Consider the following 57,671-nt stretch of genomic DNA (forward strand, 5'->3'; position numbering starts at 1 on the left):
TGGATATGCAAATAAAAACTGCACATTAAGTTAAGCTACATTTTTGTAATTAATTTGATTATTAAATTCTTCAATAGTTGCATAATTCAAAGCAGAATGTCTCCTTTTTCTATTGTACCAAATTTCAATGTATTCAAAGATTTCTAGTTTCATTTGTTCTTTAGAAATCAGTTTGTTCCCATAAATCAATTCCGTTTTCAAAGATTTGAAGAAGCTTTCCGCCACAGCATTATCCCAGCAATTTCCTTTACGGCTCATACTGCGGGTTATTTTTTTATAGGAATCAAGAACATTTACAAACTTTTTACTGGCATATTGAACACCTCTGTCAGAATGAAAAATCAAACCTTCATCAATATCTCGGTTTTTAACCGCCATTTTCCAAGCTCCAAGCGTAGTTTCTTCTGTACTCATTCCGTCACTCAAACTCCAACCGATAATTTTTCTGTCGTATAAATCCATAATAGTGGTCAGATATACAAACCCCTCTTTAGTTTGGATATATGTAATATCCGAAACCCAAACTTTTGAAGGCATTTTTACAATAAACTCTCTGTTTAATACATTTTCGACAACTAAATAATTATGATTTGAGTTGGTTGTAACTTTGAACTTCTTGCTTAATTTGCTCCGTAAGCCAAGTTCTTTCATATATTTTGCAACTGTAATTCGTGAAACTTTATAACCTAAATACTGTAATTCCAATGTTATTCTAGGACTTCCATATCTTTGCTTGGCTGCAAAATAAATCAATGTTATCTGTTCCTTTATGGTAATTTTTAGTTGTTGTCTTGCTGTGATTGCTTGTTTTTTCCATCGGTAATAACTTCCGCTGCTCACTTGTAGAACTTTGCACATTTTTTCAATCGGGAATAGTTGTTCATTGCTTTTTATGAAACTATAAATCATCGAACGCTCTTGGAAAAAATGCCGATTGCTTTTTTTAATATATCACGTTCTAACTCGGCATCTTTGAGTCTTTTCTCCAGTTCGTGGATTTTTTCTTGCTCGGGAGTGAGTTTTAAATTTCCTTTCCCAGGAAAACTTCCTTCTCCAAATTCCTCAAACTCTTTACGCCATTTATACAACTGTGGTGCTGTGACTCCCAACTCTCTGGCGAGTTCTGATACATTTGTTCTATCATAACTCAATTGAACGGCTTTTCCTTTAAAAGCTTTGTCATAAATTTTGCGGACTTGTTTCATAGGCTAAAATTAAGATTATTTCTTAACTTTCTGTGATGGCTAAGTTAGCATGTCCAAACATTAAAGAATTTTTTTTATTGAATGATAGTTGTTATTTGTTATCTATATTTTTTGTTAACTCCACAATTTTATTGAATAATAATTTTTCATCGATGGGTTTAGCAATATAATCATCCATTCCTACTACTTTACATTTTCCCAAATCCACTGTAGTTACATCAGCAGTCAACGCAATGATTGGGATTTTTAAATTCATAGTGTTGCGAATGTGTTCTGTAGCTTCAAATCCATTCATTACTGGCATTTGCAAGTCCATTAAAATAATATCATACGATTCTGTCTGCAGTTTTTCGATGGCAATTTTTCCATTGTCAGCAATATCACGTTCAAACCCGAAATCATCCAATATTGTTTTCATCAATAATTGATTGAGTGGCATGTCTTCTACAACCAGTACTTTTATGTTTTTTACGGGTGTGTCTAATCCTATTAAATTAGTTTCTAACTCAGCATCATTTTTTGTTTTTTGAAAAGGTAAAGTAAAACTAAAAGTAGAACCTTCATTAACTTTACTTTTGACACGAATACTGCCTCCTTGCGATGTCACTAATTGCTTAACGATGGCTAGCCCTAAACCCGTTCCTCCATATAGGCTGGAAGTACCGTTAGTAGCCTGTTGAAAGTTTTCAAATATAACATCTATGCTTTCTTCTGGAATACCAATTCCACTATCTGTAATTGCAAATTCAATAATTACTTTTTCTTCTTCCTCAAATAATAAATTGGCACTGACTACAATTTTACCTTTCGAAGTAAATTTTACAGCATTACTTACCAGATTTAAAATAATCTGGTGTAATCGAATAGAGTCTCCTAAAAGAACTTCAGGTATTTTATTGTCATAATTTGTAACTAATTTTAAATTCTTTTCCTGAATCTTTGTCTCAAATAGCTGAAGCATTGAAGCTATTGAAACGGCCATTTTAAAAGGTTTTTTTTCAAAAATCATTTTACCGCCGTCTACTTTTGCTAAATCAAGTATGTCATTAATCAATGCAATTAGTGTATCACCACTCAATTTAATTGCATTTAAATATTCTTTTTGTTTCTCAGATAATTCGGTTTTTAATATCACTCTGGTAAATCCAATAATTGCATTCATGGGAGTCCGGATTTCATGACTCATATTTGACAAAAATTGTTGTTTTGCTTTCATAGCATCTTCCGCAATTCGTGTGGCTTGTTCTGCTTTGTTTTTTGCTTCTTCCGCTATTAAAGTTGCCAATTCTGCAAAAACTTTAGATTCTATTAATTCGGATTCAATTCTTTTCTGATCGGTCACATCTCGGGCAACAATAACAACACCCAGAATATTGCCTCTATCATCTTTATAAACAGATCCGTTTAATAAAACATCAGTTAGTTTACCACTTTTGTGACGAAGTTTAAGTGGAGAATTGGTGATAAAACCTCTGGCAAATACTTCTTTATAAATGGTACGAGCCTTTTCTGGTTCTGTAAAATAACCAAAGAAATCTGATCCTTTTAATTTTTCACGGGATAGCCCAGTTATATTCACAGTTGCCCGGTTCATATCCGTAATCTTGCCTTCATTGTTTATTGTAGTTAACGGATCAAGGCTTGCTTCAATAAGGCTAAGGGAATATTTTTCTTTGAGATAATAACGAGAGCGATCCGTTATATCTTCAATAGCAAGAAGAATCAATTGTTCGCTATTTGTTTTTTGAATAATCAAATGAGCATTAAGCAACATTATTCTTTCTCCAATTCCAGAAAAAGTATGGGTAACTTCAAAATTTTCGAAACTGCTATTTTTTGAAAATATATCATTTAGAACTTCCCGGAGTTTTGTAATATTCCATTGCTTATTGCCTAAATCGAACAACAATTTTCCTTCGGTTTCTTCTTTATCAACCATAAACTTTTTATAAAAAGATTTATTAGCTGATATCACATGAAAGTTTTTATTAAGAATAAGCATTGGTTCATGAATGGTAGCAATAATAGCCTCTGAATATTCATGGGATTCTATTAATAAATCATGGCGCATTTGTAATTCCTGATTGGTAGAAATAAGCTCTTCATTAGTGGCTTCAATTTCTTCTTTTGAGGTTTCAAGCTCTTCATTTAGAGTCTGAAATTCCTCATTTGAGGAAACTATCTCCTCATTTGCTGCCTGTAATTCCTCATAAATGGTTTCTTGTGTTTCAACAATAGCAATCATTTCTGTACGCGTGCTATTGAGCTCCTCAGTGAGTTTTTTTATTTTTAAGTCTTTGAGAGTCGCATTACTTTTTTGATTGGTATCATTTCCAATAAAATTTTCAACGAGTTCCTGAGGTTTAAAAACAATGAGTAGCAAGGGTTCGTCCCACTCAATTTTAAGGGGACAAACTTCAAATGACATCAATCGTAAAACGGAGTCTATTTTTATTTCAATACCTGATTTGTATACCGTTTGTTTTGTTTCGAGTGCTTTACTAATAGCATTACGAAGTTCAAAAGCAAATTCTGGCCGTGCCATTTTCAAAATATTAAGACTGGCTTTTCCGGATGCATGTTCAAGGTAGGAGGAGACCGCACCTCTGAACTGGAGAATTTCCATATCTTTATTGACGACTGCACATGCAGGCATATAACTAGAAAGAAGTGTTGAATCAATTGCGTTTTCAATACTTTCCTGATTTACACTTATGCTTTTAGAGGGAGTATTTGTTTTTTTACTGGACATATTTGTACGAGTGAAACGAGGTGTTAAATCAAGTATTTTTCTCACTCCCAAATTATTTTTTCGGGAATAAATTTTAAATTTATTGTTTACTATAGTGAAAAGCAGTGAGGATGTCCCAATACTTTCGGCTTTGCCAAGCATTAAATACCCTCCGTCATTCAATGCAAAATGCAGCGATGCAAAGACTTTTTTCTGGGCAGCAGAATCAAAATAAATAAGGAGATTACAGCAACTAACAAAATCCATTCGAGAAAATGGAGGATCCCGTAAAATATTGTGAGGTGCAAATATGCACATTTCACGAAGTTCTTTAATAATGCGATAATTGTCACCCTCTTTAGTAAAAAAGCGCGATAAATATTTTTTGGGAAGAGAGTCCACATCACTTTGAGAATATTCTCCATTACGAGCATTTCTGATTGCTTCTTCGCTTAGATCAGTTGCAAAAATCTGGATTGGTACTTTATTCGTTTTAGTATCCTGCAATTCGGCAATAATCATTGCAATGGAATACGCTTCCTGTCCTGTAGAACACGCAGGAACCCATATTCTTAAGGTTTCTTCCGTAGATTTACTTTTTAAAAGTTTTGCTAAAAGATCCGTTTTTAGAAATTTGAAGGTTTCCGTTTCTCTAAAAAAACTGGTCACATTAATTAATAAGTCGGTATAAAGAATTTCAATTTCATTATTTTTTTTGAGTAAAAGCTTTACATATTCCTGTATCGTTTTTATTCCATATTGCTGCATTTTATGACTTATTCGTCTCTTAATGGTGGGCATTTTATAATGACTAAAATCGACCCCGGTTTCTTTGAGTAATAGTTCAAAAATGGTATTTATATCGTAGTTGTTATTTTCAACGGTTATTTCTGGGGTACTTTCTTTTTCTTTCTCATTATTTATGGAAATACCTTTTTTGCTGATGCGAATCAATGAGGCGGCGATTTCTTCAGGGGGCAAAATATAATCAACCACACCTAAAGTAATGGCTGAATTTGGCATACTAGTGGCTTGAGCTGTATCGTCTTGTGCAAAGGTGATGCCTCCAGCGTCTTTAATGGCTTTAAGTCCAATCATACCATCACTGGCGTAACCGGAAAGCACTACACCAATAACATTTTCTTTATGGGTTTCGGCAAGTGAGGAAAAAAGAAGATCAATGGTTAGATTAGGAATGTTATTTTTAATGCGGGGATACAATCGAATATGACCATTAACTACCTCAATAACTTTATTGGGTGGAATCACATACACATTATTGGGTTCCATTTTCTCCATATTATCAATTTCCTGCACTTTCATTTTAGTGATCTTAGAAAGAATTGAAGTCAGTAAACTTTTATGGTCTGGGCTCAGGTGTTGCACATAAATATATGCCATACCGGTATCAACGGGTAATTTTTTTAATAAAAGACTAAAAGCTTCCAGTCCTCCTGCTGAGGCACCAATCGCTACGACCGTAAAGGAGTTTGCTTTCACTTCTTCTTTTGGTATCAATTTTTTAGGTGAGGACTTTTTGGCTGATTCCATTTCTATTAATTAGATGTTTTTAATTCATAGTTTTAATAATTAACTATAAATTTTGTTAAAATTAGTCCTTTAATTCATAGAAATTTTATCATTTTAAAAAAATATACAATTTGCCAAGAGTTTTGTGTTATTGTATTTTCTGTTAATCACTCCCCCATATAAAAATATGCTTTATCTTTTTTATATAAATAGGTTTATTTAATCGTTGAAACTTAAAATTAATTGTTTTAAATGTTAAGTTGCTTTGTTTTTTTAGTTTAAAATGGGAAAAATATCTTTTTAAGATATCAGAGTTATAATTTATTTTTCAGCATTTTTAATTGTGTCAAATTCCTCCTGTAATTCGGTACAGGCTTGGAGGCAAACTTCTTCAAGTTGCTCCACTAATTCATGTATTTCTTCTGTTTTTTCTGGTGCTGTGGCTAATTCCTGAATTTTATTTGCCATGTTTTCAAAATTTGAACTGATTCCCATTATCGAAAAAGAGGGGATCATTTTATGTGCGGAAGCACCTAACAATTGCCAATTTTGCTCGGCTAAACTTTGTTTCATTGTGCTTATTAATGGAGGAGTTTGTGCTAAATATAAGGAGATCATTTCCATCATTAATATTGGATTTGATTTAGTTCTGTGATGTAAATATTCTAAATTAATGTATTTTATTTTTTCAACTTGAATATTACTAATTTTTTCTTTTTTATCAAGTTTAGATTTTTTTAATGTTCCAATAATTTTATTATATAACACTCTTTCATCAACTGGTTTAGCAATATAATCATTCATTCCAACAGCTTTACATTTATCTCCGTCAACGGTTGTAACATCAGCGGTTAATGCAATAATAGGAATTGTTGAATGCATTGTATTTCTAATATATTTTGTAGCTTCAAACCCATTCATTTCTGGCATTTGCAAGTCCATCAGTATGATGTCATAGTCATTTTCTTGGAGTTTTTCAATAGCTATTTTCCCATTTTCAGCAATGTCTCGCTCAAATCCAAAATCATCTAAAAGTGTCTTCATTAGCAATTGATTTAGAGCAATATCTTCCACCACTAATACTTTTATATTTTTCATTTCTGAATCTATCTCTGCCAACTCATTTTCCAATTCTATATCAACATTTGTTTTTTGAAATGGTAATGTAAAACTAAATGTAGAACCTTCATGAATAATGCTATTTACACGAATAGTACCGCCTTGGGGTTCTATTAATTGTTTTACAATAGCAAGACCTAGCCCGGTACCACCATACAATCTGGAAGTTCCGCTGGTTGCCTGTTGAAAATTTTCAAATATTGTCCCTATTTTTTCCTCGGAGATTCCAATCCCTGTATCAGTTACAGCAAATTTCAGTATTACTTTATCATCATCTTCATGCAATAAATCAACACTTACCGTGATTTTTCCTTTAAATGTAAATTTAATAGCATTACTGACTAAATTTAAAATGATTTGATGCAAACGAATTGGATCTCCCACCAAAACAAAAGGGATTTTACTGTCGTATTCCGTAACTAATTTTAAGTTTTTTTCCTGAATTTTGTTTTCAAATAAATGAAGCATGGCAGAAATGGAAGATTTCATTTTGAAAGGCGTTTTTTCGAATGTCATCTTACCCGCATCTACTTTTGCCAAATCAAGTATGTCATTAATGAGTACGATTAATGCATCACCACTTATCTTAATTGCGTTTAGATACTCTTTTTGTTTCTCTGTCAAATCTGTTCTAAGAATCACTTTTGTAAACCCGATGATTGCATTCATTGGCGTACGGATTTCGTGACTCATATTCGACAAGAATTGTTGTTTTGCTTTTACGGCATTTTCAGCTATAAGAGTGGAGTTCTCCGCAAAAATTTTTGCTTCAATCAATTCTGTTTCAATTCTTTTTTGATTAGTCACATCTCTGGCTACAATTGCTGCTCCCAGTACATGTCCTTTGTCATCTTTATATACTGATCCATTAAATAATACATGAATCAATTTACCATTTTTATGACGAAGGATTAGTGGAGAATCGGCAATAAAGCCATTTTTAAACACTTTTTGATATACTTCACGCGCCATTTGCGGTTCAGTGAAATAATCAAAAAAATCGGTTCCAATTAATTTTGTTCGTGCTATGCCGGTTACTTTTACCGATGCATTATTCATATCGGTTATTTTCCCTTCTGGGCTAATTGCAAATAAAGGGTCATGACTTGCTTCAATAAGACTAAGAGAATATTCAGAACGTAATTTTTGGGCTGTAAGATCAGTATTAAGTTTTTTCAGTTGTTCTGCCTGAACTAATAATTCCTGATTTTTTGTATGTAAATCCACAAAAACAGCCACTTTTGCTTTTAATATTTCAGGCGAAAGCGGTTTAATCATATAATCAACAGCCCCAGCCTGATACCCTTTGAAAATTTGTAGAGAATTATCCATGCTGGCCGTTAAAAAAATAATCGGAACATGTTTCAGTTTGTCGATTTGGCGAATTAATTCTACGGTTTCAAATCCATCCATCATCGGCATTTGCACATCGATTAATATGATGGCAAAATCTTGTTGGTGCAACAGAATTTTTAAGGCCTCATTTCCAGAATTTGCTTTAACACATAAATAATTTTCATTAGAAAGTATTACTTCTAAGGCAAACAAATTTTCGGGCAAATCATCGACCAATAAAATTTTAACAGGGCTATTTATTTTCATTTTTAATTGTAAAATAAAAGTTTGAATGTTGAGTATTAATTAACGAATATTAAACACCAACAAAAAAATGGAACTTAAATGAGATAGGGGATGTACCGCCTTTTTGATGTTATTTTATTATTTACTTAACCATACGCGCATCAATGATAACAGACGTTCTACATCAATAGGCTTAGTGATATAATCGTTGGCACCTGCATCAATACATTTTTGTTTATCGTCTTTCATAGCTTTTGCCGTAAGGGCAATTATGGGTAAGTTTCTGAATTTTATCTGAGATCGTATTCGTTTCATTGCTTCGTAACCGTCCATTTCCGGCATCATAATATCCATTAATACCAGATCAATGTCAGTATGTACTTCCAGCATATTCAATGCATTCTTACCGTCTTCTGATTTTATGACTTCCATTCCGCGTTCTTGCAATATTTTAGATAATGCAAAAACATTTCGCATGTCATCATCAACCAATAATATTTTTTTGGAATGAAATATAGCTTCTTTATCATGCAAATTATTAATCATCATTTGTTTTGATTTTGGTAAATTGCTAATCGTTCGGTGAAGGAAGAGAGCAGTTTCATCCAGCAATCGTTCTTCGGATTTTATCCCTTTTATAATAATGCTCTCCGCATATTTGTGAAGCAGATTATTTTCCTCTTTTGTAAGTTCTTTTCCGGTATAAACAATAATGGGGGGTAGGTTGTGGGCTTTTACATCTCCCAGTTTATGGATCAGTTCAAATCCAGTCATATCAGGCAATCCAATGTCCAGAATAATACAATCAATGTGATTGTGCTCAAACAATTCTAAAGCCTCTTTCCCTGTTCCTGCTTCATAACATTTTACATCACCATTGCCAATGAGTACTTTCATTGCTTTTCTGGAATTCTCACTATCTTCAATAATCAACAGGTTTTTTATTTTTCTATTCACAAAATTTTCAATCCTGATGAATGCTTCCTCTAGACCATCTTTAGATATCGGTTTCATAAGATATTCTACTGCACCTTCTCTGATAGGTTCCAGCGAACGGTCATTTGCCGATATAATATGCACCGGTATATGTCTTACAGAAGGATTTACTTTTAGTTCATGCAATACTTGTTTTCCCTTGATTCCTGGTAAACCCATATCGAGAATGATTGCTTGAGGTTTGTATTTTGCAGCAAGCAATAAACCATCTTCTCCAGAAGAAGCCGACAAACATTTGAATCCTTTTTTGTTGGCTTGTTTTAAAAGTATAGCAGCGAAATTGCGATCATCTTCAATAATGAGTACTATTTTGTCATCTGTGTTTATTGTATCTCTATCGTCTTCTATGGTTGGATGATTTAGATAGTTGATATCATTTTGTGAGCGTGGTGTATACGAAATAGGTTTCACCTGAATTTCAGTTTCAGGCTCTTGTACAGGGTGTATTTCTAGGGGGATAATGAGTGAAAAAGTAGATCCTTTGTCTAAATGACTCTTTACTTTTATTTCTCCTTCCAGTAATTTGGCAAGTTCCCGTGAAATAGAAAGTCCTAACCCCGTACCTCCATATTTTCTGGAAGTACCGCCTTCGGCCTGCTGAAAAGCTTCAAATATGGCTGTTTGTTTGTCTTCTGATATTCCAATTCCTGTATCCCTAACAGAAATGTTCAAAGTTGTCTCTGTATTTGGGTCAATACTAATAGTTACACTTCCTTTTTCGGTAAATTTTATAGCATTGGATAAAAGATTTTTCAGTATCTGGTTCAAACGTTGTGAATCAGTGTGGATAAATTCGGGTAAACCAGCTGCCAATTTGCAAAGTATCGTTAATCCTTTTTGTTCCGCCTGATGTTTAAAATCGCGAAGAAGATTATCTGTAAAATTTTTCAGTGCTATTTTTTCAATATTTATAGCCATTTTCCCTGCTTCAATCTTGGAGAGGTCTAATACTTCATTAATTAATACCAAAAGATCATGACCACTTTTATAAATTATTTCCGCACTTTCAACTTGAACATCATCTAGGTTTTTCTTTCTGTTTTCTGATAAATCTTTGGATAGAATAAGCAAACTATTAAGCGGTGTTCTTAATTCATGCGACATGTTTGCCAGGAATTCCGATTTATACTTGCTGCTAATCTCCAGTTGTTTAGTTTTTTGTTCAATATCATTTTTGGAAGCTTGAACTTCTTTGTTTTTTTCCTCTAATGATTGAGTCTGTTCTTCCAATTCTTCATTGGTCATTTGCAGTTCTTCCTGTTGTTGTTTAAGATTTTGGGCTTGCTGTTCTAATTCTTCATTGAGCTGTCTAAGTTCTTCTTGTTGTATTTGAAGTTCTTCTGCTTGATTTGAAAGCTCTTTGTTCGCAAAACTTAACTCTACAGCTCGTTTTTCTTTCTCCTCATTTTGAAAGGCGAGTTCTTTGTTGGCAATGGCTAATTCTGCTGCTCTTTTCTCTTTCTCGTCATTTTGATAAGCAAGTTCTTTATTTGCAATTCCTAACTCGGCTGCTCTTTTTTCTTTCTCTTCATTTTGAAAGGCAAGCTCTTTGTTAGCAATGGCAAGTTCTGCTGCTCTTTTTTCTTTTTCTTCAGCTTGTTGGACAGTATTAACACTGATAGCAATGCTACTCATAGAAACATTGATAAATTCTTTTTCTGTTTGGTTAAAATCAGTAAGCTTGCCTATTTCTATTACACCTATCGTTTTGCCGTCAAGTAAAAAAGGAGTAATGAGCAAATTTTTTGGTTTTGCATCCAGAACTGATGAAGTAATTCGAATTTGATCTTCAGATATGTCTGTTAAAGAAATCTGTTTTTGCTCCCATGCAGCCTGACCAATTAATCCCTCATTCAATTTAAAATTTTCTTTAGTTTCTTGAGCAGACGAAAAAGCAAATTTTCCACTAAGCATCAGTGTATTGTCTTTTTCATTAAATAGGTAAACAGCTCCTATATTGGCATTCAGATACGTACATAAAAAACTTATGGTATTGTTTGCCAACTGTGCTATGCTTTGGTCTCCTATTAATTTTTCATTGAGTTCTGAATTCCCTGTAAGCAACCAGTTTTTGCTGGCAGTTTCCGACTCAGAATTTTTAAGTGCTTTCAAATTTGTAGCAACAATAGTATATACAACAATAAGAATCATAACAATAACCAGCAATAAAACAGCAAAAACAATATTAAACTTGCTGGCATCGTCTTGACTATCTTGAATTCTTTGAGCAAGTAAAGTGCGTTCTAATTCCTGCGACTCATCAATTATTTTTCTTATTTCATCTTGTATCTCTTTTCCTTCGCCTGAAGTAATAAATGCTCTGGCTTTTTCAAAATCATCTTTGCGAAGGGTAATGCATGTGTTTAAATTGTCAAACCGCAGTTTAAGTTCTTTTGCAAGTTCCTCAATATTGTTTTGCTGATTGGGATTGTCTTTTGTTAATTCTTTTACTTTTTCAAGTTTCTCAATTATTTTAGTATTGGCAGTTGTAAAAGGTTTCAAAAAATCATCATCGCCCGTAATAACATAACCACGAACGCCTGTTTCTGCATCAACGGAAGACATCAGTATTTGTTCGAATTCATATAGTACCTGATTGGAATCGTTTACCAGGGTATTTGAAGCTACAAATTTCTCACTGTTTTTAAAAGAGAAAATTGCAACTCCTAAAAGTACTACGGCACAAGCAATAAATCCTATTACTATTTTTCTTCCTAGGGTCATTTTCATTTTGTTATTTGTAAAGTGATGCTGATTATCTTTTTTGTTGATCTATTTTTATTAATAACTCGACTATATCCTCCAATGATAAAATATAATCAGGTTCAATAGCAGCAATTGCTGACTTTGGCATGTATTCAGAGTCGGCTGTTTTTGGGTCTTGAATAATCGCCAGACCTCCACAATCCTTTATTCGTTTAATTCCTTTTGTGCCGTCACTATTAGATCCGGTAAGTACAATCCCAATTAATTTATTTTTATAGGTTTCGGCTGCTGATTCAAACAATACATCGATTGAAGGTCTTGCAAAATTTACACGCTCGTCTATAGTAAGGGAAAAAGTTTTATCCTTTTCAATTAGCAAATGATAATTAGGAGGAGCAATATAGATGCTGCCTTTTTCAATTGCATCTTTTTCATCCGCTTCTTTTAGATTAAGATGACTTTTTTCATTTAAAAGATTGATCCAATGGCTATCGGAATGAGCACTTAAATGCTGCACTATGATAATTGGTATATTGAAATGTGTCGGTAAGGATGAGGATATAATTTTCAACGCATTCATGCCTCCGGAAGAAACTCCTATTACAATTGCTTCATATTGCATTTTCAATATTTCTTTTTAAATATTCGTTGTTTTGCATCTAACTCAGTATATTGTTCATACAAATCTGAAAAACGTAAGCTTTCTTTAGACCCCAAACATAGAACACCACCATTAATGAGACTATTATAAAAAAGAGTCTGGACTTTATTTTGTAAATTTTTATCAAAATAAATCAGCACATTCCGACATAATATCAAGTTTACTTCAGCAAAAACACTATCAGTCACCAGATTATGATTAGCCCAAACAATATTTTTTTTCAAGGATTGATTCATAATAACGTTATCATAATTGGAAGTATAATAACTCGAAAAAGATTCTTTTCCACCCGCCATTTGATAATTGGAAGTGTATTCTTTAATCATTTTGTTCGAAAAAATTCCATCTTTTGCCCGGTTCAAAGCCATCTGGTTAAAATCTGTAGCATAAATGGTTGTTCTGTCATACAAGCCTTCTTCCTGCAAAAGAATAGCCATAGAATAGGCTTCTTCTCCTGTAGCACAGCCTGCATGCCATATTTTGATAAAGGGATAGGTCTTCAAAATAGGGATGACATTTTCTCGTAATGACCTATAAAAAAAAGGGTCCCGAAACATTTCAGTTACTGTTATTGATAAATCTTGTAAGAGTTCAGAAGCAAATGTTTCATCATTTAAAACCTTGGATTGCATTTGAGAAACATCTTCGAATCCCGATACTGCCATCCTGTTCATAATCCTGCGCCTGATATGGGCTTGGGAATACTCTCTGAAATCATACCCGTATTTCCTGAAGATAGCCTCCAATAACAATGAAATTTCCAAATCTGAGGTGTCTTTATACCGCATTTTTTTAAACAATTTTGATTTTAATTTTACCAAATCAGGGTTGATTAATTTAAATGTATAGATTAAATTTAAACAAAACTATACTGTTAAATGGATTACATACGATCCATGTACCAATTTAGCTCTTTTTCCATTTTTTGGTATTTAAAAATAGCCGTAATTATTTTTTGTAAGCGAACAAAAGCAGTTTCACTTTTCACCACGTAATCAAATGCCTTGTGATGCATGCAGTTTATAGCTACTTCAATTTTATCTTGAGACGATAGCATTACAACTGGAATTTCTGGATTGAAAGCTTTTACTTTATCTAATGTTTCAAGACCGTTCATCGCATTTGCTACAATACCATCAAGTTGATAATCTAATATTATTACATCGGGATTATTGGATAAATTGGCAATGCAGAGTTCTCCTGTTGAATAGGTTTCAACCGTAAAATCAGCATTTTCCATAAATTCAATTTCTAAAGATTTCAAAAACAATGCATCATCGTCTACCAGAAATATTTTTACTTTATTATTGTTGTCATTCATTATATGGTATTTTTTATTGTGTTAAATTCTTCTTGTAATTCAATGCATGCTTGTAAACAAATCTTTTCCAATTCTAGCACCAGATCAGCTATTTCATCTGTTTTTTCTTGTGCTATTGCGGAATCCTGAATTTTTTTCGCCATGTTTTCAAAATCAGGACTCATACCCATTATTGCAAAAGATGGAATTATTTTGTGTGCTGCCGCACCTAATAACGTCCAATTTTTTTCGGCTAAACTTTGTTTGATAGTAGTAATCAAAGGAGGTGTTTGTGCTAAATATAATGATATCATTTCCATCATTAATTTAGGATTCGATTTTGTTCTTTGGTTTAAATAAACTAAGTCCGTGTGCTTTATTTTTTTCTTTGCAATCTCTTTCTCTTCTCTATTTTCATTAAGCTTAGTATTAACTTTGGTAAGTTTTGGCTTTTTTAAGATACTTACAATTTTACTGTATAATACTCTTTCATCTATAGGTTTTGCCAGGTAATCGTTCATCCCTACAGCTTTGCATTTAGCCAAATCAACAGTCGTCACATCAGCAGTTAAAGCGATGATTGGTATATTTGAATTCATTGTATTACGAATGTATTCTGTAGCTTCAAATCCATTCATTTCTGGCATTTGTAAGTCCATTAGAATGATATCGTAATCCTTATTTTTTAATTTTTCAATAGCTATTTTACCATTTTCAGCAATATCACGATCAAATCCAAAATCATCTAATAGCGTTTTCATAAGCAATTGATTGAGAGCAATATCTTCAACTACCAATACTTTTATATTTTTTATTTCTGAATCTAATTCCATTATCTCATTTTCTAATTCTGCATCAGTATTGGTTTTTTGAAAACCTAACGTAAAACTAAAGGTAGAACCTTCATTAAGATTACTTTTCACACGAATGGTTCCACCTTGAGGCTCTATTAATTGTTTTACAATGGCGAGTCCTAATCCTGTTCCACCATACAATCTTGAAGTTCCGCTGGATGCTTGTTGAAAGTTTTCAAATATTTTCCCTATTTTTTCTTCTGGAATACCAATTCCTGTGTCCGTTATTGAAAATTGAATAATTACGTTGTCAGTATCTTCGTGCAATAAGTCTACACTTACTGTAATTTTTCCTTTTGTTGTAAATTTTACAGCATTACTGACTAAATTTAAAATAATTTGATGTAAACGAACGGGGTCACCTATGAGAATTTTTGGAATTTTATTGTCATATTCCTGAATCAATCGTAAGTTTTTTTCTTGGATTTTTGTTTCAAATAAATGGAGCATAGCAGCTATAGAAGATTTCATTTTGAAAGGTGTTTTTTCAAATGTCATTTTGCCTGCATCTACTTTTGCTAAATCAAGAATGTCATTAATAAGTACAATTAATGCATCACCACTCATTTTAATAGCATCTAAATATTCTTTTTGTTTTGTTGTCAAGTCTGTTTTCAAAACCACTTTGGTAAATCCAATGATTGCATTCATCGGTGTACGTATTTCATGGCTCATATTGGATAAAAATTGCTGTTTTGCTTTTACCGCATTTTCAGCTATAAAAGTCGCATTTTCAGCATTTATTTTTGCTCCTTCTGCAATTTCAGTGGCTAGTTCAGCAAAAACCCGTGCCTCAATTAACTCATTAGCGATTTTTTTCTGATCTGTAATATCTCTTGCAACAACAACAACACCAATCACATTTCCTTTTTCATTTTTATAAACAGAACCGTTGAACAATACATCAGTCAGTTTCCCGTTTTTATGGCGAAGTGTAAGCGGTGAATCGGCTACAGAACCTTTTTCAAATACTTCCTGATATACTTCACGAGCTTTTTGTTGTTCTGTAAAATAATCGAAGAAATAAGTATCTTTAAGTTCTTCACGAGACATACCTGTAATAGTTACTGTTGCCTCATTCATATCGGTAATTTTTCCTTGGGTATTTATAGTAACCAAAGGATCTCGACTTGCCTCGATTAAACTTAGAGTATATTGTGAATCTAATTTTGCGGTGTTATTAAGCTCCTTAAGTTCTTTATTTACAATTTCCCGTTTTTCTTTTTCTTCTTTTTGAAAAAGAAGTTCTTTATTTGCAATTACTAATTCAGCTGCCCGTTTTTCTTTTTCTTTATTTTGAAAAAGAAGCTCTTTGTTGGCAATGATTAATTCGTCTGCGCGTTTTTCTTTTTCTTTGTTTTGAAAAAGAAGTTCTTTATTGGCAATAACTAACTCTGCTGCACGATTTTCTTTTTCTTTATTTTGAAAAACAAGCTCTTTATTGGCGATGATTAATTCGTCTGCTCGCTTTCCTTTCTCATCGTTTTGATATGCCAATTCTTTGTTAGCAATGACTAATTCGGCTGCGCGTTTTTCTTTTTCATCGTTTTGATACGCCAGTTCTTTGTTAGCAATTTTTAAATCTAATGCCCATTTTTGCCCAGCAATTTCTCTTGACACTATGACTACACCCAAAACATTTCCGTGATCATCTTTATAAACGGAACCGTTAAACAAGACATCTGTTAGTTTTCCTTTTCTATGGAGAAGTGTAAGGGGAGAATCAGTTATTGAACCTTTTGTAAAGGCCTCCTGATATAGTTCTTTGGCTTTTTCGGGCTCAGTAAAATAATCAAAGAAATCAGTACCAATTAATCTTTCTCGATTGACACCCGTAATATTCACGGTTGCCTCATTCATGTCCGTAATCTTCCCAGCGGTATTTATTGTAATTAAAGGGTCAAGACTAGCTTCAATTAGACTTCTGGCGTATTTTGATACTTGATTATTTATAATTTCTATTTTTTTATTAAAAACGTATGGGTCAATTAAATGCTCTTATTTTTCCTCAATTAAATTTCCAACTTCTTCAATAGGATTGCGTCTTTTATCCTTTAATTGTTTAAAATGAGAAGGGGAGAGTCCGGTAACTTTTTTAAACTGACTTGATAAATGGGCTACACTACTGTAATTCATTTTCCAAGCGATTTCAGTTATATTCAATTCTCCATAAATAATCAATTCTTTTATGCGTTCTGTTTTATGGCTAATTATAAATTGTTCAATGGTTGTACCTTGAACTTCTGAAAACAAGTTTGATAAATAGGTGTAGTCGTGATTTAATTTTTGACTTAAATAATCAGAAAAATTAATTTTAATATTTTCAGTTGAATGGTGAACCATATCAATGATTACATTTTTTATTTTTTCGATTAACATGGATTTTTTATCATCCATTAATTCAAGTCCTGAATCTAAGAGAGCAGCTTTTAATTTTTGTCGTTGCTCCATAGAAATGTTTTCCATGATTTCAACTTCTCCCAAATCAACAACCATAAAGTGTAGTTTGAGCTTTTTTAATTCTTCTTTTACCGCCATTTTACAGCGATTACTTACCATGTATTTTATGTATAGTTTCAAATATATTTCTTTTACAGTTAGGACAAAAATACTTATTCGGTTTAAAGATACATTATATAATTTTACAAATTAATTATATAATTTAAAAAACAGTCCACAATACTTTGCTTTTTTAAATAAAAATGGTTATTTAAAAAAATTGAATTTGATTAAGTACGCCTGCTTTTTTGGTGAATAGTGATTTGTAAATATTTGTTTTTTAATATATTACGCTTATGTTTGTTGCTTTGATTCTATATTATTTTTTAATTTTTTAGGCGCTAATTTTTATGTGAAATACCAATATTGTGGTTTAGGAATCTCCTTTTCTTCAGGATATATTTTGTGTTAATATGTAAATACCTACTTATCTTTGACAGGAAATTCCCTCGAACATATCTGGTGCAGTTTATTATAATTCTAAATATGATTTTAAGATATGGGAAATTAAAGTTCTATTATCGATAATCCGGAAGGAAATTATATTAAAAAAATCGTATTGTAAATAAATTTATATTTATTTACAATACGATTAACAGTAACTTTAAACCTCAATTAAAATTAAAAATGTTTTTTTATTACAAACAATTTTTAAGATTTTAATTCAATGCAAAAACTTATTTTAGATATTTTAAAATAATAAAAATTAATTGAATGAGTCAACCCAATCCAATGATTTAATCGATGAAACTTTATTTTCTTCATTAAGTAAAACACGAAGTTCCTTATTGGCTACTTTCTTTGTATATAATGCTTTGTAACGAAAAACAGTTGTACCATCTGTATTGTTTTTATAAACTTCAATTAACTGAAGATCAATAAAGGTACCGTAATATTGGCGAAATCTAGTACAGGTCTTTGTCAATCTTTCCTCGGTTGTATTTTTAATTACAGATTGTGTGGCCTCACTTTCGTTAAAAGGTTTAAACTTGGAAGTGTTGCAAGTCATCAAAACTCTCTTTCCTAATTCGTAAGCTTTATTCTTTTGACTATTATCTATTTCAGATAATGCTAGTTTCACTATTTTTGCTTTTTCTGGTTCTGGAACAGTTGTGCCTTTTTTTGATTTACATCCAATGAGTAAAAGGATTGTCATGACAATAATTAATTTTTTCATAATCTATTTTATTTTTAATAATAAGTTAGGATCCGGACAGTTTTTTAAATAATAATCTAAATCACTTTTGCTACAAACCCCAGGATAATCCCCAAACGTATTTGAAATTTCTTCTATTATTTGAAAATGCAAGTGTGGGGCATAATCTCCGTTAACTAATGCATCTCCTAAGGTCCCAATTTGCGTTCCTTTTTCAACAATATCTCCAATTTTTATATTGCTGATACTTTCTAACGAAAGATGCCCGTATAAAGTATAAAAACGTTGTTTTTCTATTTTGTGTTCTATAATAATGGTAGGGCCATAATCACCCACGCCGGTGTTGTAATTAAAACTGTGAATAAATCCATCAAGTGCTGCCAAAACAGGAGTCCCTGCTTTAATCCATAAATCTAAACCAATATGAATATTGCGTTCTTCTGTTTTAGGATCATTAAAAACAGTACTTCTTTTGTATAAATTTCTAATTTCATTATAACCTCCAAAAGCTACTTTTGCATTATTTTCGGTTAAATAGTTTTCAATGTATTTTTCAAAATGAGATGAATCAGCAATTTCTTCTTTGGCAAGGACATCGTTTGTAATTGATAAATCCAAAGGAATGTATTGACTGTAGTCAATGGATTCGTCTATTACTTTGACATTTTGTATGTTCCTTAAAATTGTTTCTAAAACCTTCATATTCGATTATTTTTATAAAGTTTAAATTTAAAATAAAAAAAGCCAACATAAATAACTTATGCTGGCATTATAACTTTTAATTAAGAAAATAGTTTCTGTTATTTTTTAACTTCAATTTTTGCTTCACCACCGGAAACATTTACAGTTGTTTTACTGGCTCCATCTTTGGTTGTTACATTTACACCATCAGTACTAACTTTTATAGATGTACTATCTTTTGCTTCTCCAGAAACTGCTGCAGCTTCAGTAGTTGTTGTTTCGCTTGATGTTTCAGTTGGTGTTGGCATGGGAGTTTCTTCTTTTTTCTTGCAAGAAACGATTGCAATCATTGACAATATTCCTAAAAGTAATGCTGTTTTTCTCATATTTATTTTTGTTTAAGGTTATTAGCCCATTAATTGATTGACAATTTACTATTTTAAATCTTTAAAAGAGAAAAACGTTTTACTATTTTATAAAAAAATCCCAATCTTTACGATTGGGATTTCAATTTATAGTAATAGTTCTTAGTATAAATTTGGATATTTTGATGGGTTAACCTCATTCATCATTGCATAAACTTTTTCAAAAATGTCTTCAGTTGATGGTTTAGAAAAATAATCTCCATCTGTTCCATAAGCCGGTCTGTGTGCTTTTGCAGTTAAGGTTTGCGGCTTACTGTCTAAATAGTTGTAGGCATCTTGCTGCTCAATTATTTGTTGCAAAATATAAGCCGAAGCGCCACCAGGAACATCTTCATCAATTACCAATAGACGATTTGTTTTAGCTATACTTTTTACTACATCTTGATTGATGTCAAACGGGAGCAAAGATTGTAAGTCGATAATTTCGCAATCAATCCCAACTTCAAGAAGCTCTTTTGCGGCTTGCTGTACTAATCGTAAAGTCGAACCATAAGAAACTAATGTAATATCAGTTCCTTCTTTCAAAGTTTCTATAACCCCGATTGGAGTTTTGAATTCGCCATAATTCAACGGCATTTTTTCTTTCAATCGATAGCCATTTAAACATTCGATAACCAAAGCTGGTTCGTCACATTCTAACAAACTGTTATAAAAACCAGCTGCTTGTGTCATATTTCTAGGAACCAAAACGTGAATTCCTCGTATGGCATTTATGATCATTCCCATAGGAGAACCAGAGTGCCAGATACCTTCTAAACGGTGTCCACGAGTACGTATGATTAGTGGTGCTTTTTGTTTTCCAACAGTTCTGTATCGCAGCGTAGCTAAATCGTCACTCATGATTTGGATTGCATACAATAAATAATCTAAATATTGAATTTCGGCAATAGGGCGTAAGCCTCTTAAAGCCATTCCAATCCCTTGACCTAAAATAGTTGCTTCCCGAATTCCTACATCGGCAACGCGAAGCTCCCCGTATTTTTCCTGCATTCCTTCTAAACCTTGATTTACATCACCAATGGTTCCTGCATCTTCTCCAAAAATTAATGCTTCAGGATATTTAGTAAAAATGGCATCAAAATTATCACGCAAAATCATTCGCCCATCAGTATCTTCTTTTGCATCTTCAGGATATACCGGTAAAACTTTTTCAACTGAAAACACATTTAAATCTGTTTCTGAAAATAAGTTGCTGCTGAAATTCTTTTGGGTTTTAGTCGTATATGATGTTATCCATTGCGAAAGTTCTTGCTTTCCATTTTCATTAAGGATTAAACGCAATACTTTACGTGCAGTAACCAGAATTTCTTTCTTTAAAGGAGATTTGATTCCGCTTAAATCAGCAATGAATTTTAATATTGTCTCCTTATTATTACTGGATTCAGCTATTCTTTGCAATAAAGCAACCAGTTCTTTTTGCTCTTCAACGATAGGTTCTATAAAGGCATTCCAAGCTGCTTTTTTACCTTCTAAAACATCTTTTTTAGCTTGTACATCAATGGCGTCAATATCTTCTGGAGAAGCAATATTAATAGCAATCATCCATAATTTCATTTGACGAATACAATCAAAATCTCTTTCCCATGCCAATCGGTCTGCGTTTTTGTATCTTTCGTGAGAACCGGAACTAGAATGTCCTTGTGGTTGCGTCAACTCATTTACATGAATCAAAACAGGGATATGATTTTCTCGGGCAATATCGGCCGCTTTTTCATAAGTGGCAATCAAGTCCGCATAATCCCAACCTTTTACTCTTAGAATTTCAAAACCATTGGTATCGTGTTCTCTTTGGTATCCTTTTAATATTTCGGATATATTTTCTTTAGTAGTTTGGTGTCTGGCGTGAACAGAAATTCCATATTCATCATCCCAAACACTCATTACCATAGGAACTTGTAAAACACCTGCAGCATTTATGGTTTCAAAAAACAACCCTTCGGATGTACTGGCATTCCCAATAGTTCCCCATGCAATTTCATTTCCTTCAATTGAAAAATTGGAAGCATTTGGTATTCCTGAAACTTGTCTGTATATTTTTGATGCTTGAGCAAGACCTAATAATCTTGGCATTTGTCCTGCTGTAGGAGAAATATCAGCACTTGAATTTTTTTGTTTTGTTAAATCTTTCCAAGAACCATCTTCGTTTAAACTATGTGTGGCAAAGTGACCACCCATTTGTCTTCCGGCTGACATGGGGTCTTGTTTAATATCAGTGTGACCATATAATCCGGCAAAAAATTGTTGGATTGTCAATTCTCCAATGGCCATCATAAAAGTTTGATCACGATAATATCCAGAACGAAAATCACCATTTTTGAAAGCTTTCGCCATGGCTAGTTGTGGTACTTCTTTTCCATCACCAAAAATACCAAATTTAGCTTTTCCGGTCAATACTTCCTTACGCCCTAATAAGCTACATTCCCTGCTTATTATAGCTATCTTATAATCATTCAAAACTTCGATTTTGAAATCTTCAAATGTCAATGCAGTACTGGTTTTTTCTTTTATCATAATTGAAAAGTATAACTTTGTGTGGCAAATTTACTTAAAAACTAGCGATTTTCATAATTGATTATAAAAATAGAATTAAATTATTTCAATTTATTCTAGTAAAAAGAACTTTATTTTTTTACTATATGTAATTTTATGTGTTATTTAATAAGAATAATACAATTAATACTCATAATTACATTAGATTAAAACCATTTTCGATTAAAAAGATTGATTAATGTTTTAGGTGAGAAAGTGACTATAAAACGAATTTTTTCATTGTAATTGTTTTGAGAAATTTCCCATCCATTATTTGAATATATCGGAAAATACAATTCAAAATAGTCAGTCACTAAGTTGAGACGAATTCCGCTATCATATACAAATTTTTCATTTTGGCTATTATTTTTTATAAAACCTAAATCGCCATAAACCTCAATCCAATTCCAGATACTGTAACTTGCATTTAAACTGGTGATCCATTTATTCGCAAAAGGTGTGGCAATTTTCGATTTAAAGCCTCCTTCTGCCAATATAAATTGTTGGCTGAAAAGTCCCGTGCTCTCAGACCTTCCAAAATAATTATAATCAAATAGGTAGTCTGTTGGTCTGTCTAATGCAAAGCTGAAAAAATCCGATTGCGTTTTATTGTATAAAAAACTACCCGCATAAAATCTTAGATTAATCTGACGATTATTTTCGAATAGTTTTCGATATTCGATTTCACCGGTAACTTTTCCAAATTTCCCTGAAATTTGTACATTAGAACTAAAGTTGAAATGATTGGTTACTTCTGTTTTTGTATTGATATATCTAGCATCAAAAACAGAATAATTTTGAGGGGAATTCTCAGTAACAAAAGCACTTTTTTCCTTATTCACTAGTACTTGGCGGAATAAGATTAATTGTTTTCTATTGTCTCTAAAGTTTGGCTCTCTGATTCGTAATTGTACTGCAGGATTTAATTTAAGATAAGTAGCATCCTGCGCATAATGAAAGTAAGAGGCACTCATCGAATATCGGGCATTATAAAGGGCACTTTTTCTATAATTTTGATTTATTACAAAAGAAGCTGATCCGGATAAATTATTGGATTTAGAAGAATAGGAAGGATTAATGTCGAAAATAAAAGGTTTGTCTAAAATAGTTTTATTGTGCAATCGAACTCCAGGAGTCAGACCATCGTATAAATTATAAGATAATGTGGGTACATACAAAATTTGGTTGTAATATGGGTCTTCTAAATCTTTCATAAACACAAACTTTACAGGACGATTGTTTGGAAAAAAACCGCTAAGTTTTTTCCAATTATTTCTTAAATTGTATTCTGGAACTTCATTATTTAAATTTAAAATAATTTTATCCGCTTCCTTTCTCTGAAATGTAAAAGTGCTGTCACATTCTTCAATGTCCAACCATTGCTTAAATACAATTTTACCTTTTTTTGTGCCATAAACAGGAATAGGAATTGGAGCTCCTGTTCTGTTTATCACTGAAAAAGTAATGCTGTCTTTGGTTTTTGTTACACTCGAAAATTTATAATCAATAATGTCTCTTGAATTAATAATGGTATTAAAAAACCAATTGATATCCTTAGTTGTATTTGATTTTAATAACATTTCAAAATCGGTTTTCGACACTTGGGTCAGCTGATTTTTTTTATAAAATGCTTTAATACTGTTAGCAACAGCATCGTTCTGTAGGTAATCATCCAGAAAGCGAATGCTTAATCCTGCCCGGTATTTACTGGCGATTTGTTCATTGAATTTGATTAAATTATTTTTTGGACTTCCTAGTTGTTGATCCAGATTTTTACGCGCCATCAACATATAGAAATAGCTATATTGATCATTGAAATCAATATTAGCTAAGTTAAAACTTTTCAATAGTTTAATTTTAGAAAGACTACCAACCATTTTAGTTTTTGGGTGATTTTTATCCATGTATTTCATCATCGCATAGACTTGAATCCCATCATAGATCCAATTGTCTTTTCTGGGATCCAGATGCAAACTCGTTTTTAAATATTCTTTTAGATAGGTTTTTAGAAACTTAATTTCAAATAGAAATTCATCAGGAAACGGACTTAAAAATGACGGAAGCTGATTCAATCCATAAAAAGGATTTCTTTCATAATCTGTTTGAGAAACAATGATTTTTTCATGAGGATATCGGCCAATTAAATCGTTTGTGAAATTTATAACTCGGTCAATTATAATTGCTTTTTGAATGTTGTCTAATTTGTTGTTTTTTAAATCAGTCAGCACTTCAACGGAGCTATTTTTGTAACTCTCAAAACTGGATTTTGGTTCAATAATAAGACTGAAATCAGTTCTGTTATTTCCTGATAATCTGTAATGTGAAAAGTAATTATTTCCAGTTCTATTTTCGCTGTTTAAGTCGGAACTGGCTTCTAAAGTTCTGGGGATTTTAAGGTCAATTTCAAAATCAGAAACGGCATTTGCAATATCATCCAGATTGTTATTACTGTTTTTTACAAAAAAATGATTTTCATATCGGGCAGGAGTAAGGTACCAGTTTTTGAGGTTAAAACTACCATTGTTAGTATAGCCATATTTGGTAAACTTGTCACTAGGAATTTTGGTGATATAGGAAAGATGTAAAGTTACTTTCTGATTTGGAAGTAACTGATTTTTTAATTGGACAACAATGTAATCAGGGTTTTTTACTGTTCTTTGCCAAAATAAAAACTGCTGAGTGCCATCATTAACAATCAAATTTATTGTACTGCCACGTTCTTCATCTTTGGCTAAATGAAAACCCCTGTAAAATTCATCCGAAAATCGTTTGGCAAGAGGTGTATTTTTATTAGAAAATGCATGATTCCAGTCATTCAAAACGATAGATGTTAACGTATCATCGGACTGATTTATGAAAATAATTTCCTGATTAATAATCAATGATTTATTTTCAGCATTAAGCTCTGCTCTAATCTTGCACTGATGTTGCGCATATTGATTTCCTGAAGTTAATAAAACAAGAAAATAAATGGTTATTTTAAGGTATGCTTTCAAATTTCGGTATTAATTTATTAAAAAAATAAATATACTTATAATTAGATATAATTGTTATAATGCCCTTAAAATTAAGCAAAAAAAAGAAGCTGTTTTTGAGGCAGCTTCTTTTTTTTAAAAATTAGGGGATAAATCGTATTTCTTATAAAAGGCATTCAGAACATCAACGACCTCATCTTCAGTGTCTACAATTTTAAATAAATTCAAATCTTCAGCACTTACTGTACGCTCTTTCTCTACTAAAACGGTTTTAATCCAATCAATTAATCCGGACCAAAAGCTAGTTCCAACAAGGATAATAGGGAATTTTGCTATTTTTTTTGTCTGAATTAAAGTCATCGCTTCAAACAATTCATCCATCGTTCCAAAACCACCCGGCATCACTACAAAACCTTGGGAATATTTGACAAACATTACTTTTCGAACAAAGAAATAATCAAAATTCAAGTTTTTATCGCTGTCAATATACGGGTTGAAATGTTGCTCAAAAGGCAGTTCAATATTCAATCCCACCGATGTTCCACCACCCAAATGTGCACCTTTATTTCCCGCTTCCATAATTCCTGGACCACCGCCAGTAATCACACCATAACCTGCTTTACTGATTTTATAAGCAATTTTTTCTGCCAATAAATAATAAGCATCTTCGGGTTTCGTTCTAGCTGACCCAAAAATTGTCACACACGGACCAATGCGTCCCATACTTTCATAACCGTTTACAAATTCGGCCATAATTTTAAAAATCGCCCAACTGTCATTGGTTCTAATCTCATTCCAAGTCTTTCTTTTTAATCGGTCTTGGATAACTTTATCCTCGTCATTATCAAAATCTTCTAATCTCATATTCTCTATTTTATAATCTTATTTTTTTAGAGCTACTTCCAGCTATTCGTTTCAATCTTAATCGCCGAACCCCGGCTCATAAGGATTTTCACTACTATCTGGGCTAGTACTCTTGAATACTAAAGTAATTCTTTTTTCAAGAATTGCGCCGTGTAACTCTTCTTAATTTTTATAATTTCTTCAGGAGTTCCTTTGGCAATAAGCTGTCCGCCGCCTTTTCCGCCTTCAGGACCAATGTCTATAATATAATCAGCAAGTTTTATTACGTCCATATTGTGTTCGATAATCAAGATCGTATTTCCTTTGTCAACGAGTTTATTGATTACTTCCATCAATACTCTGATATCTTCAAAATGCAATCCCGTTGTGGGTTCGTCCAGAATATAAAACGTATTTCCAGTATCTTTTTTGGATAATTCACCCGCCAGTTTGATGCGTTGTGCTTCACCTCCGGAAAGCGTCGTGCTTTGTTGACCCAAGGTAATATAACCCAAACCAACATCCTGAATGGTTTTTACTTTTCTGTAAATCTTCGGAATCATTTCAAAAAATGGAACCGCTTCATCAACAGTCATATTCAATACATCCGAAATGGATTTCCCTTTGTATCGAATTTCCAATGTTTCTCTGTTAAAACGTTTTCCTTGACAGGTTTCGCATTCCACATAAACGTCTGGTAAAAAGTTCATCTCAATCGTTCGTACACCAGAACCTTCGCAGGTTTCACAACGTCCGCCTTTTACATTGAAACTAAATCGGCCCGCTTTATATCCTCGAATCATACTCTCCGATGTCATCGTAAACAGATTCCTGATTTCGGTAAAAACTTCCGTATAAGTTGCCGGATTACTTCGTGGCGTTCTACCAATCGGGCTTTGATCAATATCAATCACTTTATCGATATGTTCCAATCCTTCAATTTTTTTATAGGGCTGTGGTTTTTTAACACCGTTAAAATAATAGGCATTCAAAATAGGGTAAAGCGTCTCATTAATCAAAGTCGATTTTCCACTTCCCGAAACTCCAGTCACGCAAATCATTTTGCCCAAAGGCAATTCTATCGAAACATTTTTCAAGTTATTTCCTGTTGCTCCGGTCAGTTTCAGGAATTTTCCATTTCCTTCTCTACGTTTTTTTGGAACTTCAATTTTCATCTCCCCATTCATGTACATCGCTGTAATAGTATGATGTTTCAGGATTTCGGCAGGTGTTCCTTTACTGATGATTTCTCCGCCATATTTCCCGGCTTTTGGACCAATATCAATTACATAATCCGCACGTTCAATCATGTCTTTATCGTGTTCTACCACAATTACCGAGTTTCCAATATCGCGTAATTGTTCGAGAGAATGAATCAATTTATCATTGTCCCTTTGGTGTAAACCAATGCTCGGCTCATCCAGAATATATAAAACGCCAACTAACTGAGAACCAATTTGTGTTGCCAATCGGATACGTTGTGCCTCACCACCCGAAAGTGATTTTGAGCTTCGGCTTAAAGCCAAATAATCTAAACCTACATTCATTAAAAAGTTCAATCGATCCTTAATCTCTTTGATTACTTCAGTAGCGATTCGCTTTTGTTTATCAGATAAATGGCGGTCTAAATCATTAAACCAAGTAGTCAAATCCGAAATGTCCATATCACACAATTCGGTAATATTTTTTTCATTGATTTTAAAGAACTGCGCTTCTTTTTTCAAACGCGAACCTTCACAAACTGGACATTTTATTTCGTCCATGAATTCTTTAGCCCAACGTTTTATGCTTGTTGAACCGCTTTCGTCATGTTGGTTTTTGATGAAATGCGAAATCCCTTCAAAATCAATTTTGTATTCTCGGGCAACACCTAAATCTTTAGAATTGATGGTAAATTTTTCTTTGCCACCATTCAAAATCATTTCCATCGCATCCGCAGGAATTGTTGCTACGGCATCGGTCAATTTGAAGCCATATTTTTCACCAATAATTTCCAATTGCTTGAAAATCCACGATGATTTATATTCTCCCAAAGGAGCAAAACCACCTGCTTTTATCGATAATTTTGGATTTGGAATAATCTTTTTAGTATTGATTTCGTTTACAGTTCCCAAACCGTTGCAATGGTCACAGGCACCTTTTGGAGAATTGAATGAAAACAAATTCGGTTCTGGATTTTGGTATGAAATTCCGGTAGTTGGACACATCAAATTCCTACTAAAAAAACGAACTTCATTTGAATCTTGGTCTAAAACCATCAAAACATTTTCTCCGTGATGCATTGCTGTATTGATACTTTCTGTCAAACGTTTTTCATTGTCAGCAGTATCTTCAATAACCATTCGGTCCACTACAATTTCGATATCATGTGTTTTGTAACGGTCGAGTTTCATCCCTAAAGTAATATCCAGCACATCACCGTTTACACGAACTTTAAGGAAACCTTGCTTAGCAATTTGTTGAAAAAGTTCCGCATAATGTCCTTTTCGAGCGCGAATAACTGGTGCCAAAATATTGATGCGTTTTCCAGTAAAATCCTGAATGATCAAATCCTTGATTTGTTCATCAGAATAAGAAACCATTTTTTCGCCTGTATTATAGCTATAAGCATCAGCGCCACGAGCGTAAAGCAAACGAAGGAAATCATAAATCTCAGTAATAGTTCCCACGGTGGAACGCGGACTTTTACTGGTGGTTTTTTGTTCGATAGCAATTACAGGCGAAAGTCCGTCAATTTTATCGACATCAGGACGTTCTAAGCCACCCAAAAATTGACGCGCATAAGCAGAAAAAGTCTCTACGTAACGGCGTTGCCCTTCGGCATAAATGGTATCGAAAGCTAAGGAGGATTTTCCGGAACCCGAAAGACCGGTGATTACAACTAGTTTTTCACGTGGAATGGAAACATCTATATTTTTTAAGTTGTGAACGCGAGCGCCTTGAACTTCAATGGTATTGTCTTTGTCTAACATAATTTTTGCAAAAAAGCAAAGTTACCATTTTGATTTATTCTTTCGATATAACACTTTAGAAGTTTATGTTAAAAGAAGTATTAAAAATTTATTCAATCGTCATGGATTTTAGTTTGGTTCTGTAAGCTTCAAGCGCAACAGATTTAGAAATAAATCCATAATATTTTCCGTCTTTAAGAACGGGTAAGAATGCTTTTTTCGATTTTTCAAATTTATTCATGACCATTTCCATGCTATCGTCCGGTGAAATTGTTTCAACAGGTTTCAGCATTATTTCCTTCACCAATGTATATTTAACGCGGTAATTATTGAATATTATTTCGCGAATATCATTAAAATGAACAATGCCCAATAAGTTCTGTTCGGTATCAACTACTGCAAATATCACTTGGTTGGAATGAGAAATGAGATCAACGAGTCTTTCTAAATTTTCATTAGGAGTTACCGTAAGAAAATCTGTTTGAATAATGGTACTTGTCTCTAGTGTAGAAAGTACATTAGTGTCTTTATTACTGGTAAAGGCATGCCCTTTTTGAACGAGATTTTTCACATCCATCGAGTGTTTTTCAAAACGCTTTGAAATGGCAAAACTGATTGATGCCACAATCATCAGCGGAATCATCAAGTTATATCCTCCTGTAATTTCAGCAATTAAGAATATCGCAGTCAAGGGAGCATGAAATAAACCGCTCAAAATACCTGCCATTCCCACCAAAGTAAAATTACTAACGGGTAATTTAGTAAGTCCTGTGAGATTTAAAAATTTGGAAAAAAAGAAACCAACATAAGATCCGAGAAACAGGGAAGGAGCAAAATTTCCACCATTACCACCACTGCCTAAAGTAATTCCTGTCGCAAAAACTTTTATCATCATCGTGCACCCTACAAAAAGTAAAAGTGCCCAACTGTTATCCCGAAAACTGCTGAATAAAGTATTTTCTAATAATTTTCCGGGATCGTTCTCTGATAATGTTTTGATACTTTCATATCCTTCTCCAAAAAGTGTTGGAAAAATAAAAATAAGAATGGCTAAAATTGAAGAACCAAACAACGCTTTTTTATAGGGTGATAATTTAAGTCTTGCAAAAAAATGTTCTACTTTCTGAAAATTTCGGGAGTAATAAACGGAAATGAATCCGGTAAATAAACCTAAAAGAATATAAAAAGCAATATTATGATAATCAAAACTCTGTTGCTGTTTGAAGGATAATAAAATTTCCTCGTTTAATGCAATTACAGAAACCAAAGCTCCTGTAGCAGCAGCAATCATGATGGGTGTAAAGGCTGCAATACTAACATCTACTAGCAGTACTTCGATAGCAAATAATACTCCGGCAATAGGTGCGTTGAAAGCTGCGGCGATTCCAGCTGCAACTCCACAACCAATTAGTAAAGTTCGGTCTTTATAGCTTAATTTATATTTTTGTGCATAGTTTGAACCAAAAGCGGCTCCTGTAATTACAATCGGACTTTCTAAACCTGCAGAACCACCTAAACCAACCGTTAATGAGCTCGTTACAATTTGGGCGTACATTTGTTTTTTTGGAATAATACTCGCTTTTTTAGCAACTGCATATAAAATTTGCGAAGTCCCTTTTTGTATTGTTCCTCCTAAAACTCTTTTGATGACAAAAACGGTGAGCACAATACCAATTATAGGTAGAATACTATTAATGAAACCCAATTTTAAAATTCCGCTGACATAAGTTGCAAAAGAAAATACCCAATGCGCAAAAGTTTTCAGAACTATTACGGCAAATGCAGAGGAGATTCCAACCAAAACGGCAGATAAAAATATAAACTGTTTTGGAGTCAATATAGACTGTGCTACGGCAATTATTACTTCTAGTTTGGCTATTACTTTTTTGAACATGATACTTTTTAAGAGGGCTACAAAACTACTATTATTTTAATCCTATCACATATTTTTTAACGCTTCTTTTTTGCTTAATGGCTTTAAAGTATTGTTTTTTACAAATGCTTGAACATCTTCAGGATTTGATTTTGCATATTCCCGTAACGCCCAACCGATTGCTTTTTGAATAAAAAATTCTTTAGAATGCGAATGCTTTAAACATTCGGAAAATAATAAATCAGCACTAGTTTCTTGTTTGTACCTCAATTGAAATAAAATTGCACTTCGGTTCAACCACATATTCTCAGACCTTGAAAATCGTGTTATCACATTTTTTGTTTCTAATGGGAATTCGCTCAGATATTCACCTAGAATATACTTCGCAATCGTATCGACACTGTCCCACCAAGAATTAGTGGTTATCAGTTTTTCAATTAGTTGAATATCATCTTTTTTATAATTCCCTTTGAGTTCTTTTCTTAAAATTTCAATGGCGCAATACTGAAATTCCCGTTCTTTTTTTGAATATAAAGCTAAAGCAATTTCTCTTGTGTTTGCTGAAACTTCTTCTTTGTTTTCTTTCCAAATTTCCTTAAAAATACGCCTTCGTTCCTCTGTTTTTATTCCAAAAAACGAAAAATTATTCTTCATGTATTTTGCCATCGCAAATGCATTCTCCTTATTCTCCTTTTGTTTAAAAGCGTTTTCTAATACAAGTATAAAATTCATAAATTGCTATTCTTTTAAAATCCAACTGCTTTATCATCTCCTCTAAAATCAGCACCACCTTCGAGTTTTTTATTTGGTAGAACCAAAATGGCATCTACTTTTCCTATTACAGGTGTTGTTTTTTCATTGATAAGATATCCTTTAGATTTCAAGGTTTCAAAAGTCTTTGTATCGAAAGTATTAGGTTCAAAAGTGATTAAATCTGGTAACCATTGGTGGTGAAAACGAGGTGCGTTTACCGCTTCCTGCATACTAAAACGATACTCGTAAACATTTAATATCGTTTGCATTACCGATGTAATAATGGTAGAACCGCCCGGAGAACCCACAACCATAAATAATTTTCCTTTTTTCTCCACAATTGTTGGCGTCATGGAACTCAACATTCGTTTTTGTGGCGCGATACTGTTGGCTTCATTTCCTACCAATCCAAACATATTGGGTTCACCTGGTTTGGAACTGAAATCATCCATTTCGTTGTTGAGGAAAAACCCCAGTTCATCACAATAATATTTAGAACCATAACCGTCGTTTAATGTTGTTGTAGACGAAACTGCATTACCAAATTGATCTACAATTGAATAATGAGTCGTCTCCGTACTTTCATTATACGTTACTTTTCCTTCCTTTATATCCGATGATAAAGTGGCTTTTTCAAAACTAAAATTTGACATTCTTTGTTTCAAATAGTCCTCATCCATTAAGGCTTTCAAGGGAATTTTTACAAAATCCGGATCCCCTAGATAATAACTTCTGTCGGCATACGCTCTTCTTTCGGCTTCTACAATAACTTGAATGGCTTCGGTAGAATTATGACCCATTTTAGCCAAGTCATAAGGCGCAATCATTTTGAATATTTCAGCTAGACATATTCCGCCACTGCTGGGCGGAGGCATAGAAATAACCTTTAAATCTTTATAATCAAAAGTAAGCGGCGTTCTCCATTTGGCTTCATATTTGGCCAAATCTTCCAAAGCGATTATTGCTCCTTTCTCCTGAAGGTATTTGACTAATATTTTAGCTGTTTCTCCTTTGTAAAATTCATCTCTGCCATTTTTTGAGATCTTTTTCAATGTAGCTGCCAGCGCAGGATATTTTATAACATCATTTTCTTTGAAAGCAGTTGCAAATAATGTTTTGTCGCCATTTACTTTTATGATTTTGTCTCGATAGGCAGCTAATCTATCTTCTTGTTTTTTGGTAACAATAACACCTTTTTCGGCTAATGCAATTACGGGTTTCAGAATTTCTTCAATCGGTAATGAACCCAATTTTTCGTGAACTGCAAAAACACCAGCAATCGTTCCGGGAATTCCAATAGCAAGAGGAGATTCGGTACTCTTACCTTTTATAACATTGCCTTTTTCGTCTAGAAACATGTTTTTTGTTGCTGCTAATGGCGCTTTTTCACGGTAATCTAATGAACCAATTTCACCGTTTGATTTTCGGTACACCATAAAACCGCCACCTCCAAGATTTCCTGCAAACGGATAGGCTACAGCTAAAGCTAATTCAGTGGCAACCATCGCATCAAAAGCATTTCCGCCTTTTCTCATTATTTCAACTCCAATTTTTGAAGCTTCTTCACGTGCCGAAACAACCATTGCTTCATTGGCAACAAGTCCAGTAGGTTGAACCATTACATTTTGGGTTTTACAACCAATAGAAAGAACACTCAATAGAATAATAATTTTTTTCATTCGAAATAGTATAAATTTAAAAACCAACGGCTTTGTTATCGCCTCTTTTGTCAGCGCCACCTTCCAGTTTTCCATTTGGTAATATCAAAATCGCGTCTACTTCACCAATGATTTCTTTGTTTTTTTCATTAATGATATATCCTTTTTTCTTTAAATTGGTTAATAATTTTTTATCGAATGAATTCGGTTCAAAAATAATTTCATCAGGCAACCATTGATGGTGAAAACGGGGTGCATTTACTGCTTCTTGCATACTCATATCAAATTCATAAACATTCAATATCGTTTGTAAAACCGAAGTGATAATGGTGGAACCTCCTGGCGTTCCTACAACCATAAAAAGTTTGTTGTCTTTTTCTACAATCGTTGGCGTCATGGAACTCAACATTCTTTTTTCCGGCGCAATGCTGTTAGCTTCACTTCCAGTAAGTCCGTATAAGTTTGGAACTCCAGGTTTGGCGCTGAAATCGTCCATTTGATTATTCAAAAAGAAACCCAATTCGTCGCAATATATTTTGGAACCATAATTATCATTCAAAGTAGTCGTTGCCGAAACTGAATTTCCTTCTGAATCTACAATGGAATAATGAGTAGTTTGGTTGCTTTCATATCCTTTAATTTTTCCATGTGCAATATCCGAAGATTTAGAAGCTTGATCGAATGAAAAATCATTCATCCTTTTTTCTAAATAAGATGGACTTAGTAATTCTTTCGTTGGAAGTTTTACAAAATCTGGATCACCTAAAAAGTAATTCCTGTCAGCATACGCTCTTCGTTCTGCTTCTGTAATTACCTGAATTGTTTTTACGCTGTTGTGACCCATTTGCGAAAGGTTGAACGGCTCAATCATTTTCATGATTTGATTGAGACAAATTCCGCCACTGCTGGGAGGAGACATCGAAGTGATTTTTAAATTTTTATATTGAAAAGTAATTGGAGTTCGCCACTTGGCACTGTAACTGTTTAAATCTTCTATTGTGGCATTTCCACCCTTTTTAGCAAGAAAAGCAACTAACTTTTGAGCCGTTTCCCCTTTGTAAAATTCATTTCGTCCGTTTTTAGCAATTCGTTTTAACGTTGCTGCCAAAGCGATATATTTTATGGTATCATTTTCTTTGTATGCTTTGGAAAACAAACTGTTCTTCCCATTACTTTTTATAAAAGAAGATCTGTAGTAAGCCAAACTTTTCGCTTGAAATTTAGTAACAACAACACCTCTTTCTGCTAAAGCAATTACAGGTTTAAGAATTTCACTGATGGGTAAAGAACCATATTTTTTGTGCACTTCAAATATTCCTGCAATGGTACCCGGAATTCCGGATGCCATTGCAGTCTCTGTACTTTTTCCTACAATTACATTTCCTTTTTTGTCCAGAAACATATCTTTAGACGCTGCCAAAGTTGCTTTTTCTCGGTAATCGATAGCTCCAGTTTCACCATTTGCTTTTCTAAAAACCATGAAGCCGCCACCACCAATATTTCCCGCCTGAGGATGTGAAACCGCCAAAGCCAGTTCCATGGCAACCATAGCATCAAAAGCATTACCGCCTTTTTTCATAATTTCAACTCCAATTTGTGACGCTTCCTCACGAGCGGAAACGACCATCGCTTTTGAAGTCACTAAACCAGTTGGTTGAATAATCTTTTCATTCAATTTGCAACCTAAAACGATAAGTAAAAGCAGGAACATTATTTTTTTCATAAAGTAGTTTTTTTACTATTCGAAAATAAGATTAATTCTTCAAAGAATTCCGTGAACTCCTTTTCAAACTCCGAATAAAATTCCGAAAGCTCATTGGTAGCAAACCGCATTTTAGATTCGTTTTTGGTGCGATGGTCCATTTGAGTCAAAATATGCTCAATTCCTTCAACCGTTTTATAACTCACCAGCCAATTTTCTTTCAACATGATAGGCATTAGTCCTTTGGTTCGTTCTGACAGCATCTCATAATTATAATGCAAGGATTGGTAAAATCGTTCCACAAAATCCTCTAAATTTTCATCGGAATACTTCGTCCAGTTTTTTGCCAAAAAATGGTCGTAAAAAACATCTACAATAACACCGGCATAATGATGGTAATGCTCATGCAACCGTTTGGTACTTTGTCTAAAAACTGGATGTGCATCAGTAAAAGTATCAATGGCACGATGCAGAATAATTCCTTTTTGTATTTCTAAAGGATAATTCTCAAAATGTTTTCCACGAATTCCGTCAGCCATAAAATTACCAATTTTAATTAAGTCATTATCACCGGAAAGATAGATGTGTGCTAGAAAATTCATTCGCCTAATTTAGGAATTTAAATGGTTAATTTTGAATTCTAAATGACTTTTATAAACTGTCAATTATTATATTTGTAAGCAATTTATACTTTATAATTCAAAATTTAAAATAATAATCAATGACTTTAATAAAATCAATATCGGGAATACGTGGAACAATAGGAGGTAAAGTAGGAGATAACCTGACACCTGTTGATGCGGTTAAATTTGCCGCGGCGTACGGAACTTGGTTGAAAAAATATATCGGAAAAGAAAAAATTACTGTTGTTGTAGGTCGTGACGCCCGTATTTCGGGACCCATGATTCACAATTTGGTAGTAAATACTTTAATTGGTTTAGGAATTGACGTGATTGATTTAGGTCTTTCAACAACGCCAACGGTTGAAGTTGCTGTTCCGTTAGAAAAAGCCGAAGGTGGTATTATCCTCACTGCGTCACATAATCCAAAACAATGGAATGCCTTGAAATTATTGAACGAGAAAGGAGAATTCCTAAATGGAGAAGAAGGATTAAAAATTCTTGAAATTGCGGAAGCGGAAGCTTTTGATTTCTCAGATGTGGATGATTTGGGAGAAATTATGATTAATGACGCTTACATGGATATTCATATTGATGAAGTATTGAATTTGCCTTTGGTAGATGTTGATGCAGTAAAAGCAGCTAAATTTAAAGTGGTTGTTGATGGCGTGAATTCTTCTGGAGGAATTATCATCCCAAGATTACTGGCATTAATGGGCGTTGAAGTAGTAGAATTATACTGCGAACCCAACGGACATTTTCCTCACAATCCTGAACCGTTGAAAGAACATTTGACAGATATTTCAGAGTTAGTAGTTAAAGAAAAAGCTGATTTAGGAATTGTGGTAGATCCTGATGTTGATCGTTTGGCTTTCATTTGTGAAGACGGAGAAATGTTTGGAGAAGAATACACTTTGGTGGCTTGCGCCGATTATGTTTTGAGTAAAACACCAGGAAATACGGTTTCGAATATGTCTTCTTCCCGTGCCTTGCGTGATGTGACTAATGGGCATAACGGAAGCTATGAAGCCAGTGCCGTGGGTGAAGTAAACGTAGTGGAATTGATGAAAAAGAATAATGCAGTAATAGGTGGTGAAGGAAACGGCGGAATCATTTATCCGGAATTGCATTACGGTCGGGATAGTTTGGTAGGAGTGGCGCTGTTTTTAACGCATTTGGCCAACAAAAAAATGACGGTTTCGGCTTTGCGTGCTTCGTATCCCGAATATTACATGAGTAAAAACAAAATAGAATTGACACCACAAATTGATGTGGATGCCATTCTTGTTGCCATGACAGAGAAATACAAAAATGAAGATATTACAACCATTGACGGTGTGAAAATTGATTTTGCTGAAAATTGGGTTCATTTAAGAAAATCAAATACGGAGCCAATCATTCGTATTTATACCGAAGCGGCTTCACAAGAAAAAGCAGATGCTTTGGCACTACGAATCATTGATGAAATAAAAGCAATAGCTGGAATTTAATTTTATGCTTTAATATAAAAGGAACCCTTTCAAAATAGAATTTGAAAGGGTTTTATGTTTTATAATACGGTATAAATTGGAATTAAAAATTCACTCGAAAACTTACATTTGGCGTTAAGCCTAGTGATTTATTATCAACTTGAACGGCATCATTTGGGTTATTTGGATTGACTTTGTAATAGCGATTTATAACATTATTTTGATTGGTAGCATTAATTACACCGGCATTAACCGAAGCTTTGATAGATTTCAAGAGATTGAAATTGTAATTTATGGAAGCGTCTAATCGCATGAAATCATCGAGGTTTTCACTGTTTGGAGAATCATAATTCACTAAAGTGTTATTTCCGTTTTGCTCGGTTTCATTGCCTCCAATTGGTTTTGTATACGGTTGTCCATTTCTATAAATACCACCAATCGCTATTTTTAGATTTTTAAAAATATTGTAATAGAAACCAATTGATAAAGAATGCCTTATATCTACATTATTAGGAAAAGTGGATGGGGTAAAAGTATCAAATTCATAATTATTTGTACTAAACGTATAACTTATCCAAATGCTGTAGTGAAGGGCTGTTTTATTAGCTAAAAATTCTAAACCTTTGGCGGTGTAACTTCCATTTGCGGTAGTATACTGAAAACTGTTATAAAAACCCTGATTAGAAGCTGTAATGCCGTCAACAATTTTATAAAAACCGGTAGCCTCAATATTTAATTTGTCATTATTGAATTCTACACCAAAAGAACCTTGCTTACTCGTTGCAATTGGGATATCTTTATCGTTGACTAAAACCCAACGCCTTTTTTCGACACCTAAAAAATCATCTTCAAAATCTACTATTTGAGTAGTAGATTGATTTTTGAATTCTCCTTCTAATTTTAAAGCAAATTGATCAGATAATTTTTGTCGAATGTTTATTCTTGGCTCAACCAAAAGCTTTTCGAATTTTTGAAAATAATTCAAACGCAATCCAACTCTTAAATAAGTGTTTTTTTTATTATATTCAACCTCAGAAAATAAGGCGTGATTTAATAAAACATCTTTTATAGTACTAGAGTAAAACGGAGCGCTAACGGTAGTTTGATTTAACATCCCCGTTTCATTGAATTGATACCCAAACAAGAAATTTAAGTTGTCATTAGTTTTGTAATGTGTATTGAGCTTAGCTCCCGTTTCGAGCACCTCATTTGCTTCGGTTAAAAGCTGATCTGTTTCCACTCTGTAATCCGCTGCGTCAATATTATATTTGGAAAAGTACGTGATGAAGTTTGAACTTAATTTTGAATTCCATTGTGCTTTCCAGTTTCCTCCGTAACCCATGTTTTTCTGGGATAAAGTACTGGTTTTAGATTGAGTTTCATTAGAACTTGAAAGTCCGATTTCTGAATAATCCAAAGCGTTATTGATGCCAATAATATTTGCTCTGAATTGATGTTTTTCATTCAAATCAAAAAGTAATTTAGCGGTGTAATCATAAAAATAAAAATCAGAAGTTGTATTATTCTGGTCACTATCGGCATTGATTTCGGTATCCTGAAAACTACGATCAAAGTATTTAGTGTACGTAGGAGATTTAAACAAATCAGTAATGGAGCGACGTCCCGAAATATGAAGTTCTAATTTTTTAGTTAGTGGAATTTCTAAAAACGCATCGGTGCTAATTAAATTAATTCCTGCGCCACCGGAAAATATATTTGAAATCAGGTCTTTTGTTTGCATATTTATAGTACTGGAAACGCCATCGCTGTATTCAGCGCTTGTTCCATTTTTACCAACAATAACTTTATTGGTAAGATTAGGATTGTAAGCAGAAATCAACCCGAAAAAATGACCAGAATGATACATTTTGATATTGTCCCATAGCACTAAATTTTGATCGTTAGTTCCGCCACGCACGTTGATGTTAGCAATACTTTCATTGGTGCTTTCCACACCGGGAAGCGCTTGAATGGATTGCAAAATGTCAGGTTCTATTAATCCTGGAAGAATACCGAATTTTTTAGTGTTTAAAACGGTGCTTCCATCCAGGTATTTTTGTAATCCGGGCGTCAAATAAACATTTATCAGGACCTGATTTAACTCTTCGTTTTTTGTGGAAAGAACAATGTCTTTGCAATTGTTTTGTGCAGAAAACAATTCGTTAGCAGAAAATTGTCTGGATTCAAAACCCAAATAGGAAATGGTCAGCGTTGCATTAATCGGAATATTTTGCAGGCTAAATGTACCGTTTTTATCTGTGATTGTGCTTCTTCCAATGTTGTTTACAAGTACAGAAGCGCCAACTAAACGAGATTTCTTTTCATCGGATAAAACAATTCCGCAAACCGATATTGTTTTGTTTAAAACAGAAACGGTAACATATCGATCGTCTAAAGCTTTGAAATTTAAAAGTGTTTTCGAGTTTAGATAATCAATTGTTTCTTGTAATGTAAAAGTAGCATTCGGTTTGTCAATTTTAATTGTGGCTACATCTTCAACTGCATACGAAAACTTGATATTAAATTGTTTTTCGAGGGAAACAATAACCTCACTTAAAGGTGTTTTTTTAGTTGTATTTTGTCCGTAACAAATACTGCCAATACAAAGTAACAGAGAAATCAGCCATTTATTTAACACCATAGTTGTAAAATATAATGGTTTTGCCTTGAATCTTGTAGCTTAATTTAAGCGGAATTGTTACTGCTTGAAGCGCTATTTCTTTATTAGTATGTGTAAAACTTCCTGTAAAGAGTTTTGAAGTATCGACACCTTCCACTTTAATTTTAATATCGTATTGACGCTCTAATTCTGCAATAACCTGATTTAAAGGAATCTTATTAAAACTTGATTCTTGTTGCATCCACGAAGGATTTTGGGCGTTAAAATCTTCAACATTTTCGATAATCCCATTTATAACTCGGAATGTTTTTCCGGGAGGTAATTTAATGGTTTCATTGTTATACGTTACACTCACCAAACCTTCGTAACAATTTACTTCAAAATAGTTTTTGCGTTCTTTTACGTTAAATTGTGTGCCTAAAACGGTAACGACACCCGCAGTTGTGTTTACACTAAATGTTTGCCCTTTTTGCACTTTGAAAAAAGCTTCTCCTTCTAATGTTAAAGCTCTTTTGTCAGCCCATTTTTTTTCGTTAAAACTTAATTTTGAAGCGGAGTTTAATATCACTTCAGAATTATCAGGAAGCGTAACAGTTTTTGTTTGCGCTATTTGAGTTTCGAAAGAGGTAATGTTATTAAAAAACAAGAAATAAGCAGAGGTTAACATTACGACTAAAATAGCAGCAACTTTATAGAATGTCTTAAAGTTTAAAGTTCTGACTTTTGTTTTCTTTTTAGAATGGTTTCGCGTCTTAAAAGCTTCCAAAGCAGCGTGTGCATCTACTTTTGGAGCTTCCAATTGTGATGCATAATGAGCAATCTTTTCAAGTGTTTGCAAATCTTCAGATTGTTTTAAATCTTCAATTTCTTGGCTTGAAAGCTCATTATTTAACCATTTTAATATCTCTTTTTCGTTTTTCATTTTATATCTCTATGTTTATAAGACAACTAACTTTTAAATTACCCTACAGCTAAATGATTAATTATAAATTTTCTATTTGGGCTTTTAAAATTTGGAGTGCTCCAGACATTCTTTTTTCTACCGTTTTTTGAGAAATATCGAGTAATTCAGCTATTTCCCGATACTTTTTTCCCTCTATTCGATTCAATAAAAATACTTCCCGTTGTGTTTCACTTAATGATGCGATTGCTTTGGTGAGTTTTTGTTTGAATTCTTCTTCTTCAAATAAATATTCGGGACTTTGATTATTGGTATCTAAGTTAGGCGCATCTTTGGCATATTTTAATACCACTTTTTGATGCTTTATGTTGTTTAGAAATAAATTATTAATGCTGGTAAACAAATACGTTTTGACTTTACTAAAGTCAATCTTGGAGCAATTCTCCCAAATTTTGGTAAACGCATCTTGAACCAAATCTAATGCAGCTTCATCATCACCACATTTGTAATACGCAAAATTATTTGCTGATTGCACGTGCTTTAAGTAAAAGTCTCTAAAGTGATTTTCTTCGCAAAGGGTACTTTTTTCGTCGCTCATTGAGTATTAATTCATTTTTTGTAGGTTGTAAATGTAAATTATTTTTTCAAAAAGCAATTGTGATAATTAGAATTGCTTTTTTATGAAAAATATTTTAAATTTTAATTATTTGATTTTTAGTATTTTACGAATTTTTTTGTAAAAATTTATATTTTTTTTAAAATTTCCGTAGGGTAAAAACAAACGTAGTTGTCTTACTAACAGAAAGGCGCTAAAAACATCGCTTGTAAATATAAAAATACATTAAATTTGAAAATTATGAAAAAATTAAAAATTGTTACAGGAATTGCATTGATGGCTATCTTAGGTTTTACATCATGCCAAAGTGAAGTTGATGATGTACAAGGAGAAAATCCAAATACAAATTCGGCTAATTCAACTACAACAACTAATCTGAAACGTACTTCGATGTACGATGGTTCATTTGATGATTTTTTGGATGGAGCATCTTGTTCTTCAATTTTGTTACCTGTTACTGCTAAAGTAAACGGAGTTCAGGTTTCTATTCTAAGTCAATTAGACTACCAACAAGTTATTTCTATTTTTGGACAGTTTAACAATGACCAAGATACAGTTGTATTACAATTTCCTTTCAAAGTTAAATTAAGTAATTATACAGAGGTTACTGTTGCTAATCAAACTGAGTATAATGCGATTCTTAATGCATGTACATCAGCTGAAGCTTCTAGTCAAGATGCTATTTCGTCAGTAAATATCAGCTTCCCAATTACAATTTTAACGTATAATTTAAGTTTACAACAAACAGGTAGTGTTGTCATCACATCCGAACAACAATTATATGCGTATATGTCTAATGTAAGCAGCACGGAATTATTTTCAGTAAACTATCCAATTTCAGTGACAATTGCGGATGGAACAAAAATGACGATTTCCAGTGACGCTGAATTGCAAGCAGCCATCAGTGCATCTTTAAAAACAGAAGCAGCGATAGCAGCAGCTGTTCAAAACGGAAAAAAGTTGGAAACGATTTTAGTTAACGGAAAGTTTAAAGTGGATTCTTATATAAGTGCAGGAGTAAATTCAGCAACGAGTTATAAAGATTTTACGATTGATTTTGCAAATAATTTATCGATAACTGCTGTAAATCTAGTAAATACAACTGTAAATGGAACTTATGCGGTAAGCTCGGAATTAGATGTTTTTCTAAAACTTAATTTTTCAGGTAATGCTTCATTTACTTTATTGAATAATTCATGGAAAGTAACAAGTTTTACTGCTTCGACAATCACATTGCAAAGCTCTACTAATGCAGCAGTAACATTAGTATTGAAACAAATATAGCTGGATTTAAGTTGGTAGTTTAGTAAGAACAGCTGCCTAAAATAGTGTAGCTGTTCTTATATAAATGAACTTAATAATAAATATAATAATGAAAAAAGTAATTTCTCTATTAATGATTGGTTTGTTCCTCTCAGTAGCATCCTGTTCAAAAGAAGATGATCCCTTAGATAATCCAGTTGCAATAAATCCTAATACGAATAAACAGCAAACGGGAAGTTCTTCGAACTATTTGCTATCTGATAAAAAGTTCAAAAGTATGGTTATTGAAGTGGTGTATGTAGCGGGTTTTGAACCAAGCAGTACTGCTATCAATAATTTTGTAAACTTTCTGACAGCAAGAACATATAAACCAAACGGCATTAGTGTTATAAAACGTTCTATACCATCACCAGGGAATTCACCATATACTGATGCAGAGATTATAAGTATTGAAGATGCGAACAGAACAAAATATAACAATGCTGATGAAATAGCTGTTTGGGCATTTTTTACAGATGGTAAATCTTCAAAAGACACTGATACATCAGTTATTCTTGGAACGGCTTACAGAAACACTTCTTTTGTTATTTATGAACAAACGCTTCAAGCTTTAAGCGACAGTCCATTTGAACCAAGCAGAAGTTTATTGGAAACAACAGTGATTACCCATGAATTCGGACATATTCTTGGATTGACAAATCTTGGTACAGCCTTACAAAGCAATCACGAAGATGCAGAACATCCAAAACATTGTATTGAAAAAACGTGTTTAATGTATTGGTCTTCAGAAACTGGTGGTGGTATTTCTAATATGGTTTCAGGCGGTGCAGCTCCACAATTAGATGCGCAATGTATTGCTGATCTTCGTGCCAATGGAGGGAAATAAAAGTAGAATTTGAATAATAAAAAAACAAAAAAGATGAAAATAAAACTGATAACAATAGCTTTATTCTTTGGTGTAATAACAACAATGAATGCACAGGACAATACTATTCCTAAATCGAATGGAGGAATAAAAGGAGGTTATAATTTAGCAGCCGTAAGTTTTGACGGAGATGGAGAAACAGAACAACGACACGGTTTTCATATAGGAGTTTATGGCGAGTCTTTTATTAGCGAAAGCTTTTCTATTCAACCTGAATTAATGTATTCGCAACAAGGATACGAAATTACAAATAGCAGTGGGACTTTCACGCAAAAGTTAGATTACATAAACTTACCATTAATGCTTAAAGCCTATCCTTCTAAAAATTTCTTTTTGGAAGCGGGTCCACAAATTGGATTAGCAGTTTCACACAAAGAAGAATACGATGGACTTTTTAGTAGTTCACAAGAATATGACCCTAATAATTTTGATTGGGGAATGAATTTTGGAGGAGGATTTAAAACGGATTCCGGTATCAGTTTTGGAGTGCGCTATCATTTAGGTTTAGGAGATTTATATGATGAAGGCAAAGCTCAAAACAGAGTGTTTCAATTCTCATTAGGATTTGATTTATAAACCAAACAGTTCTAAAATAAAAATCCTTTCAGAGTGTAAACTTTTGAAAGGATTTTTTTTAAGCCAAATTTGTTTCCATTTCTGGAGCAAGTTATTGATGCTTTTTCAGAAATATCGTTCCCGTTTTCCGTTGCAATCTTTTCCTTTTTAAAGAAAAAAGGAAAAGGATTTTCACTGCAACCGGGGCTAAATTTGGAAAAATGGTTTTTTTTTGGAAGTATTAGAAAATTGCATTACCGAATTTCATAACTGATCCTCCAAATAAGTTTCTAATTTCAGAAATACCAAGAAAATCAATATCTTTGAACCCAAATTAGACATACAATGATTACCAAAGAAGCGCCAACACAATTAGAGCAATACTTTCAACAGTTTCGCGATAACATAATCGGAATAGATCAAGAGTTTGAATCTCCTTACGGACACAAACAAATCATTTATACAGATTGGACAGCCAGTGGTCGTTTGTATCGTCCTATTGAGGAAAAATTAATGAATCAATTTGGTCCTTTTGTGGCCAATACCCATACCGAAACTACAGTTTCCGGAACTGCCATGACTAAAGCGTATCATCAGGCGCGCCATATTATCAAACATCATGTGAATGCGAGTGCTGATGATGTTTTGATTACTGACGGAACAGGAATGACAGGCGTTGTCAATAAATTTCAACGAATATTGGGTTTAAAAGTGCCTGAAAACTTAAAAAATTTCATCACTATTCCAGCCGAAAAGAAACCAATTGTTTTTATTTCGCACATGGAACACCATTCCAATCAAACGTCTTGGCTGGAAACTATTGCTGATGTTGAAGTTATTCCTTCAACGGAAGATGGATTGTTCAGCATTGAAAATCTAGAACTTTTATTAGAAAAATATAAGGAACGACCTTTTAAAATCGCTTCTATTACCTCGTGTTCGAATGTTACGGGAATCAGAACTCCGTATCATGACGTGGCAAAAATAATGCATCAACATAACGGACTTTGTTTCGTGGATTTTGCTTGTTCAGGACCTTACGTGAAAATCGACATGCATCCTGAAGATATTGAAAGTTATTTGGATGCCATTTTCTTTTCGCCTCATAAATTCCTTGGCGGACCTGGAACTTGTGGCGTTTTAGTATTTAATAAAAAATTATATCAAAATTTAGTTCCTGATAATCCAGGTGGCGGAACGGTAAGTTGGACGAATCCATGGGGAGAACATAAATACATCGATAATATTGAAGATAGGGAAGATGGTGGTACTCCGGGTTTTCTTCAGGTCATAAAAACCGCATTGGCTATTCAGTTGAAAGAGCAAATGGGGATTGAAAACATCTTAAAAAGAGAGCACGAAATCGTAGATTATATTTTCTCTGAATTAGGAACTATTTCCAATATTAAAATTCTTGCAGGACAGCATCAGGACAGGTTAGGGGTGATTTCTTTCTTTGTGGAAGATTTACATTTTAATTTAGGTGTAAAATTGCTGAATGATAAATTCGGAATTCAAACTCGTGGCGGTTGCAGTTGTGCGGGAACTTACGGACACTTTTTATTACATGTTGACCAAGAAACTTCCCACAAATTAATTGACGAAATTACGCTTGGAGATTTAATTAGAAAACCGGGTTGGATTAGAATGTCTATTCATCCAACAACTACAAATGCTGAAATTGAATTTGTTTGTAAGGGAATAAAAGCATTGGCCGAAAACCATAAAACTTGGGCTTTGGATTATGATTATAATTCGGCTACCAATGAGTTCATAAATAAGAATGCTCAACCTCTAGAGGATGAATTGGTAAAAAACTGGTTCTCTTTATAGAAGTTGCAGTTTTAAAACAACTAAATAAAAAATGCTTATTCAAAAACAGTAACCTTTTTTGAATAAGCATTTTTTTTAAACTGAAAACTGCGACTGAATACTATCTTCTGTGTTTCCATCTTTTATGCGTCCAAAAATAATATTCAGGAGCTTCCAGAATTTGTTTTTCTACTTCCTTAATGTACGCATCTGTAATTCCAAAATTAGGAACGGAGTTGGGATTGTCACTAATTGGGATTATTGTAAGTTCATAATATCCTCTTTTTACCTTTTTGACTTTTGCAAAAACAATGGTCATATCATATTTTTTTGCTAACATTTCAGGTCCTGTGTGCACTGGAACTTCAATACCCATAAAACTCTTCCAGTGAAATATTCTATCCGCTTTTGGGGATTGATCACTTGCTAATCCATATACACAATGAATATTATTTTTTTGATTGTGAGCAATCAATGGAATTGTCTTGCTAGTAGGAACTAATTCAGTGTTATATTTTGAACGAATGTCCCTAACGAGTTTGTCAAAATAGGTATTGGCTAATTTTTTATAAACGGCTACACCGCGAAAAGATATTTTTTGATTCAATGTAATCAGCCATTCCCAACTTGCATAATGAGAGGCAATAAGCATAATGCTTTTTCCTTTTTTTTCATATTCTTGAATGACTTCCAGATTTGTTATTGTAAATCTTTTGTTCATTTCTTCCGATGAAATGGTCATGGTTTTTATCATTTCCATAAACATATCGCATAAATGATGGTATGATTTCTTTTCGATGATATGGCGTTCCTCGGCACTAAGATGAGGTAATGCCATAGCTAAATTTTCCCTTACGGTTTTTTTGCGATAGCCAATGATATAATAAACAATTAAATAGATAAAATCAGAAAACCAATAGAAAACCCTAAATGGAAGAATGGAAATAATCCATAAAAACGGAAAGGTTAAGATAAAAACAAGAAATTGCATGCCGTTATTTTTCTTGCAAATATAAGTCAAAAATGTAGAATGATATAAATTTTGGCAGCTTACTGTATCCGTATTTGAGAATGACTATCTTTACAATTCACAATAAATATACTGTATGAATACCGTTTTAATAGCAATAATTGTAGTAAATGTTTTAATTAGTTACAAAGGGTTTAATGACCTTTCTTTTTTTAGAAAATATGAATTCCATATTGGAAGTATTCGTTCAGGAGAACAAATTAGAATGTTATCCTCTGGTTTTCTTCATGCTGACATGACCCATTTGATTTTTAATATGTTGACACTTTGGTTTTTTGCTCCAGTAGTTATTAGTTATTTAGGTGATTTTTCCTTTATACTTGTCTATTTTGGAAGTTTGATTTTTGGAAGTTTATTGACCATGGTTTTTCATAAAAATGATTATGGTTACAGGGCTGTAGGAGCCTCTGGAGCAGTAACAGGAGTTTTATATTCGGCAATATTGCTGCAGCCTGATATGATGTTGGGCATCTTTTTTATTATTCCAATGCCTGCTTACATTTTTGGAATCCTTTATTTATTGTATTCTATTTATGGAATGAAGGCTAAGAATGATAATATTGGACATACGGCTCATTTTGGAGGCGCAGTAGGAGGTTATTTGATTACTTTACTAAAAGAACCTACTTTGTTAGTAGACCATACTTTGATGGTGATATTATTGGCTATTCCAATAGTCATTCTTTTCGTGATGGAAAAAATGGGAAAACTATAATGGCATAACTTTTGAAAAGGAATTAGTACAAACAATTAAATTATATAAAAATGAAAAAAGCACTATTGATTCTGTCTATTCTATTTGTTTCTATGTCTTATGGACAGGAAGTGAAGCAAATTCCTCAAATAAATGTAAACGGAGAAGGTAAAGTAAAGGTTGTTCCGGATCAAGCTACTATAGCAGTAACTGTTGAGACAAAAGGGAATAATGCTAAAGATGTAAAAAAACAAAATGATGAAAAGATTGATGCTGTTTTAAAGTTTATTAAAAAAATGAACTTGGCACCGGCAGATTATAAAACGCAACGTGTTTCATTGAATCCACAATACGATTATGAAAAAAAGAAACACAGCTATAATGCTACTCAAACCATTGAAATTCTTTTGAGAGATTTATCAAAATATGATGAACTGATGGAAGGATTGGTAAATGAAGGAATTAATAGAATTGACAATGTTACTTTTCAATCTTCAAAATTAGCGCAATATCAATCTGAGGCTAGAAAATTAGCTATGAAAGATGCGAAACTGAAAGCGGAAGATTATGTTTCCGTTTTAGGACAAAAAGTAGGACGCGCTATGACTATATCTGATAATTCACAAACGTATTATCCGCAACCAATGTATGCAGCAATGAAAACAATGGAAAGGAGTGATGCAAGTGCGCCAAGAGAAACTTTAGCGGTAGGAGAAATCAATATTACTGCTAATGTAACTGTAAGTTTTATTTTAGAATAAATAAGCTAAAAATTATATTCAAAAAAATTCCATCTCAGATAAAATGAGATGGAATTTTTTTTGAATTGACTCCAATAGTAAATGTAATAAAAGTAACAATTAGGGTAAATAAAAAAACTCTTCAATTGCTTGAAGAGTTTTAGTGGGGAGAGCAGGATTCGAACCGTCTTGCTAAGCCTTTGATATATAACGTATTGTGTTATTTTGAAAAACAGGGTCTCGATTTTGCATCTGAACTGCAAAAAACATCTAATCTTATGATGTAAATTTAATGATTATCGAGAATATTACCAAATTATTTACTTAATATCATACTAAATTTTGAACTAGTTTTGATTGGTTTCGAATGGATTACAGACTCTTAGCTGTTCAATTGTTATCCAACTATACATCGCACCACATGTTCGATTTTAAGCCCTGTATACTCACAAAATTCCTCTATCGCGATTAACTGATAAGGCTCTTTATTTAGATGTTTTTTTATCTTCAATAAATATAATCTTGCCTGAGCATATTCCTTTCCCATGATGCGCTGCACGTCTTTTGGATATATACATACCCTCGTGTTGCTTGGTATCACTTTTTTAAGTTTTAATGCTTTAACTATGCCTTTGACTAGGGTTTGCCTAACCTTTGGGAGTTATTACAAATCTAAATAATTTCTGATAAATATCGCATGTTATTTTAGTCGATTTTATATGTTTTTATTTGGTTTCTAATGTCTTGTGTTTGAATTGTAATTTTAATACCTGAAACTTTGTTTAAATCATTCGGGATTTAGTTGCAACGATTATCGAAATGAAAGTGAAATATGAAAACGATTATTAATCAAAAAGTTAAGGAATTATGGCAAGACAGAAAGGCATAATCAAATTAAAAGGTACAATCGGAGATATTACTTTTTACAAAACGCAAGATGGTCATTTGGCAAGAGAAAAAGGCGGTATTGACGCCAATAGAATTGCCAATGATCCAGCGTTTCAAAGAACGCGTGAGAACGGATCCGAATTTGGTAGAGCAGGGAAGGCCGGTAAAATTTTAAGAACGGCATTGAGAGCTGTTTTAATAAATTCAGCTGATGGAAGAATGGTAAGTCGTTTGACGCAACAAATGATTAAAGTTATTCAAGCTGATGCAGTAAGTGTAAGAGGATTGCGAAATGTTCTTGATGGTGAAGCGGAACTTTTAGCAGGTTTTGAATTCAATATTAGAGGTAAACTAGGCACCAGTTTATTTGCTCCTTTTGTTGCATCTATTGACCGTGTTACTGGTGCTATTATTGTTGATTTAGCTTCATTTATCCCATCGAAAATGATTGCGGCACCTAGTGGTACTTCTCATTTTAAAGTCATTTCAGCTGGGGCAGAAATTGATTTTGAAGCAGAAACTTTTGTAGTTTCAAATTCAGAAAGTGATATTGTACCTTGGGATATAAACCCGTCGGATGCCATAAACCATTCCAATCCGGTTACTCCAGCAAGCACAAAACCTTTGTTTCTGGCTTTGGGTATTGAGTTTTATCAAGAGGTGAATGGGCACATGTATCCATTAAAAAATGGCTCTTACAACCCATTATCAATTGTGAAAGTAGATAGTGGCGTATAATGGTTATCACGATAACCAGAACTTATTTCCCCGATGGAACTAATGGTAAACTCGAATGCGAGGGTAAATTCATTTGTAATACCATTGAATTACCTTGGAAGGATAACGAAACGAAGGTTTCCTGCATTCCAGAAGGGAAATATTTTATAAAAAAGCGATATAGTAAAAAATTCCAGTGGCATTTGGAGATTTTGGATGTAGAAAATAGAAGTTTGATTTTATTTCATCCTGCCAACAATGCTCAAAAAGAGTTAAATGGATGTATTGCTACAGTAACTAAAATTTCTGGACCTGGTTTAGGTTTAATGTCTCGAAAATCTTTTAAAAAGTTAAAAGATTTAGTCTATAAATCATTAGAGACCAGAGAAAGTATAGGATTGATTGTTTCATCTTAAAAATCTAATTATGAATATTATAAAAAGAGTGAAAACTCCAACACCAAAATTTTTCAAAGTGCTTCGAAATATTGGTTTGGCATTGGCAGCTGTCGGAGGAACTATTTTAGCTGCACCAATTGCATTGCCAGTTCTGATAACTACGGTAGGAGGTTATTTGGCTGTGGCGGGAGGTGTTCTATCTGCAGTTAGCCAATTGACGACAACGGAGGAGAGAAGTAATGCAGGCAAGTAATCATACATTTATGGGTACCGCTGGCGGTACATTTTTAAGTGTATTACCGAATTTGCATTCGGAAGATGTTTTGAAAACGGTTGTACTAGCTTCTGTTGGTGCGTTTGTTAGTTTTACAATATCTTTGATTCTCAAATTTTTCATTAAGAAGCACAAAAAATAGTCTAATTCCAGTTGTGGTGACCTTTGAATTAGATCATACTGAGCCCATTCCGCAAGGAATGGGCTTTTTTGGTTTTAGATTTCTTCGAAAATATTCAATGTTATCTCCAGAACAACAACTTTAGAATTGGAGTTGGAAAGCTCCTGCCATTTTGCGCTTTCATTCGCTTTAGCTCTAGTGTCAAAAACTCCAAAGCATATTCTAGAAGCTTTGCTTTTCCAATTATCGGTTTGATATAAAATAAAAAGTTTCATATATGTATAGTTTAATTTTTAGCGGTCAGATATGTTATCGCCTTATATTTATTGGTGTTTGTTTGCAACAAACAAGTTGTTAGTGACGATTTCATTTTTAATGGCTTTAAGTTTAAATTATTTACTGCAATACCGGTGTAAAATGACTCTACGTAATTCATTTATAAGATTTATGTTTTCGTGAAATTGCTTTTCTTTTTGCTCTAAAATTTTAAGAGTTGCAACATTTTTAATATGCTCATCATGTTCTTGCATCATCAACCTCGCTTTAGTACAGAACTCGTTTCTGAAATCAGGAAGTCGTAAAAATGGAATTACAGACCCAACTAAAGATTGGTACCAAAATTTTGATTTCCATAAACTATAAGCCAACCAATACACTGTTTCAGCATCTTGTTCATTTTGAAATAATATTACAAAACTATTGGTAAAAGGTTCTTTTTGGGGTTTTCCACTATTCATCCCTTTGTTGAGAATAAAGATTTGGTTTGCTCTGTAAACTGCATTTTTTTGGTGTGTTTTAATGATGAAATTCGGCATGGTGGATTGGTATTAAAAATTAAAGATTAATTTTTTGAAAAGAAAAAAGAGAAAAAAAGAAAGCCACTAAAACAGCAGAAATGACGAACGAAAATGGAGGGCGACCCTGAAACAAATATTGGAACAGACCCTGAAACAAGTTCAGGGTAAACCGACTGAAAGTGAGGAATGGATGCTATGTTTGCTGGATTTTTTTCTTTTTCTTTTCAAGAAATTGCACCATCGTCTTGTTGAGGTTCTTCGGGGGGCGTTATTATGGAAACGGCAATCAAACACCCCCAAGCACCGCAGTCTTGTCCTTTTCGGACGAGACGAGGAGCGCAGTGGCGGGGTTGCGGCAATCGAACAGCCACCTGAAGCCGAGAATTGCAGCTGGCGAGGAACGAAACGCAAAATGAAGGAGAAAGAGCGTGTAACGGCGGGGAAAAAATAAGAGACAGCCTTTTGCGTACCTTGATTTAGGGCAAAGTGACGCTTTTTACGGAACGGCGCCAACCCCGATGGCTGTACGAAGAGCGCCACCGCTGAAAAAATAAAGGGCGACAGACATGATACTGCTGGAATGCAGTGTAACGGAGCGTGCGGAGTGTAACGGAATGAAGCGGTATTGTGGATGCAGTAGCCCTGCCGAACGCAGGAAGTGAACGTGTGAAGATGAGGAACGCAACAGTGCAAAAAAACAGCTGCTTATTTTCAAGCTGCTGTTTTTTTTAGTGCTGTGAAGTGTCTGCGGAACGGAGGGAAACCTAACTATTGAATTGAAATAATAAATTGCTTATTTCCAAAATGTTCTTATGAAAATGTAAGGTTGACCGACTGGAGCTGCCGAACGGAACAAAGAGAACGACCGAAAAGAGACCGATTGATTGCCCCTAATGTTTACTGATTAGTTATGTGGTATCGGGAATTTACTCGCCATCGTCCACTCGAAAGTATTAATCTTATTCTTTAATTTTATTAGTTCTTCGATTATTTCTTCAAACGAAGGAGAATCGACATAAATTATTTGTTCTTGCATAGTTTTGTAATCTGCTTTCCAAGCTTCCATTACTTCGCGAATTGGAATTAGATTAATAATTTGTTGATGTTTAAGGAAAAAAATGCGAGGCTATGACCGGACTTCTAAAAGAAAGCGACAGTATTCTTGAAGAAACTGATCAGGGAGCTGTAAGAGATGCAGGCATCATTGCTGCTTCGCAAAAAATAGAACACTATGAAATTGCAACATATGGTACCTTATGTGCCTTTGCAAAAGCACTAGGCGAAAATGATGCTTCAAAATTACTGACACAAACTCTCGCTGAAGAAAAAGAGGCTGATTGGCTACTTAATGATATTGCACTAAATCTCGTTAATAATGTAGCAGCTGAATAATAACAATCCTTTTTGTAGAACATTAAGCATTATTATTGACTCTATTATTAATACTATATAGTGAAGAAGAAATCTATGATGAATGAGTATGTTATAAACCTGTTAATCATGTAATTATATCTAAATATTATATAACATTTTGCCGTTTAATCATTTGTATATTTACAATAATAAATCTTTAAAAACTAAATATTATGAAAACTTCAAACGAAAAAAAAAGCAGCACTACGGGTACAAAATCATCAGATACAAAAGCTGATACAAAAAAAGCTGACACTAAAGAAACTGCTTCAAAAAGTAGCTCTAAATCTTCTGCCGATACAAAAAAGGAAGACAAAAATACAAAAAAATAACCATTTAAAAACCCTAGTATTATGAATATAGAAGAAAGAGAAAATAACAGTCAGTATGACCAGTTTTCTAAAGACAAAGACAATGATTTAGGTTCTCCATTAGATAATTCAGTTACTAATGACAAAGAACAGCATATTAGTCAAAGCCTTGATACAGGTGACGATTTTGATGACGAAAACACTCTTGATAGTGAGAATGAAATAGATGAAGAAGATCCACTTGATGAAGAAGATGAATTTGAAGAAGATGAATTTGAAGAAGATGAATTTGAAGAAGATTCTGATGAAGAAGATTCTGATGAAGAAGATTCTGATGAAGAAGATTCTGGTGATGAAGAAGATAATCTTGATGAAGAAGACGATTTTCAGGAAGATGATTTAAATGATACTGATGGCGATATCGATAACACCAATCCGATAAATCCACGCCAGTTTTAATTTAGCTTAAGAAACCGCTTCAATACCCAGCGGTTTTTATTATTATTTAAGAAATATACCCAGCAAAATTAACAAAGATAGAACAGACAAGACTATTCTATAGTAGTCAGCAGACCATACTAAAAAATACACTAGGTATTTTCCACATAAATTTTTAATACTCAAAAAAGTTAACTTAATAACCAACTCCATAAAAAAAACAAAGAAGGTGTTTTTTTTCATATAAAAATTGAGACAGAACAACCTTTAAAGAGATTATTGAAGTAGGTATAAATTCACAAGTAAATTAGTATGACTGTCCGCTCAGCGGGCCAAGGTTATCTTTTTTGCCACAGATTAAAAAGATTTCACAGATTTTTTGACTAGACTATTGTTTTTAGCTCCTAGTCTGTGGAAATCTTTTTAATCTGTGGGTGAAATAATCTTTTTCGTATTAGAAACGGATAATCATATTAACTTAAATATAAAAATCATGGAAGCAAAAACAGCAATTCATAATTCAAATACTTCAAAAAGTAAAGCAAATGTATCAACACTTGAGAGAATCGTAATGATTACAAGTGGAGCCTTTTTATTATATAAAGGGGTCTCTAAAGAACACAAAAGCATCGGTGAAATCAGTGCTGGCGGAGCAATGCTAATGCGTGGAATTTCTGGATATTGTCCCATATATGATGCCGTAGATCATTTAAAAAATGATAAAGCCTCAAACATTAATATTCGCATAAGCAGTGTTATTAATAAACCGGTTAGCGAAGTGTATGCTTTTTGGCGCGATCTTGAAAATTTGCCAAAATTTATGACCCATCTGGAATCAGTAGAACCTATTAGTTACACGACTTCTAAATGGACGGTAAAAGGTCCTGCTGGTATTGGACAGGTATCATGGAAAGCCGAAATAGTAAATGATAAAAAGAATCGAGTTATCAGTTGGAATTCCCTACCGGACTCTACTATCAAAAATGCCGGAAAAGTTTTTTTTAAGCCAAAAGGAAAAGCTACCGAAATTGATGTGACTATTTCTTATCATGCTCCTTTAGGAATCGCCGGAGAAAGTGCTGCAAAACTTCTAAATCCTTATTTCGAAAAACTGGTACAGGCCGATATACTGAATTTTAAATCTTATTTAGAGTCCGTTCATTAATTGTAACGGTTAAAGATTTTTTAATCAAAAAAATGGAAATGATGTTTGTGTTTTCTTTTAAAAACCTTGTAATTAATTGATAATAAGTTAATTATGAATTATCTTTTCAGTGATGATATTTTATCGATCGTAGTTTCATTATAACAAATAACAAAGAGGATAATATCCCATATAATTTCATTGGCTCATCACTCAAAAGAAAGACGAGACTTTTTATTTTTTAACATCATTCATAAATAATTTTTATACTAATCTTTTAAAATCAATTAAAATGAAAAAAGTAATTTTTATAAGTGTGGCGTTCTGCTTTTCAATGTGTTTGTTCGCCCAAAAGGATTCAACCAAAAATAAAATGAATCATGATGATACCAACCGTCATAAAATGACCAAAGGAATAAATGGTCAAACGACCTATACATCCTTTCCCGACGGCGTAATGATGAAAAATGGAAAGTTGATGATGGTCAAACAGGGAAAACGGACCATGTTGGATCACGAAATGGCTATGGGTAATGGAACAAAAGTAATGCCCGACGGAACGGTAATGAAAAAAGACGGTACAAAGATGATGATGAAAGAGGGGCAACACATGGATATGGCGGGCCACACGAGAAATACTAAAACAAAAAAGATTATTTCCAGAAAAACTACCATTAAGGAAACGACTACCAATAAAAAGAAAGATATGTATTTGTTGCCAAATGACAAAATTAAAAAGGATTCTCTCAAATAATGAATTTAGTAAAGTATTTAATAATTCTAATCTTAAATTAATAAACAATGGAAACAGAAAGAAATCACAACGAGCCGGAAGAAACTAAAACTGGAAAAAGAATGCTGACAGGAATGTTTGCTGACCGCGAAAGTGCGGAAAATGCCTATAACTCCCTTCATGAAAGAGGGTATGCCAAGGATGATATTAATTTAATAATGTCAGATGAAACCCGTAAAAAACATTTCACACAAGATGTTAAAGAAACAGAAATAGGTACAAAAGCAGCTGAAGGCGCTGGAAAAGGTTCTGCGATTGGTGGAACTGTAGGTGCCATTGTAGGTGTCGTTGCCGCATTAGGGACAAGCTTGGTCATTCCTGGTCTTGGTTTACTGGTAGCCGGGCCTCTTGCCGCAGGTCTTGCAGGTGCAGGTGCAGGCGGAATTGCAGGCGGAGTAATCGGAGCCTTAGTGGGTTCGGGAATTCCCGAAGAACGTGCCAAACTATATGAATCTGGCGTAAAACAAGGACGTATTGTGATGGGTGTTCATCCGAGAAATGATGACGATGCGAATCACATTGAAAAATCATGGCGAGAAAACAGAGGAGAAGAAATCTACCGTTAGTAAAACGGATTAAAAGAAGAGGTGGCATGTAAAATGTCACCCTTTTTTTTACCGAACAAAGAAATAATTTACAAAGGTAAGTGTGAACTCATTAGAAATAGAATAATTTTTAATTAAAAAACAGAATGGTACATTAAATCAGCAATTCTTCCTTCAGCTGTCAGGTCGCGAAATCAAAGTGATTATTGCCAGCCTAAAAAAAGGTTATATATGGAGAGTTGTAAAGTTATGTTCCATCATATAGCGGAATTACAGTCTACGAAGCGTGATTTAAAATTTAAAAACTATATACATGGCACTTACTAAATATATAGAGAAACGAAATTTTGATGAAAGCCCTGAACCGAGAGGCGGTAATCCTGATAGTGATAAACTTCGCTTTGTTATTCAGAAGCATGATGCTTCCCATTTGCATTATGATTTCAGATTGGAAATGGAAGGCGTGCTTAAAAGTTGGGCAGTGCCTAAAGGTCCTTCCACTGACCCTGAAGTAAAGAGACTTGCTATGATGGTAGAAGACCATCCTTATGATTATAGAAACTTCGAAGGAATAATTCCGAACGGTTATGGTGCTGGTACGGTTATCGTTTGGGATGAAGGTTTTTATGAGATTGCCGATGCAAATGGCAAGGATAAGGATACGCAGGACAAAGAATTAAGAAAAGGGATTCATACCGGAAAATTACACATTGCATTAGACGGAAAAAAACTAAAAGGTGAATTTGCCCTTGTAAAAACGCAAGGCAGAGGAGAAAACGCCTGGCTACTGTTTAAGGTGAAAGACAAATATGTTTCTACAGAAGATATAACCTTAAAAGACAAATCAGTTATCTCCAAAAAGACATTGGCACAGGTAGAAAAAACATCCACTAATTTCTATGGAGCAAAGCGAGTAAAAGAATCTTCAGTTAAAAGCAAAAAAGAAAATTCTCTCAACAAACGCAGTGACGTACGAGCTGCTTCGGAAAAAAATAAAAAAGATAAAGTAAAAAAAAACATACTCGATACTATTATTGCCGCAGGAAAACGTAGCAAGTTTCCCTTTAATTTGTCGCCGATGTTTGCTACGATGGTAGATAAGCCTTTTGATAAAGAAGGTTGGCAATATGAAATAAAATGGGACGGTTACCGTGCGCTTGCGTTCTGTAGTAAAGATCAAGTAGAATTAAAATCCAGAAACGATAAATCTTTTGACAAAAAGTTTTATTCTATTCATAAAGCCCTTGAGGAATGGAACATTAATGCAGTGGTAGACGGTGAAGTGGTAGTGCTCGACGAAGATAGTAAACCAAATTATGGTGCTTTGCAAAACTGGAGAAGCGAAGCCGATGGAGTACTATATTTTTATGTTTTTGATTTGCTTTGGATAAATGGAAAAAACTTGATGCAATTACCATTAAGTGAAAGAAGAAACATTTTGAAACAAATTATTCCTGAAAATGACAACATTCGCTTCAGCGAAAATTTTGACGTAAGCGGAATAGAATTTTTTGAAACCGCAAAGAAGATGGGGTTGGAAGGAATCATCGCAAAAAAATCAGATAGTGTTTATTCTGCGGGGAGTCGTTCAAAGGATTGGTTAAAAATTAAAGCCAATAAAAGACAGGAAATGGTCATTGGCGGTTATTCTAAAAATGAGGATTCCTCAAAATCATTTAGCTCATTATTACTTGGCGTCTATGAAAATGGGGAGTTGATTTATACAGGCAAAGCAGGAACAGGTTTTAACGATAAGCAGCAGATAGAAATGCTCAAACAATTTAAGCCTTACATAATTAAAACACCACCCTTTAAAGAACTGCCGGACATAAACAAACCATCACGCTTTCAGCGCAATC

45 protein-coding genes and 1 pseudogene (1 of these 46 running past the window's edge) are annotated in these 57,671 nt (G+C 33.5%); 18 read left to right on the top strand and 28 right to left on the bottom strand.

All coding sequences use genetic code 11. The features are described 5' to 3' along the window. Nucleotides 1–30 precede the first annotated feature (30 nt). The 21 genes from BMX64_RS06895 to BMX64_RS06995 all read right to left on the bottom strand — a co-directional run bounded on the left by BMX64_RS06895 (nt 31) and on the right by BMX64_RS06995 (nt 35,330). A protein-coding gene (locus BMX64_RS06895) for an IS3 family transposase (protein WP_244273223.1) occupies nt 31–1,205 on the bottom strand; the annotation gives its coding sequence in 2 pieces (ribosomal slippage) (nt 31–938 and nt 938–1,205; 1,176 coding nt in all). Between the two features lie 91 nt (nt 1,206–1,296). Continuing rightward, nucleotides 1,297–5,487, bottom strand: coding sequence for a CheR family methyltransferase (locus BMX64_RS06900; protein ID WP_091169095.1), 4,191 nt, complete (start codon nt 5,485–5,487; stop codon nt 1,297–1,299). 300 nt (nt 5,488–5,787) lie between these two features. Then, a complete protein-coding gene (locus BMX64_RS06905) occupies nt 5,788–8,187 on the bottom strand; it encodes a response regulator (protein WP_091169098.1) in 2,400 nt (799 codons plus the stop codon). A gap of 117 nt (nt 8,188–8,304) precedes the next feature. After that, nucleotides 8,305–11,892, bottom strand: a complete 3,588-nt coding sequence (locus BMX64_RS06910) for a response regulator (RefSeq protein ID WP_208858963.1) — start codon at nt 11,890–11,892, stop codon at nt 8,305–8,307. Between the two features lie 25 nt (nt 11,893–11,917). Next, a complete protein-coding gene (locus tag BMX64_RS06915; RefSeq protein ID WP_091169101.1) occupies nt 11,918–12,490 on the bottom strand; it encodes a chemotaxis protein CheB in 573 nt (190 codons plus the stop codon). Nucleotides 12,491–12,492: 2 nt separating this feature from the next. Then, nucleotides 12,493–13,317 carry a CheR family methyltransferase gene (locus tag BMX64_RS06920; RefSeq protein WP_091170124.1) on the bottom strand — a complete coding sequence of 275 codons (825 nt, stop codon included), beginning with the start codon at nt 13,315–13,317 and terminating at the stop codon, nt 12,493–12,495. 95 nt (nt 13,318–13,412) lie between these two features. Continuing rightward, nucleotides 13,413–13,850, bottom strand: a complete 438-nt coding sequence (locus tag BMX64_RS06925) for a response regulator (protein WP_091169105.1) — start codon at nt 13,848–13,850, stop codon at nt 13,413–13,415. Further along, the gene (locus BMX64_RS06930) at nt 13,850–16,672 is read right to left on the bottom strand and encodes a PAS domain S-box protein (protein WP_317614715.1); all 2,823 of its coding nucleotides are present in this window, start codon (nt 16,670–16,672) and stop codon (nt 13,850–13,852) included. Before BMX64_RS06930 ends, BMX64_RS06925 begins: the two co-directional genes overlap by 1 nt. 9 nt (nt 16,673–16,681) lie before the next feature. Then, on the bottom strand, nt 16,682–17,242 hold the full coding sequence (locus tag BMX64_RS06935; protein ID WP_091169109.1) for a helix-turn-helix domain-containing protein: 561 nt from the start codon (nt 17,240–17,242) through the stop codon (nt 16,682–16,684). A gap of 646 nt (nt 17,243–17,888) precedes the next feature. Then, nucleotides 17,889–18,359 carry a putative periplasmic lipoprotein gene (locus BMX64_RS06940; RefSeq protein ID WP_091169115.1) on the bottom strand — a complete coding sequence of 157 codons (471 nt, stop codon included), beginning with the start codon at nt 18,357–18,359 and terminating at the stop codon, nt 17,889–17,891. A gap of 3 nt (nt 18,360–18,362) precedes the next feature. Beyond that, nucleotides 18,363–19,040 carry a peptidoglycan DD-metalloendopeptidase family protein gene (locus tag BMX64_RS06945; RefSeq protein WP_091169119.1) on the bottom strand — a complete coding sequence of 226 codons (678 nt, stop codon included), beginning with the start codon at nt 19,038–19,040 and terminating at the stop codon, nt 18,363–18,365. 98 nt (nt 19,041–19,138) lie between these two features. Next, a complete protein-coding gene (locus tag BMX64_RS06950) occupies nt 19,139–19,405 on the bottom strand; it encodes a hypothetical protein (RefSeq protein ID WP_091169122.1) in 267 nt (88 codons plus the stop codon). A gap of 141 nt (nt 19,406–19,546) precedes the next feature. After that, nucleotides 19,547–21,955: an alpha-ketoacid dehydrogenase subunit alpha/beta gene (locus BMX64_RS06955; RefSeq protein ID WP_091169125.1), complete on the bottom strand. Its 2,409-nt coding sequence runs from the start codon at nt 21,953–21,955 to the stop codon at nt 19,547–19,549. Nucleotides 21,956–22,140: 185 nt separating this feature from the next. After that, nucleotides 22,141–24,888 carry a gluzincin family metallopeptidase gene (locus BMX64_RS06960; protein WP_091170128.1) on the bottom strand — a complete coding sequence of 916 codons (2,748 nt, stop codon included), beginning with the start codon at nt 24,886–24,888 and terminating at the stop codon, nt 22,141–22,143. 195 nt (nt 24,889–25,083) lie between these two features. Next, the gene (locus BMX64_RS06965) at nt 25,084–25,812 is read right to left on the bottom strand and encodes an LOG family protein (RefSeq protein WP_091169129.1); all 729 of its coding nucleotides are present in this window, start codon (nt 25,810–25,812) and stop codon (nt 25,084–25,086) included. Nucleotides 25,813–25,931: 119 nt separating this feature from the next. Further along, on the bottom strand, nt 25,932–28,763 hold the full coding sequence (gene uvrA / locus BMX64_RS06970) for an excinuclease ABC subunit UvrA (RefSeq protein ID WP_091169133.1): 2,832 nt from the start codon (nt 28,761–28,763) through the stop codon (nt 25,932–25,934). Between the two features lie 88 nt (nt 28,764–28,851). Beyond that, nucleotides 28,852–30,636 carry a chloride channel protein gene (locus BMX64_RS06975; RefSeq protein WP_091169138.1) on the bottom strand — a complete coding sequence of 595 codons (1,785 nt, stop codon included), beginning with the start codon at nt 30,634–30,636 and terminating at the stop codon, nt 28,852–28,854. Between the two features lie 45 nt (nt 30,637–30,681). After that, a complete protein-coding gene (locus tag BMX64_RS06980; RefSeq protein WP_091169141.1) occupies nt 30,682–31,347 on the bottom strand; it encodes a DNA alkylation repair protein in 666 nt (221 codons plus the stop codon). 14 nt (nt 31,348–31,361) lie between these two features. Then, nucleotides 31,362–33,047, bottom strand: a complete 1,686-nt coding sequence (gene ggt / locus BMX64_RS06985) for a gamma-glutamyltransferase (protein WP_091169144.1) — start codon at nt 33,045–33,047, stop codon at nt 31,362–31,364. 16 nt (nt 33,048–33,063) lie between these two features. Beyond that, nucleotides 33,064–34,749 carry a gamma-glutamyltransferase gene (gene ggt / locus BMX64_RS06990; protein ID WP_091169148.1) on the bottom strand — a complete coding sequence of 562 codons (1,686 nt, stop codon included), beginning with the start codon at nt 34,747–34,749 and terminating at the stop codon, nt 33,064–33,066. Then, the gene (locus tag BMX64_RS06995; RefSeq protein WP_091169151.1) at nt 34,746–35,330 is read right to left on the bottom strand and encodes an acyl carrier protein phosphodiesterase; all 585 of its coding nucleotides are present in this window, start codon (nt 35,328–35,330) and stop codon (nt 34,746–34,748) included. Before BMX64_RS06995 ends, ggt (BMX64_RS06990) begins: the two co-directional genes overlap by 4 nt. A 119-nt stretch (nt 35,331–35,449) precedes the next feature. Here BMX64_RS06995 and glmM point away from each other — a divergent pair, with 119 nt between their 5' ends. Further along, nucleotides 35,450–36,838, top strand: coding sequence for a phosphoglucosamine mutase (gene glmM, locus BMX64_RS07000; protein ID WP_091169155.1), 1,389 nt, complete (start codon nt 35,450–35,452; stop codon nt 36,836–36,838). 82 nt (nt 36,839–36,920) lie between these two features. Here the strand turns inward: glmM and BMX64_RS07005 are convergent, their stop codons facing one another. The 3 genes from BMX64_RS07005 to BMX64_RS07015 form a co-directional block, all read right to left on the bottom strand. Beyond that, nucleotides 36,921–39,458 carry a TonB-dependent receptor plug domain-containing protein gene (locus BMX64_RS07005; protein ID WP_091169158.1) on the bottom strand — a complete coding sequence of 846 codons (2,538 nt, stop codon included), beginning with the start codon at nt 39,456–39,458 and terminating at the stop codon, nt 36,921–36,923. Then, the gene (locus tag BMX64_RS07010; RefSeq protein WP_091169162.1) at nt 39,445–40,359 is read right to left on the bottom strand and encodes a FecR family protein; all 915 of its coding nucleotides are present in this window, start codon (nt 40,357–40,359) and stop codon (nt 39,445–39,447) included. Before BMX64_RS07010 ends, BMX64_RS07005 begins: the two co-directional genes overlap by 14 nt. Nucleotides 40,360–40,420: 61 nt before the next feature. Then, the gene (locus tag BMX64_RS07015) at nt 40,421–40,936 is read right to left on the bottom strand and encodes an RNA polymerase sigma factor (protein ID WP_091169166.1); all 516 of its coding nucleotides are present in this window, start codon (nt 40,934–40,936) and stop codon (nt 40,421–40,423) included. Nucleotides 40,937–41,194: 258 nt separating this feature from the next. On the opposite strand from BMX64_RS07015, the gene BMX64_RS07020 reads away from it, so the two are divergent. The 4 genes from BMX64_RS07020 (at nt 41,195) to BMX64_RS07040 (ending at nt 45,530) form a co-directional block, all read left to right on the top strand. Continuing rightward, nucleotides 41,195–42,238: a hypothetical protein gene (locus tag BMX64_RS07020; protein ID WP_091169170.1), complete on the top strand. Its 1,044-nt coding sequence runs from the start codon at nt 41,195–41,197 to the stop codon at nt 42,236–42,238. 88 nt (nt 42,239–42,326) lie between these two features. Then, nucleotides 42,327–43,103, top strand: coding sequence for a membrane metalloprotease (locus BMX64_RS07025; RefSeq protein WP_091169176.1), 777 nt, complete (start codon nt 42,327–42,329; stop codon nt 43,101–43,103). Nucleotides 43,104–43,136: 33 nt separating this feature from the next. Continuing rightward, nucleotides 43,137–43,718 carry a porin family protein gene (locus BMX64_RS07030; RefSeq protein WP_091169180.1) on the top strand — a complete coding sequence of 194 codons (582 nt, stop codon included), beginning with the start codon at nt 43,137–43,139 and terminating at the stop codon, nt 43,716–43,718. Between the two features lie 324 nt (nt 43,719–44,042). Then, nucleotides 44,043–45,530 (top strand): aminotransferase class V-fold PLP-dependent enzyme, encoded by a 1,488-nt coding sequence (locus BMX64_RS07040; RefSeq protein ID WP_091169186.1) that lies wholly within the window; start codon nt 44,043–44,045, stop codon nt 45,528–45,530. A 100-nt stretch (nt 45,531–45,630) separates the two neighbouring features. On the opposite strand, the gene BMX64_RS07045 is transcribed toward BMX64_RS07040, so the two are convergent. Next, nucleotides 45,631–46,500 carry a lysophospholipid acyltransferase family protein gene (locus BMX64_RS07045; protein WP_091169190.1) on the bottom strand — a complete coding sequence of 290 codons (870 nt, stop codon included), beginning with the start codon at nt 46,498–46,500 and terminating at the stop codon, nt 45,631–45,633. Between the two features lie 115 nt (nt 46,501–46,615). On the opposite strand from BMX64_RS07045, the gene BMX64_RS07050 reads away from it, so the two are divergent. From BMX64_RS07050 to BMX64_RS07075, 5 genes are all read left to right on the top strand, one after another. Further along, nucleotides 46,616–47,254, top strand: a complete 639-nt coding sequence (locus BMX64_RS07050; RefSeq protein WP_091169194.1) for a rhomboid family intramembrane serine protease — start codon at nt 46,616–46,618, stop codon at nt 47,252–47,254. Between the two features lie 50 nt (nt 47,255–47,304). Then, a complete protein-coding gene (locus BMX64_RS07055) occupies nt 47,305–47,994 on the top strand; it encodes an SIMPL domain-containing protein (RefSeq protein WP_091169197.1) in 690 nt (229 codons plus the stop codon). A gap of 846 nt (nt 47,995–48,840) precedes the next feature. Continuing rightward, entirely contained in the window at nt 48,841–49,599 is a 759-nt protein-coding gene (locus BMX64_RS07065) for a hypothetical protein (protein ID WP_091169205.1), read from the top strand. Next, on the top strand, nt 49,599–49,994 hold the full coding sequence (locus BMX64_RS07070; RefSeq protein ID WP_091169209.1) for a DUF5675 family protein: 396 nt from the start codon (nt 49,599–49,601) through the stop codon (nt 49,992–49,994). Before BMX64_RS07065 ends, BMX64_RS07070 begins: the two co-directional genes overlap by 1 nt. A 10-nt stretch (nt 49,995–50,004) precedes the next feature. After that, entirely contained in the window at nt 50,005–50,229 is a 225-nt protein-coding gene (locus BMX64_RS07075) for a hypothetical protein (protein ID WP_091169212.1), read from the top strand. 237 nt (nt 50,230–50,466) lie between these two features. Here BMX64_RS07075 and BMX64_RS07085 read toward each other — a convergent pair whose 3' ends face one another. Next, nucleotides 50,467–50,646 (bottom strand): hypothetical protein, encoded by a 180-nt coding sequence (locus BMX64_RS07085; protein WP_091169215.1) that lies wholly within the window; start codon nt 50,644–50,646, stop codon nt 50,467–50,469. Nucleotides 50,647–50,763: 117 nt separating this feature from the next. Beyond that, entirely contained in the window at nt 50,764–51,186 is a 423-nt protein-coding gene (locus BMX64_RS07090; protein ID WP_091169219.1) for a DUF6943 family protein, read from the bottom strand. 118 nt (nt 51,187–51,304) lie between these two features. On the opposite strand from BMX64_RS07090, the gene BMX64_RS07095 reads away from it, so the two are divergent. Continuing rightward, nucleotides 51,305–51,619, top strand: coding sequence for a hypothetical protein (locus tag BMX64_RS07095; RefSeq protein ID WP_091169223.1), 315 nt, complete (start codon nt 51,305–51,307; stop codon nt 51,617–51,619). Nucleotides 51,620–52,072: 453 nt separating this feature from the next. Here BMX64_RS07095 and BMX64_RS15675 read toward each other — a convergent pair whose 3' ends face one another. Further along, complete coding sequence (locus BMX64_RS15675; protein WP_167543036.1) at nt 52,073–52,234, bottom strand: hypothetical protein; 162 nt, start codon at nt 52,232–52,234, stop codon at nt 52,073–52,075. 44 nt (nt 52,235–52,278) lie between these two features. Between BMX64_RS15675 and BMX64_RS07100 the strand changes: the two are divergent. The 7 genes and pseudogenes from BMX64_RS07100 to ligD all read left to right on the top strand — a co-directional run. Beyond that, nucleotides 52,279–52,560 (top strand): annotated as a pseudogene (locus tag BMX64_RS07100) (YciE/YciF ferroxidase family protein); the annotation flags it as partial. 194 nt (nt 52,561–52,754) lie between these two features. Beyond that, a complete protein-coding gene (locus tag BMX64_RS15680; protein WP_167543037.1) occupies nt 52,755–52,913 on the top strand; it encodes a hypothetical protein in 159 nt (52 codons plus the stop codon). Nucleotides 52,914–52,934: 21 nt separating this feature from the next. After that, the gene (locus tag BMX64_RS15770; protein WP_091169227.1) at nt 52,935–53,351 is read left to right on the top strand and encodes a hypothetical protein; all 417 of its coding nucleotides are present in this window, start codon (nt 52,935–52,937) and stop codon (nt 53,349–53,351) included. A 472-nt stretch (nt 53,352–53,823) separates the two neighbouring features. Next, a complete protein-coding gene (locus BMX64_RS07110) occupies nt 53,824–54,495 on the top strand; it encodes an SRPBCC family protein (RefSeq protein WP_091170136.1) in 672 nt (223 codons plus the stop codon). A gap of 271 nt (nt 54,496–54,766) precedes the next feature. Continuing rightward, nucleotides 54,767–55,228, top strand: coding sequence for a DUF6799 domain-containing protein (locus BMX64_RS07115; RefSeq protein WP_143056062.1), 462 nt, complete (start codon nt 54,767–54,769; stop codon nt 55,226–55,228). Nucleotides 55,229–55,275: 47 nt separating this feature from the next. Further along, nucleotides 55,276–55,833 carry a DUF456 domain-containing protein gene (locus BMX64_RS07120; RefSeq protein ID WP_091169235.1) on the top strand — a complete coding sequence of 186 codons (558 nt, stop codon included), beginning with the start codon at nt 55,276–55,278 and terminating at the stop codon, nt 55,831–55,833. 292 nt (nt 55,834–56,125) lie between these two features. Beyond that, a protein-coding gene (gene ligD, locus BMX64_RS07125; protein ID WP_091169239.1) for a DNA ligase D crosses the window boundary here: on the top strand, nt 56,126–57,671 show its 5' portion. The gene runs 1,157 nt beyond the window's last position; only the first 1,546 of its 2,703 coding nucleotides appear in the window; it begins with the start codon at nt 56,126–56,128; the stop codon falls past the right edge of the window.

It is taken from the genome of Flavobacterium sinopsychrotolerans, from assembly GCF_900110375.1.
Taxonomy (GTDB): domain Bacteria; phylum Bacteroidota; class Bacteroidia; order Flavobacteriales; family Flavobacteriaceae; genus Flavobacterium; species Flavobacterium sinopsychrotolerans.

Bases quoted from the DNA above. Each gene is read 5' to 3' on its own strand.
- BMX64_RS06900 (WP_091169095.1), bottom strand. From the start codon at position 5,487: ATGGAATCAGCCAAAAAGTCCTCACCTAAAAAATTGATACCAAAAGAA.
- BMX64_RS06905 (WP_091169098.1), bottom strand. From the start codon at position 8,187: ATGAAAATAAATAGCCCTGTTAAAATTTTATTGGTCGATGATTTGCCC.
- BMX64_RS06910 (WP_208858963.1), bottom strand. From the start codon at position 11,892: ATGAAAATGACCCTAGGAAGAAAAATAGTAATAGGATTTATTGCTTGT.
- BMX64_RS06915 (WP_091169101.1), bottom strand. From the start codon at position 12,490: ATGCAATATGAAGCAATTGTAATAGGAGTTTCTTCCGGAGGCATGAAT.
- BMX64_RS06920 (WP_091170124.1), bottom strand. From the start codon at position 13,317: ATGCGGTATAAAGACACCTCAGATTTGGAAATTTCATTGTTATTGGAG.
- BMX64_RS06925 (WP_091169105.1), bottom strand. From the start codon at position 13,850: ATGAATGACAACAATAATAAAGTAAAAATATTTCTGGTAGACGATGAT.
- BMX64_RS06935 (WP_091169109.1), bottom strand. From the start codon at position 17,242: ATGGTAAGTAATCGCTGTAAAATGGCGGTAAAAGAAGAATTAAAAAAG.
- BMX64_RS06940 (WP_091169115.1), bottom strand. From the start codon at position 18,359: ATGAAAAAATTAATTATTGTCATGACAATCCTTTTACTCATTGGATGT.
- BMX64_RS06945 (WP_091169119.1), bottom strand. From the start codon at position 19,040: ATGAAGGTTTTAGAAACAATTTTAAGGAACATACAAAATGTCAAAGTA.
- BMX64_RS06950 (WP_091169122.1), bottom strand. From the start codon at position 19,405: ATGAGAAAAACAGCATTACTTTTAGGAATATTGTCAATGATTGCAATC.
- BMX64_RS06955 (WP_091169125.1), bottom strand. From the start codon at position 21,955: ATGATAAAAGAAAAAACCAGTACTGCATTGACATTTGAAGATTTCAAA.
- BMX64_RS06965 (WP_091169129.1), bottom strand. From the start codon at position 25,812: ATGAGATTAGAAGATTTTGATAATGACGAGGATAAAGTTATCCAAGAC.
- uvrA (WP_091169133.1), bottom strand. From the start codon at position 28,763: ATGTTAGACAAAGACAATACCATTGAAGTTCAAGGCGCTCGCGTTCAC.
- BMX64_RS06975 (WP_091169138.1), bottom strand. From the start codon at position 30,636: ATGTTCAAAAAAGTAATAGCCAAACTAGAAGTAATAATTGCCGTAGCA.
- BMX64_RS06980 (WP_091169141.1), bottom strand. From the start codon at position 31,347: ATGAATTTTATACTTGTATTAGAAAACGCTTTTAAACAAAAGGAGAAT.
- ggt (WP_091169144.1), bottom strand. From the start codon at position 33,047: ATGAAAAAAATTATTATTCTATTGAGTGTTCTTTCTATTGGTTGTAAA.
- ggt (WP_091169148.1), bottom strand. From the start codon at position 34,749: ATGAAAAAAATAATGTTCCTGCTTTTACTTATCGTTTTAGGTTGCAAA.
- BMX64_RS06995 (WP_091169151.1), bottom strand. From the start codon at position 35,330: ATGAATTTTCTAGCACACATCTATCTTTCCGGTGATAATGACTTAATT.
- glmM (WP_091169155.1), top strand. From the start codon at position 35,450: ATGACTTTAATAAAATCAATATCGGGAATACGTGGAACAATAGGAGGT.
- BMX64_RS07005 (WP_091169158.1), bottom strand. From the start codon at position 39,458: ATGGTGTTAAATAAATGGCTGATTTCTCTGTTACTTTGTATTGGCAGT.
- BMX64_RS07010 (WP_091169162.1), bottom strand. From the start codon at position 40,359: ATGAAAAACGAAAAAGAGATATTAAAATGGTTAAATAATGAGCTTTCA.
- BMX64_RS07015 (WP_091169166.1), bottom strand. From the start codon at position 40,936: ATGAGCGACGAAAAAAGTACCCTTTGCGAAGAAAATCACTTTAGAGAC.
- BMX64_RS07020 (WP_091169170.1), top strand. From the start codon at position 41,195: ATGAAAAAATTAAAAATTGTTACAGGAATTGCATTGATGGCTATCTTA.
- BMX64_RS07025 (WP_091169176.1), top strand. From the start codon at position 42,327: ATGAAAAAAGTAATTTCTCTATTAATGATTGGTTTGTTCCTCTCAGTA.
- BMX64_RS07030 (WP_091169180.1), top strand. From the start codon at position 43,137: ATGAAAATAAAACTGATAACAATAGCTTTATTCTTTGGTGTAATAACA.
- BMX64_RS07040 (WP_091169186.1), top strand. From the start codon at position 44,043: ATGATTACCAAAGAAGCGCCAACACAATTAGAGCAATACTTTCAACAG.
- BMX64_RS07045 (WP_091169190.1), bottom strand. From the start codon at position 46,500: ATGCAATTTCTTGTTTTTATCTTAACCTTTCCGTTTTTATGGATTATT.
- BMX64_RS07050 (WP_091169194.1), top strand. From the start codon at position 46,616: ATGAATACCGTTTTAATAGCAATAATTGTAGTAAATGTTTTAATTAGT.
- BMX64_RS07055 (WP_091169197.1), top strand. From the start codon at position 47,305: ATGAAAAAAGCACTATTGATTCTGTCTATTCTATTTGTTTCTATGTCT.
- BMX64_RS07065 (WP_091169205.1), top strand. From the start codon at position 48,841: ATGGCAAGACAGAAAGGCATAATCAAATTAAAAGGTACAATCGGAGAT.
- BMX64_RS07070 (WP_091169209.1), top strand. From the start codon at position 49,599: ATGGTTATCACGATAACCAGAACTTATTTCCCCGATGGAACTAATGGT.
- BMX64_RS07075 (WP_091169212.1), top strand. From the start codon at position 50,005: ATGAATATTATAAAAAGAGTGAAAACTCCAACACCAAAATTTTTCAAA.
- BMX64_RS07085 (WP_091169215.1), bottom strand. From the start codon at position 50,646: ATGAAACTTTTTATTTTATATCAAACCGATAATTGGAAAAGCAAAGCT.
- BMX64_RS07090 (WP_091169219.1), bottom strand. From the start codon at position 51,186: ATGCCGAATTTCATCATTAAAACACACCAAAAAAATGCAGTTTACAGA.
- BMX64_RS15675 (WP_167543036.1), bottom strand. From the start codon at position 52,234: ATGGAAGCTTGGAAAGCAGATTACAAAACTATGCAAGAACAAATAATT.
- BMX64_RS15680 (WP_167543037.1), top strand. From the start codon at position 52,755: ATGAAAACTTCAAACGAAAAAAAAAGCAGCACTACGGGTACAAAATCA.
- BMX64_RS15770 (WP_091169227.1), top strand. From the start codon at position 52,935: ATGAATATAGAAGAAAGAGAAAATAACAGTCAGTATGACCAGTTTTCT.
- BMX64_RS07110 (WP_091170136.1), top strand. From the start codon at position 53,824: ATGGAAGCAAAAACAGCAATTCATAATTCAAATACTTCAAAAAGTAAA.
- BMX64_RS07115 (WP_143056062.1), top strand. From the start codon at position 54,767: ATGAAAAAAGTAATTTTTATAAGTGTGGCGTTCTGCTTTTCAATGTGT.
- BMX64_RS07120 (WP_091169235.1), top strand. From the start codon at position 55,276: ATGGAAACAGAAAGAAATCACAACGAGCCGGAAGAAACTAAAACTGGA.